Origin of the sequence: Blautia sp. MCC283 (assembly GCF_018785565.1) — a bacterium.
Taxonomy (GTDB): Bacteria; Bacillota; Clostridia; order Lachnospirales; family Lachnospiraceae; genus Blautia_A.
This window is the reverse complement of the sequence record NZ_WQQB01000045.1, coordinates 57,672-115,342: the sequence shown is the minus strand read 5'-3', so window position 1 is coordinate 115,342 and position 57,671 is coordinate 57,672. Positions and strand designations below refer to the sequence as shown.

Below are 57,671 nucleotides of genomic sequence, written 5' to 3'. Positions count from 1 at the left end.
GTGTAAAAGCGGCTGTTTCTATTAAACCATCCACACCGGTCAATGACATCAGTCATCTTCTCGAAGACGTGGATATGGTTCTGGTGATGACTGTTCAGCCTGGATTTGGCGGACAGAAGTACATGGATGAGTGCACAGAGAAGATCCAGGAGCTTCGTGAGCTTATTGATGAGGAAGATCTTGATGTTGATATTCAGGTAGACGGCGGCATCAATGATGATACACTGGAGACAGTTATGCGTGCCGGTGCCAACTTCATGGTTGCAGGATCCTGGGTATTTAAAGGCGATGTAGCCGCAAATGTGCGACATATCACAGACAGGATCCACGATATTAAAGAAAAGCTGGACTGAAAATGATCGATACAGTAATAATCAGCGGGGGCAATATCCAGAATGGTTTTGCCCTCGATTTTTTAAAAAAAAGAATAAAAGAAGGCGGAAGAGAAAGCCTTGCCCTTGTTGCGGCAGACAGTGGAATGGAATGGTTCATGAGGAACCGGGAATTTATTCCGGATCTTGCAGTAGGGGATTTTGACAGCCTTTCAGAAGAAGGAAAAAAATACATGGAAAGTCTGAATGGACTTAAGATCATCAGGCTGAAACCGGAAAAAGATGATTCAGATACACAGTCAGCAGTCAATCACATGATCAGTGAAGGAAGCAGAGAAATACTGATCTTGGGGGCAACCGGAACAAGGCTGGATCATGTGCTCGCCAATCTCGGACTGCTTTCTATGGGAAGAGAAAAAGGAGTTCATATCGCACTTGCAGATCAGTGGAATTACATTACCCTGGTCGACAGTGGAACAGTTTTGAAAAAAGAAGGACAGTTTGGAAAATATGTTTCTTTCTTTACAGTTGGAGGGGATGTATCCGGGCTGACTCTGAAAGGTTTCAAATATCCTCTGGATGGATATGATCTGACTGTTGCTGACAGCGGCCTTACCGTCAGCAATGAGATTGCTGCGGAAACAGCGGAAGTTACATATGACAGAGGATCACTGCTTATGATCATGTCCAGAGATTAACACAGACCGGGAATTCATCCACAAAAAAGGACTTGTCAGAAAAACCACCAAAGATCCGGAAAAGTTGACAGTAATTGGTTGCAGACAGAGTTTGTGGGTGGTAAGATGTAAAAAAACTGTCAGGGAAGAAGGAAGAGTATGAAAACTGGAAAGAACAGACAGACGGGAAATCAGAACCCCTTTAATCCACAGTCATCCGGACAGGGAAGTCCTTATGGAAATGCCGGAGGAACACCGTTTGGAGGCGGAATGGGAAATGCCGGGGGAGCACCGTTCGGCGGTGGCTCCGGAGGTTTTGGAGGCGGCTCATTCGGAGGTGGAATGGGAAATGCCGGAGGAACACCATTTGGCGGTGGCTCCGGGAAATACAATGGACAGTTTGGATACAATGGAATGTCACCGATGAATACCAGGAAACGTACACGCTTTTCGAAATTGTTTTTGATCGTCTCACTTATTGTTTCTGTGATCTTTTTCCTGCTTGGAGAGGTTATTTACAGAACGCTGATCACAGGAGTGAATTCTGTGGTATTTATGGGAGTTTACTTTGCTTTGTTCGGACTGCTTTTGTCCATTGGACTTTTTGTTGTGGCGAAGATTTCTGATCTGGAGATCACATCGAATAAGATCCTGCTTGTCGGTGGCTGTGTCCTTTTGCTGTTAATACTTGGAATCCTGTTTGAATTTATTTATGAGCTGGATTTCAGTTCTGTGAGGACAGTAGCGGATAATTATGTTTTTGCGATCGATAATTCCGGTTCCATGCAGGACAATGATCCCAATCAGGAACGAGTGGCCGCGATCAAACAGCTTTTAAGTAACCGTGATGAGGATGTGGAATTTGCGGTATATACATTTTCAGAGGATATCCGCTGCATTCGTGAAATGATGCCGGTTTCCGCAGGAATCGAAGACTTTACCACAGAACCAAATGGAGGAACCCCTATTGTAGGTGTGCTGGGGAAGATCATGGATGACATGGAATCCGGAGCATTGCCCTACGATGAGGGAACACAGGTGATCCTTCTGACAGATGGATATGCAACGGATAATGGTTTCTTTGACTTCCGGTTAAATAAGATCCTGAAGAAATATAACAGCAAAAAAGTAAGCGTCAGCACAGTTGGACTGGGAAGCGTTGATGAGAATATGCTGAATGATATTTCCGGAAAAACAGGCGGAATCAGTGTGAGAACAGATAATGTAGACGAGCTTGCAACGGCAATGGCATCTGCGGTGCGTGTAACAGATACCAGCAGAAACCTTCTTTCTGCCCGTGCGAGAACGAATTATAACTGGGCATATGCGCTGATGCGTATTGTTTTCCTGATCATTCTTGGTGCCGGTTTCCTGGGGATCAAGCTTTTGGCAGTGGACAATACAGCGAACCTGGGAATGATCCTGATTTCGTCACTGATCGGGATCGTGTTGGGAGCTCTGATCATGGAAGTAGGCCTGAGCCTGATCCTGAACGAATTTTTTGCACGTCTTCTGATGACGCTGCTGTTTGGAATGATGATCACGACTCTGGAAAAGACGATCGTAGAAACAGCAAGCGGAAATATAGGTGTCAGATTTATGTGATCATGTGACTGTCGGTCACTTTGTAAACAGTGATATTATGTGGGATCCACTGGTATATCAAAGATACAGATAAGGTGTACAAAAGAGCTTCGGTGTGGTATAATTCATCCGTATTGAGGCTCTTTTTACGTGTGAAATACTGTAAGATCAAGTTATTCATAGGAGGAATATAGAGAAATGAAACTGGGAATCGTGGGACTTCCGAATGTAGGAAAAAGTACACTTTTTAATTCACTGACCAAGGCCGGAGCAGAGTCAGCCAACTATCCGTTCTGTACTATTGACCCGAATGTGGGTGTTGTAACGGTACCGGATGAAAGACTGAATCTTCTGGGAGATTTTTACAAATCAAAGAAAGTAACACCTGCAGTGATCGAATTCGTTGACATCGCGGGACTTGTAAAAGGTGCATCCAAGGGAGAGGGACTCGGAAACCAGTTCCTTGCAAACATCCGTGAGGTAGATGCTATTGTTCATGTAGTACGCTGCTTTGAAGATTCCAATGTTGTCCATGTAGATGGAAATATTGATCCGCTCCGTGACATTGAAACGATCAATCTGGAGCTCGTTTTCTCAGATCTTGAGATCCTTGAGAGAAGAATTGCCAAGGTTACCAAGACAGCACGTATGGACAAAGAGGCTGCCAAAGAGCTTACATTCCTCGAAAAAGTAAAGGCTCATCTGGAGGACGGACAGCTTGCCATCACTCTTGAGACAGAGAATGAAGATGAGGATGCATGGCTTGCAACCTATAACCTTCTTACAGCGAAACCGGTGATCTATGCAGCCAACGTTGCAGAAGATGATATTGCGGATGATGGAGCAAATAATGCACATGTACAGGCTGTGCGTGAGTATGCATCCAAACAGAACAGCGAGGTATTTGTGATCTGCGCACAGATCGAGGAAGAGATTTCCGAGCTGGACGAGGATGAGAGAAAGATGTTCCTTGAGGATCTGGGACTTACTGAGTCAGGACTTGAGAAACTGGTACGTGCAAGCTATCATCTTCTCGGACTTATGAGTTTCCTGACAGCAGGAGAAGATGAGACAAGAGCATGGACGATCAAGATCGGAACCAAGGCACCTCAGGCAGCAGGTAAGATCCATACAGATTTCGAACGCGGATTTATCAAGGCAGAGGTTGTAAATTACCAGGATCTTCTGGACTGTGGTTCCTATGCAGGTGCCAGAGAGAAAGGCCTTGTCCGTATGGAAGGAAAAGATTACGTTGTACAGGATGGAGATGTGATCTTATTCCGATTTAATGTTTGATCATCAGCAGTCAGTAATTAACGGGCAGAGAAAAATCGGTATCAAGAATATATAACAGGTGATTTTATGGATATGTCAATTCGTTTTCCCGGCCTGAAACTGGTTTTGGACTATGTTCCGAAATCATTTGAGATTTTTGGATTTGAGATTACGATCTATGGTGTTCTGATCGCGGTCGGAATGCTCCTCGGAATCTTTTTTGTGGTGCTGGAAGCCAGAAGAAATCATGAGGATCCGGATGGATATCTGGATCTGACTATCATAACGCTGATCGCAGGCGTGATCGGTGCAAGGCTTTTGTATGCGGCTTTTTCGTGGAGTCTGTACAAAAATGATCCGGGGCAGATCCTGAATGTACGATCCGGTGGAATGCTTTTTTATGGTGGCCTTCTGGGCGGAGTCCTGAGCGGCGCGGTTTACTGCCGGCTCCGCAAAAAGTCATTCTGGAAAATGGCAGATCTTGCCTGTATGGGAATCCTTATCGGGCAGATAATAGGAAAGTGGGGAAGTTTCTTTAACAGAGAATCGTTCGGAGAATATGCAGATAATATTTTTTCCATGCAGATTCCGCTGACTGCGGTAAGAGCAGGAGAGGTAACTACCGCGATGCGCGAAAATCTTCAGACCGCAGACGGATTATCCTGGATCATAGCGCAGCCACTGTTTTTATATGAGAGTCTCTGGTGTCTGCTTGTATTTCTGATGCTTATGATGCATCTTCGAAAAAGGGTATTTCAGGGAGAGATTTTTTTGAGATATCTGGCGGGATATGGTCTGGGGAGAGCTGTGATCCAGTGGTTCCGCACAGATAAGGTATATTTTCCGGGAACAGAAATTGATGTTTCCTTAGTGATTTCAGGTGTGCTTTTTGTCTTATGTACAGTGATCGTTACGGTGAAGCTTGTAATGGCGAGGAAGCGTGCCCGGGTACGAAAGAGAAGAATCGAAAAAGATTACCAGGCAGAAAAAGAAGCCGCAGAACAAAGAGAACAGGCAATGGAGAATCTGGAAACAGAAACTGTACAGGGAGAAAAATATGAGTCAGGAGAAAATACGTCAGAAGGAGAAGAACCTCCGCAGAGCAGCACTTCTTCAGCAGCTGCAGGAGGAACGGAAGAAACTGGACAACCAGATCCAGTCCCGGAGCGACCTTCTGAAGAATCTGGAAGCCAGTCAGAGAGTTGACCGCATTCTGGAATTATACTATCAGAACTGAAACGATTTCAGAACATAAGAAAGCACTGTCCGGCAGGAAAAGTCAGAAGGACATATCCTGCAGGACAGTGCTTTTTTATATAATACAAAAGAACTTCCGGGCAGGTGTGTGCCATGGCAATATCAGTACATTTTACGAAAATCCAGAGGGGTGGTCCCGGTGATCTTACGGAACATGGCAATAAAATGACTGGCATCGGAGAAACCGGAAGCACCGGCAACATCCTGGATCTTCATATCCGGTTTGGACAGAAGGAGCTCTCTGGCGCGGCTGATACGGTACATTGTAACATACTCATAAACAGAGCAGCCAAGGAAGCGCTGAAACAGACGGGAGAGATACTGAGGAGAAACAAAAACACTCTGGCTCAGCTCGGCGGCTGTGATGTCATTCTGGTAACTGGTTTCGATTTCTTTTATTACAGGGAGCACATATCTCTGATAAAGCGGATTATCCTGGATTTTTGGAGAGGCAGCGCAGTCCATGAAATTCATAAGAAGATTGTAACAGTCCGAGGAAAGCGATTTCATATTCGGTGTCGGCTGGTGGTATTTTCGAAGGGAATAGGAGATCAGTTTACGGATATTTAAGCCCTGCTCTTTCGGGGTGAGGATCACTTCCTGATTGTCTGTCATAGAAGGGATACTGCCTGCGAGAGTCCCGGTAAATGTGGCAAACATGGTAATCCATGAGGTGGATTCCCGGTGATAGGAGTGGGGAACCGATGGTGCGATGAGAATCCCCTCGTTTGCACCCAGGGTATATTGTTTCCCGCGGACTTCGATACGTCCGGTACCTTTTTCCGTCTGGAGATAATGGTAGTAGGGATAGCCATCCGGGCGTGATATGTTATCCTGGTTCCAGTGATTCCCAAGAGATTCAAACATAAACGGAGCACTGACGGGAGTGTTTCTGAAATAAATAGACATATTTTTCACCTGTTTCTAAATGTTATATATTTTGGTGAAACATATTATACCATAATCTTTAAGTTTATACTATAATAATGTACAGACAGAAATGAAGTAACGAAAATACAACTGTAAAACACAGTATTTCAGGAAATTCAGTCAATATTTACCGGAATACAAAAGCCGGACAGGAGGAAAACATGAAAAAATTTGATTATTCTCTGGTGAAAGATCCACAGTATTTCTGTGACGGAAGAATGGAAGCGCATTCGGACCACATGTATTATCGCAGTGAGGAAGAACGGGAAGATGAGGAAACTTCCTATCGCCACAGCCTCAACGGACTCTGGAAATTCCACTATGCAAGAAATTATGCAAGTACAGTTGCAGGATTTGAGGAGGACGCATATTCCTGCAAGGACTGGGAAGATATTTATGTACCGGCGCATATCCAGATGGAAGGATATGATGTACCACAGTATGCCAATGTCCAGTATCCATGGGAAGGTCACGAGGAACTTCACCCGGGACAGATCCCGGAGCGTTTTAACCCGGTGGGAAGCTATGTGAAATATTTCCATGTGCCGGAAAACATGAAAGGAAAAAGAGTATTTATCTCTTTCCAGGGAGCAGAAAGCGGACTGGCTTTGTGGCTCAACGGAACTTTTGTGGGATACAGTGAAGATTCTTTTACCCCTTCAGAATTTGAGCTTACAGAGTATCTGAAAGAGGGCGAGAACAAACTGGCAGCCCAGGTATTCAAATGGACAGCCAGCAGCTGGTGCGAAGACCAGGACTTTTTCCGCTTTTCCGGAATTTACAGAGATGTTTATCTTTATACCGTGCCGGAGGTTCATGTCTATGATCTTAAGATCCGTGCGATTCCGGATGAGACCCTTAAAAAAGCAAGTCTTGAGATCGTGACAAAAACCTGGGGAAAAGGAAAACTGAAACTTATACTTTCCAGAAAAGGCGAGATCCTTTTGCAGGATGAAAAAGCTCTGGACGGTGAAGATACCTGTACATGGGAAATTTTAAACCCTCTGCTCTGGAGTGCGGAAGAACCGAATCTCTATGATCTTGACATGGAAGTGTATGATGAGAACGGAATGCTCCAGGAGATCATTCCTGAAAAAGTCGGTTTCCGCCGCTTTGAGATGAAAGACGGTATTATGACCCTCAACGGCAAACGTATTGTGTTTAAGGGAGTAAACCGTCATGAATTCAGCTCCGTCACGGGAAGACACGTATCCCGGGAGGAACTGATCCAGGATATTGTGACTATGAAGCAGAATAATATCAATGCCATCCGTACCTGCCATTATCCGGATGCTTCTCCGATCTACCGCCTCTGTGATGAGTACGGCCTTTATATGATCGCGGAAAACAATCTGGAATCTCATGGTTCCTGGGATGTGGCAGAACTTACAGGAGACTACACAGATATTGTTCCTCACAACAAACCGGAATGGCTTGATATGATGCTGGACCGTGTAAATTCCATGTACCAGCGTGACAAAAATCACCCGGCAATCCTGATCTGGTCCTGTGGAAATGAGTCCTTTGGTGGAAAAGATATCTTTGAGATGTCCGAATTTTATCGTAAGAATGATCCTACAAGACTTGTGCATTATGAAGGCCTTTTCCATGACAGAAGCTATAATGCAACCAGCGATATGGAAAGCCAGATGTATCCGTCTGTAGAAGCAATTAAGGAATTCCTAGCAAAAGATGACAGCAAGCCGTTTATCTGCTGCGAGTACACTCATGCAATGGGAAATTCCTGTGGCGCAATGCATAAATATACAGATCTTACTGACACAGAACCGAAATATCAGGGTGGTTTCATCTGGGATTACATTGACCAGTCCATTTATAAAAAAGACCGCTACGGAAAAGAATTCCAGGCATACGGCGGTGATTTCGGTGAGCGTCCGACGGATTATAATTTCAGTGGAAACGGTATTGCATATGGCGGTGACAGAACTCCGTCTCCGAAGATGCAGGAGGTCAAATTCAATTACCAGAATATCACTGCGGAGGTAACAGAAAATGCTGTAAAAGTTATCAACAAAAACCTGTTTGTAAATACCGATACGTTCCGCTGTGAAGTGACTCTTGCAAAGAATGGACATGTCCTTTGTACAGAGACACTGGAGACATCCGTAGAGCCGTTAAGCGAAAAAACATACGCCCTTCCTTTTGGAAAACAGCAGAGAGCGGGCGAATATACAGTGACCGTATCCTTCCTTCTCAGAGAAAAAACACTCTGGGCAGAGGCAGGACATGAGGTCGCATTTGGCCAGTATGTTTACAAGGTAGAAGGAGAAGAGAAAGCTCCGGTTTCCGGTGTGGAGATCGTGAGAAGCCTTCACAACATCGGCGTTCGCGGAGAGAATTTTGAGGTGATGTTCTCCGTTCTCAATGGTGGGCTGGTTTCGTATAAATATGCAGGAAGAGAAATGATCGAGGCAATTCCGAAGCCGAATTTCTGGAGAGCACCTACAGATAATGACTGTGGAAATCAGATGCCGATGCGTTACGCACAGTGGAAGATTGCCAGCATGTACGCAAGCCACAAAGAGTTCCGCAGGGGAATGTATGGTCCGTCCAACGCCCCGGAGACAACTGTCCATGATAACAGTGTGGAGGTTGCCTTTACTTACATCATGCCGACGACACCGGTCAGCGAGTGCCGCCTTGCCTACGAAGTATTCGGAGATGGAAGGGTAAAAACTACCCTGACCTATGATCCGGTAAAAGAACTGGGGGATATGCCGGAGTTTGGTGTACTCTTTAAATTCAATGCAGATTATGACCATGTCAAGTGGTATGGACTTGGACCTGCGGAAACTTATGCAGACCGCAAACATGGCGCAAAACTTGGCATCTATGAGAATATGGTGACAGACAATCTGGCACGTTATCTGGTACCGCAGGAATGTGGCAGCAAAGAAGGCGTACGCTGGGCAAAGATCACAGACAGAAAGGGCAGGGGAATGCTCTTTGAGATGGATGAGAAAAACGGCCCGATGATGTTCTCCGCACTTCCATATACCCCTCATGAAATGGAAAATGCCATGCATCCATATGAACTTCCGGAAATCCATTATACTGTTGTCCGTGCCGCAAAGGCACAGATGGGTGTGGGAGGAGATGACAGCTGGGGTTCCTATACCCACCCGGAATATCTTCTTGACACCGATAAAAAAATGGAATTTTCTTTTGTATTCAAAGGACTTTAAATGTCATAAAAAAACAGAACATAAAGGCTGAAAAAAAGCTTCCGGAAACCATCCGGAAGCTTTTTTATTTCATAATAATGCACAGAAAATATACATGCTGAAAAAAAACCTGTGGATATTTCATGAAAAGAAAAAAAACTTGGATATGCACTTGTTTTTTCATGGTAAATAGTTTAGAATGATTACATAAGTGGTAGAAAGTGGTGAATAGTGGTAGCGAATGGGGCTGAGTGGCAGAACACACCATTTGCACCCTGGAAACACGAAGGGGAGAATCGTGTTTCACGAGAGTAGGTGGGTTTCATGTTCATGGGCGAGTATAATCATACGATCGATGCGAAGGGGCGTCTGATCATCCCATCCAGGTTCAGGGAACTCTTAGGGGAAGAGTTCGTACTGACCAGAGGGCTCGATGGTTGCCTTTCCATTTATCCGATGGATGAATGGGCTGCCTTTGAAGAGAAACTCCGAGCATTACCACTTACAAATAAAGACGCAAGAACCTTTTCACGTTTCTTTGTAGCCGGAGCTACGACATGCCAACTGGATAAGCAGGGGAGAATTCTGGTGCCGCAGACGCTGCGCCAATTCGCTGGTCTGGAGAAGGATGTGGTGCTTACGGGTAATCTGAACCGGATTGAGGTATGGAGCAAGGAGAAGTGGAGCGAGAATTGCAATTATGATGACATGGACAGCATTGCGGAGAGCATGCAGAACATTGGAATCGTCATTTGAGCATAGCGCAGGTAGAAATCCCACAGGAGACGGATATGGAATTTAAGCATAAATCTGTATTACTCGATGAGACCATTGAAGGCTTAAGGGTAAAGCCGGATGGAATCTATGTGGATGGCACTTTAGGAGGAGCGGGACACGCCACAGAGGTGTGTAAGAAACTTTCTGCCAAGGGGAGATTTATTGGCATAGATCAAGACCAGGATGCGATAATTGCTGCGAGTGAACGGCTGTCAGCCTTTAATCAGGCGACAATCATTCGCAGCAATTATTGTTACATGGCAGATGAGTTAAGATCCCGTGGCATTGAGAAAGTGGACGGGATCCTGCTGGATTTAGGAGTGTCATCTTATCAGCTGGATAACGAAGAGAGAGGTTTTTCCTATCGGTATGATTCTCCTCTGGACATGCGAATGGACAGAAGGCAGAGCCGTACAGCCGGAGATATTGTCAACGGCTATGAAGAACGGGAACTTTATCGTATTATCCGCGATTACGGCGAAGATAAATTCGCCAAGAATATAGCGAAACATATCGTGGCTGCCAGAGCGCAGGCACCGATTCAGACAACCGGGGAACTGACAGAAATCATAAGGGGAGCCATCCCCATGAAAGTACAGGCTACAGGAGGACATCCGGCCAAGAGGACTTTTCAGGCGATACGCATTGAGCTGAACAGAGAGCTTGATGTGCTCCGTGATTCTCTGGACGGAATGATCGATCTTCTGGATGACGGAGGAAGGATCTGTATCATCACATTCCATTCTCTGGAAGACAGGATCGTAAAAACGATTTTCCGCAAAAATGAAAATCCATGTACCTGTCCGCCGGATTTTCCGGTTTGTGTATGCGGAAAGAAATCAAAAGGTAAAGTGATCACAAGGAAACCGATCCTTCCTAGTGAACAGGAGATGGAGGAGAATCCGAGATCAAAAAGTGCGAAGCTTCGTATTTTTGAACGAAAGCTGTAAATGAGTTTTTAAAGATGGAAGGTAGGCAAATGGCGAAGACAGGAAGAGGGACTACAGCCAGAAGAAATCGGAATACCGTCAGGAACAGCAGAGAAATGTATGTTCAGGGAAATGCGGTAAAAAGGTTACAGGAAGTTCCTCGCAGAACTGATCTGCCCGATGTACAGGAAAGGCGTCGGCTGGCCCGGGAGAGAAATCAGAAATCCGCAGTTCCGGTAACACCTGCGAAGCAGGCGGCGAACAGGAAGATACAGCGGAACAGAGAAAAAGCGATGGCTATGAATAAAGGCTTCGTTCTGTTTCTCACTGCGGTTTCCATTGCGGTATTATTTACCTGCATCAATTATCTGCAGGTAAAATCAGAAATCACGGCGAGTATGAAAAATGTTGCAAATCTGGAATCTGAGCTTGCCCAGCTGAAGGAAGATAACGATGCATATTACAGTCAGGTTACTTCTGATGTTGATATCAGCGCGATCAAGAAAAAGGCAATCGGCGAGCTTGGGATGAAATATCCTTCTGAGGATCAGATACAGACATATGTTACCGAGGGTAACAGCTATGTAAGACAGTATCAGGATGTGAATACGCACAAGTAACAGATGTACAGTTTTTTGAGCAGGTGATCGATTGAGTACAAGAAGGCGCAGGCCGGTAAAAAAAATTAATAAGAATATGAAAAAAAAGCTGGCAGTACTATTTTCTTTAGTGGTGTTGGCTTTAGTTGGTTTGGTGGCAAGAATTACCTATATTAATGCCACAAGCGGAAGCAAATACAGAAAACAGGTGCTGAGCCAGGCACAGCAGAAATATGAAAATCAGACACTCCCCGCCAAAAGGGGAGATATTTATGACCGGAATGGAAATATTCTGGCAACAAGTAATAAAGTTTATAATGTGATTCTTGACTGTCTGGAAGTTAACAAGGATGAAGATTCCGTGGAGCCGACCATCAAGGCTCTGGTGGAAGTGCTGGGTCTGGATGAGGACGAGATGCGTAAACTTCTCGACGATGACAGCACAAAGAGCAGTCAGTATCAGATCGTTAAGAAACAGATCTCCATGGATGATAAGAAAGCTTTCGAGAGCTATGAGAACCCGGGGGATGACAGCGAACTGACCGCCGCCCAGAAGAAAGAGCGTTCCAAGATCACAGGAGTATGGTTTGAGGAGGACTATTTAAGATCCTATCCGTTCAATGAAACAGCCTGTGACACCGTTGGTTTTACACTTTCCAGAGATGTGGCAGATATCGGGCTGGAAGGTTATTACAATGCAACGCTTACCGGTGTTGACGGAAGACAGTATGGATATATCAACAACAATTCCGATGTAGAGCAGACCATTATAGAACCAACCGACGGAAAGAGCATAGAAACTTCCCTTGATCTGGGACTTCAGCAGATTGTGGAGAAATATGTAAATACTTTCGAAGAAAAAATGGGAGCCAAAAATGTCGGCGTCATTATCGAGGACCCCAAGACCGGAGAAATCATGGCCATGGATGGCGGCGACCGTTACGATCTGAATAATCCGAGAGATTTTTCCAATGTTTATTCCGAGAGTGAGATTGCTGCCATGAGCGATGAGGAAACGGTAGATGCCCTGAATGGAATGTGGAGTAATTTCTGTGTGACAGACGCATACGAACCGGGATCAGTAGTAAAGCCCATTGTTATGAGTTCTGCCCTTGAGATGGGAGCGATTTCCGAGACAGATAATTTTGTCTGCGATGGCGGACAGTCTTTTGGTGCGGAAGGAGCTACGACATTTATTAAATGTGCGGTATGGCCCGATGCCCATGGAACAGAAACACTTGCTGATGTTATTGCCAATTCCTGCAACGATGGTATGATGCAGATCGCGGCGAAAATGGGAAAAGATAATTTCCTCAAAACGCAGAGTACTTTTAATTTCGGAACAAGAACCGGTATTGATCTTCCGAATGAGGGAAGCGGTGTAATCCATACCAGCGAGACCATGGGAGAGACAGAGCTTGCATGTTCCGCCTTTGGACAGGGATATACACTGACCATGATCCAGGAGATCAACGCCATGTGTTCAGTCATCAACGGCGGATATTATTATCAGCCACATCTGGTAACCAGGATCAAAGACAGCAGCGGTGGAATTGTGAAGACGATTTCTCCGATCCTGATGAAACAGACCATTTCCGAGAAGATATCTGCGGATATCCGGTCTTATATGGCAGCCAGTGTAGATCACGGTACCAGCCGTACTTCCAAGGTTCAGGGCTACAGTTCCGGTGGTAAAACCGGTACAGCCGAGAAGCTTCCGCGAGGCAATGGCAAATATCTGGTATCTTTTATCGGCTTCGCGCCGGTGGATGATCCGGCTCTTGTAATTTACGTAGTTGTAGATGAGCCGAATGTAGAGGATCAGGCAAGCAGTACCTATGCACAGTATATTGCTCAGGGAATTCTTTCCGAAGCGCTTCCATATCTGAATGTACAGCCGGATGAGGCTGAGGACGGTGAAGTTCCGACGACAGAACTGTGGGACATCTTTAAAGGAATCAGCGATTCCGCAACAGGATCTGCCGCAGACGGACAGAAAGAAGCAATCTCCGATGAGAACGTTCCAAGCCCGCCGGAAGATGATTCTGAGGACGAAGATACAGAAGATAACAATGATATGCAAAGTGATGGCCTTACAAATGAAGAGGCAGGCCTGGAATAAGATTTCGAATACCCTCTCAGGGAAACGTCATATATTACAATGACAATCTCTGAGGGGGATTTTTTTATGATCCGGACCATGGTTTACCACAGGAAAAAAATCTGGGTGGTTTTTATGATCTGTGCGGTGCTTCTCCTGGGACTTGTGGGGAGGCTTCTGTACCTTATGGGAGCGCAGTCTGAATATTATTCAAAAAAAGCAGATGATCTTCATGAACGGGAACGTGATATCAAAGCGGCCAGGGGGAAAATTCTGGATATCAATGGAACTATTCTGGCAGATAACCGGACAGTCTGTACAGTATCCGTGATACACAGCCAGATTAAAGATCCGGAAAAAGTGATTCAGGTACTTGCCAGAGAGTTATCCATGGATGAAGAAATCATCCGGAAAAAAGTAGAAAAAATTTCTTCTATTGAAAGAATTCGAACAAATGTGGAAAAAACAACCGGAGATGCGATTCGTGAATATGCCCTTGCAGGTGTAAAAGTGGACGAAGATTACAAAAGATATTATCCCTGTGGTTCCCTTGCTTCCAAAGTGCTGGGATTTACAGGGGGTGACAACCAGGGGATCATTGGCCTTGAGGTGAAATATGATGAGATCCTGAAAGGTGAGCCCGGGAAAATTCTCACAGTTACCGATGCACGTGGAGTGGAGATCGACGGGACAGGAGAACGGCGGAAGGAGCCAGTGGCGGGAAATACACTGCGGACCAGTCTGGATGTTAACATCCAGAAATATGTACAGCAGGCGGCTCTGAAAGTGATGGAGGAAAAACAGGCGGAGCGGGTCTCCATTCTTCTTATGAATCCTCGGAATGGGGAAATCTATGCCTGTGTCAATGTTCCGGAATTTGACCTGAATGATCCGTTTACTTTGAATACAGAAGAAACAGCAGCAGATGGAAAAAAGAAGCAGGATCTTCTGAACCAGATGTGGAGAAATCCCTGTCTGAATGATACTTATGAACCAGGATCTACTTTCAAGATCATTACCATGGCAGCGGGACTGGAAGAAGGGGTTGTGTCAACCGAAGATCGTTTTTTCTGCCCGGGGTATAAAGTGGTGGAGGACCGGAGGATTCACTGTGCAAAAAGAACCGGACATGGTGCACAGAACTTTGTAGAGGGTGCACAGAACTCCTGCAACCCGGTGTTTATTGAGGTGGGACTGCGGCTGGGAGTAGATAATTATTATAAATACTTTAAACAGTTCGGACTTTTGAAAAAAACAGGAATTGATCTTCCGGGAGAAGCTGGAACGATCATGCATAACCCGAAAAATATGGGAGAGGTGGAACTTGCCACCGTATCCTTTGGCCAGTCGTTTCAGATCACGCCGATCCAGCTGGCAACAACGGTCAGTGCGATCATCAATGGCGGAAACCGGATCACTCCTCATTTTGGGATCAGTGTGGAAAGCGCAGACGGAACAGAAGTGCAGACACTGGAATATCCGGTGGAAACGGGGATCGTGTCCAAAGAAACTTCACGGACAGTACGGACGATTCTGGAAACGGTAGTTTCAGAAGGTTCCGGGAAAAACGCCGGGATCGAAGGTTTCTCCATCGGGGGAAAAACAGCTACCTCTCAGACTCTGCCTAGAGGTTCCGGCAGATACATTTCTTCATTCCTGGGATTTGCACCGGCAGAAGACCCGAAAGTTCTGGCCCTGTGCATTATCCATAATCCTCAGGGCATGTATTATGGCGGAATCATTGCCGCACCGGTAGTAAGAAGTATTTTTGAAAATGTGTTGCCCTATCTTGGAATTGCGAAGACCGTCACGCAGACTCCATCCGGGGAAAACCGGGCAGATGGGGTTGATTAATGAAAGGAAAAGCCTTATACTGTTGAAGAAGTATAAAAAAACGAAAGAATTAGAGGTGTGAGGATGGAGTTTCATGTTGTGATCCCTGTGCTGATCTCATTTGCGATCAGCCTTGTATTAGGACCGATTGTTATCCCTTTTTTAAGAAGACTTAAAATGGGACAGACAGAGAGAGAGCTGGGCGTGCAGTCCCACCTGAAAAAGAACGGTACCCCGACCATGGGCGGAGTGATCTTTCTCATTGCGACAACTGTGACATCACTGTTTTATATCAGAGATTATCCGATGATCATCCCGGTACTTTTCCTGACCCTGGGATTTGGACTGATCGGATTTCTGGATGATTATCTGAAAGTAGTCCTGAAACGTTCAGATGGTCTTCTGCCATGGCAGAAAATGGCACTGCAGATTGTTGTGACAGCTGTATTTGCTTTTTATCTTGTAAATTATTCCAACGTATCCCTGACTATGAAGATCCCGTTCTGGAGCGGACATTATCTGAATCTGGGATGGTTTGCGGTTCCGGTACTGTTTTTTGCGGTTATCGGTACAGTAAACGGAGTAAACTTTACCGACGGACTTGACGGACTGGCTTCCAGTGTTACCCTGATTGTTGCAGTATTTTTTACTGTTGTTTCCCTTGGAATGAACAGTGGTGTGGAGCCGATTACCTGTGCGGTTGTAGGCAGCCTTATGGGCTTCCTTCTGTTTAATGTATATCCGGCCAAGGTATTTATGGGAGACACCGGTTCTCTGGCACTGGGCGGTTTTGTGGCTGGTGTGGCTTATGCCATGCAGATGCCGCTGTTTATTATCCTGGTGGGACTGATCTACCTTATTGAGGTACTGTCCGTTATGATCCAGGTATCCTATTTCAAGGCAACACACGGAAAAAGAATTTTCAAGATGGCGCCTATCCACCATCATTTTGAGCTTTGCGGGTGGTCCGAGACACGGGTCGTTGCAGTGTTCTCTGTTGTAACTGCCATTATGTGCCTGATCGCTCTCCTGGCATTATAAGGAGGAACAGAAAAATGGATTTAAAAGGAAAAAAAGTTCTCGTTTTCGGAGCCGGAAAAAGTGGCATTGGTGCCGCTGACCTGCTTGGAAGTGTAGGAGCACAGCCGATAATCTATGACGGAAATGAAAACCTTGATAAAGAAGCGGTTTTACATAAAACAAACGGAACATACACCCCGGAGATCTGGGCCGGTGCTTTTCCGGAAGGAGAGATGGAAAGTCTTGATCTCGTAGTGTTAAGCCCGGGAGTTCCAACAGATCTTCCACTGGTAAAGAGCTTCTACGAAAAAGGCCTTCCGGTATGGAGTGAGGTAGAACTTGCCTACCGTACAGGAAAAGGCGAGGTTCTTGCAATTACAGGAACCAACGGCAAGACAACAACAACAGCTCTCCTTGGAAAGATTATGGGAGATGCCCGTGAATCTGTATTTGTTGTAGGAAATATCGGAACTGCATATACATCAAAATCACTGGAGATGCGTGAGGATTCTGTAACCGTTGCGGAGATCAGCAGCTTCCAGCTGGAGACTATCGAGCAGTTCCGCCCGAAGGTCAGTGCGATCCTCAACATTACAGAAGATCATCTGAACCGTCATCATACCATGGAAGAATACATCCGTGTAAAAGAGCTGATTACCAAGAATCAGGGACCAGAAGATGTATGTGTCCTGAATTATGAGGATGAAGTCCTCCGTAAATTCGGTGAGAACATCGTTCCGAAGGTGGTATATTTTTCAAGCCTGCGTAAACTGGATCAGGGTATCTATCTGGACGGAGATCAGATCATTCTGAAAACAGAAAAAGAAGAGATCCCGATCGTAAAGACAGGAGAACTTAAGATCCTTGGCCGTCATAATCACGAGAATGTAATGGCTGCAGCAGCCATGGCATATTATGCGGGAGTTTCTGTGGAAAGCATCCACAAGAGCGTATGCGAGTTTGTGGCAGTTCCTCACAGAATCGAGTATGTAACAGAGAAGAACGGCGTTGCCTATTACAACGATTCCAAGGGAACCAACCCGGATGCAGCCATCAAGGGAATTCAGGCTATGAACCGTCCGACTCTTCTGATCGGCGGTGGCTATGACAAGGAATCCAGCTATGACGAGTGGATAGAATCCTTCGACGGAAAAGTCCGTTATCTTGTTCTCATTGGCCAGACAAAAGAAAAGATCAAAGCAGCGGCAGAACGTCTTGGATTTACAGACATCATCCTCTGTGAGGATCTGAAAGAAGCAGTTCAGATTTGTGCGGAAAAAGCAAATCCAGGAGATGCGGTTCTTCTTTCACCGGCCTGTGCAAGCTGGGGACAGTTTGATAACTACGAACAGCGTGGCGACATGTTCAAGGAATATGTGAAAGCACTGTAATAATCCGAAAAATACATACATAAGCTGAAATAAAGACCACTGTGGAGGCCACAGCATGAAGGCAGAACAGAAACAGACCGGAAAGACTGATACCGTTCTCTGGGTTCTGGTTCTGATCCTTGTTGTGTTTGGCCTGGTGGCGCTTTTTTCGGCAAGCGAATATAATGGCAGAGTGCGTTTTCACGACTCTGCCTATTATTTTAAGAAGCAGCTCTTTGCCACGGCACTGGGGCTGCTTGTTATGTATCTGGCATCAAGGGTGGATTACCGCATTCCTGTGAAGCTGGCACCGGGCGCATATATTCTTTCACTTTTTCTCTCTACGGCAGTGCTGCTTTTCGGACAGGAGATTAACGGGTCGAAGCGGTGGCTGAACCTTGGGCCGCTGTCATTTCAGCCATCGGAGTATTCCAAGGTTGCGGTAATCCTTTTTCTCGTATGGCAGATCAGCCGGACAAAAAGCAAGACAACGGGGTTCTGGTTTATGTGCAGGACGATGATGACCCTGCTCCCGGTAGTTGGCCTGGTAGGTTCCAATAATTTAAGTACGGCGGTGATCATTCTAGGAATCGGTGTGATGCTGATCTTTGTGGCCAATCCCAGATATCTGCAGTTTCTGGCTCTGGGAAGTGCAGGAGTTGGATTTATTGCGGTTTTTCTTGCTGCGGAAAGTTACCGCCTGGAGCGTCTGGCGATTTGGAGGGATCCGGAAAAATATGAAAAAGGATTTCAGACCATACAGGGTCTGTATGCCATAGGAAGCGGAGGGATTTTTGGCAAAGGTTTCGGGAACAGTCTGCAGAAGCTGGGATTTGTACCGGAAGCCCAGAATGATATGATTTTTTCCATTGTGTGTGAAGAGACGGGAATTCTGGGGGCTTTTCTGGTACTTTTTCTGTTTGGGCTTCTGATCTGGAGGCTTTGTATGCTGGCACTGAACTGCCGGGATCTTAAGGGGACACTTCTATGCGCCGGAATCATGGCACATATGTCGATCCAGGTAGTCCTGAATGTTGCGGTTGTAACAAATACGATTCCCAATACCGGGATCACGCTGCCCTTTGTAAGTTATGGCGGAACTTCCGTTGTTTTTCTTCTGGGGGAGATGGGGCTGGCTTTAAGTGTCAGCAGTCACAGACATGGAAGAATCACATAGAATAAAAAGTAAGAGGCCCTTTTAGGAGTGGAAGACTTGAATGAGATCGATGAGATCGTCGTGACCGGAGGCAGGCCGCTGCATGGGACTGTGCGGATCCAGGGGTCAAAAAATACGGCACTTCCGGTTATGGCGGCGGCCCTTTTAAGCTCCGGGACCAGTGTACTGCGGGAGTGTCCGAAGATCACAGATGTATTTTTGATGGAAAAAATCCTCCGGGAGCTGGGCGCGGAAACCTGGTGGGAGGATCATGACCTTTATCTGGACTGCAGTCATGCGGACGGTACCGTGATACCGGAATATTTTTCCGGAAAAATGCGTTCTTCTGTGATTCTGCTGGGGGCAATGCTTGGACGGAATGGGAAAGCACGGACCGGTTATCCGGGCGGATGTGTCATTGGCAAACGTCCGGTGGATCTTCATATACAGGTTTTACAGAAGCTTGGTGCCAGAATCGTGGAAAACGGGAATGAGATTCAGGCAACCTGTGGAAAACTGAAAGGAGCGGAAGTGATTTTTCCCAAAAGCAGCGTGGGAGCCACAGAACAGGGAATTCTGGCAGCCGTTCTTGCAGAGGGAAAAACCGTTTTTACGGGATGTGCCCGCGAACCGGAAATTACCTGGCTGTGTCAGTATCTGACAGGGATGGGGGCAAAGATTGAAATTCTGGAAAATGGAAGTATCTGTATCGAAGGTGTAAAGAAACTGCATCCCGGCAGCGGGACGATTCCCCCGGACCGTATTGTTGCCGGAACCTATCTTATGGCAGCGGCGGCCACCAGAGGAGAGATCATTCTGGAAAATCCGCCGATCGATGAAATGCATGCAATCCTGGAAGTATATCGGAAAATGGGTGGACAATGTCACCGGATAGGTGGTAAACTAATAGTCAACGGAAAAAATGCAGGTTTTCCTCTTGAACTTCTGGAGACAGACGTTTACCCGGGATTTCCTACAGATCTGCAGTCTCCTGCGATGGCAGTGCTGGTCACGATTCCGGGGGTAAGCAGAATCCGTGAGAAGATTTTTGAAGACAGATATAAATTGGCTTCATGGCTCTGTCATATGGGAGCGAAGATTGTGATCCGGGATGGAATGGCTGTGGTACACGGAGGTTATCCACTTCGGGGATGCATCGTGGAAGCAGAGGAACTCCGCGGAGGTGCGGCACTTGTGATCGCGGCGCTTGCAGCAGAAGGGGTTACCAGGATCAGAGGCTGCTCCTTTATTGAAAGAGGTTATGAACATATCTGTGAAGATTTGACTGCGCTTGGCGGTCTGCTGATAAAGGACAGAGGAACTTTATGAAAAAATCCAAAAAAAATTCGCTGGCAGCAGCCGGAATGATTCTGGTTCTGCTGCTGGCAGGTGTTATTTTCTTTTTTACTTATTATCAGGTTGATGAAGTACAGGTGATGGGAAGTAGCCATTATTCTGAGAAACAGATCAAGAAGATGGTCCTTCGGGGGCCGCTGGCATCCAATTCTGTTCTGGCACCCCTTCTTTACACCAAACAGAATACAAAAGATGTTCCTTTTGTGGATGGTTATACAGTGACCAGACTTAACCGTCACACCATTTGTGTCAGTGTGAAGGAGAAGGATATTGTCGGCTGTATTCCTTATCTGGACAGTTACATTTACTTTGACAGAAATGGAGTTTTTGTGGAAGGTTCCACAGAACGCAATGAGAAGATTCCGTTTTTTGACGGAATTAAAGTAAAAAAAGTAATTCTCAATGAGAAGCTTCCTATTAAGGATGAGACTGTGATGAACACAGCGGTGGCTCTGTCTACTATTTTTTCAAAAAATGACAAGGTTCCGGATCATATTGAATTCGGAGATGACGGGCAGATCAGCCTGGTTTACGGAGATATTACGGTCAAGCTTGGAAAGGACGAGTATCTGGAAGACAAAATGACCAGGGTACTTGCCATTCTTCCGCTGATTTCCGGAAAAAAAGGAATTCTCCACGCTGAAAATGTAAATGATAATTCCAAGACCATAACACTGGAGCAGGAACAGGATGAGAATCAGAATTCCGAAGAAACCTGGACAGGCGGTTATGATGAGGAAGGAAATTACACAGGCGAGGGCGAATACGACGAAAATGGCAATTATGTAGGGCCGAAGCCTCAGAGTGATCTGGAATATGCAAAGGAAAAATGGATCGGCGGATATGACGAAGAAGGTGACTACACAGGAAGCGGTGAGTATGACGCCAACGGTAATTATGTCGGAGAAGCACCTACGGAAGAGAGTATGGCTGCCAAGGGAAACTGGAAAGGTGGATACCGTGAGGATGGCGGTTATGATGGAACCAGCGAATATGACCGTGACGGTAATTATGTAGGAACACTTGAGGATTATCTGGCATCAGAAGAAGGTAACGGAGACGGGACAGATTCTGCGAATGCAGACTCTGGAAATGCGGATTCCGAAAGCGCAGATACCGGAAGTTCCGATTCTCAGAATACGAATTCAGAGGATTCCGAAAACGGAGATTACACTTCGGATGGAAGTACGGATAATATGGATGAGGATACTGATACAGAAACGGATTACAATAGTGATTATGGTGATGGATCTGATAATTATGACGAAAATCAGGACGGAGATTACAGTGATGCGTCCGATTACCAGTGAAGATAAAAAAATCCTTTCTTATATAAATACCAGTATTTGGGCATTTTGCCAGAGATTGTTTTGCAAATGTTTCTGTTAATAGAAACAGTGCCGAAATTTAGTGAAAAAAGTATAAAAAAACAAAATTAGTGGTTGATTAATTACCGAAAAAAATATATGATATAACTATGTGTATATGTAGCTTGGAATAGATTATTACACTGAATCGGATATCAGGTAGAAATAAAGGAGGAAGTACATTGTTAGAGATAATGACGAATGAGGCTGAGTCTTCTGCGAAGATTATTGTAATTGGAGTAGGCGGCGCAGGTAATAATGCAGTAAACAGAATGGTGGAAGAGGCCATTGGAGGAGTTGAGTTTGTAGGTGTCAATACCGATAAACAGGCTCTGACACTGTGTAAAGCTCCGACTGTACTTCAGATTGGTGAGAAAATTACGAAAGGTCTTGGCGCCGGTGCACAGCCGGAAGTTGGACAGAAGGCAGCTGAGGAGAGCATTGAAGAAGTTAAGAAGATCATTGAGGGAGCTGACATGGTTTTCGTTACCTGTGGTATGGGTGGCGGAACCGGAACCGGAGCTGCTCCTGTAATCGCCGGTGCGGCGAAAGAAATGGGTATCCTGACTGTCGGTGTTGTTACCAAGCCTTTCCGTTTTGAAGCTAAGACTCGTATGAATAATGCACTTGCGGGAATCGAGAATCTGAAGAAAGCAGTTGACACTTTAATTGTCATCCCGAATGACAAGTTACTTGAGATCGTTGACAGAAGAACAACCATGCCGGAAGCACTGCGTAAGGCTGATGAGGTTCTTCAGCAGGCAGTACAGGGTATCACAGACCTGATCAATCTGCCGGCACTGATCAACCTTGACTTTGCAGACGTACAGACTGTTATGACAGACAAGGGAATCGCTCACATCGGTATCGGTGAGGCAAGAGGTGATGACAAGGCTATGGAGGCTGTACAGCAGGCGGTATCTTCTCCGCTTCTTGAGACAACCATTAAGGGCGCTACGCATGTGATCATCAATATTTCCGGAGATATTTCTCTTATGGATGCCAACGATGCGGCAAGTTATGTTCAGGAACTTACAGGTGAGGATGCGAATATTATCTTTGGTGCCATGTATGATGATTCTGTTGCAGATTATGCAAGGATTACAGTTATTGCAACAGGTCTTACAGACAATAACCTTCAGAATACACCATTTGGAAACAGAGCTTCCAATTCTGTATTCGGAGCAGCCAAGAAGACAAGCCCGTCACCGGCAAGCAGCATGAATCTTAATATGCCGAGCTTCAGTCTGCCAACTATGAATTCCACACAGTTTGGTACTAAGGCACCGACAAGCACTGTTCAGAAAAAAGATATCCAGATTCCGGATTTTCTTAAGAACAGATAATAAATGAACATAATAAAATCCGGCAGAGGATCTATCTGGAATCCTGCCGGATTTTTTGGCTTTCAGTTCAGAATATCAGCATTTACAGCTGAAAGTATCACATTTTGTATCACAGCAGCGATGTGCATTATCACCGGATACATTGATGGAAGCTGCGGTACATTTGCAGTGCTCATTGTAGGTACAGTTGTGTGCTTTGCAGTCGATGTTAATGGTTTCACATCCACAACCGGAATCAGCAGCATTTGTTGCAGAATCTTCTTTCTGATCGCGGAAACTTTCACAGGCGGTATCATCTGCATAACGTGCATCTGCGCCTTCCACATTAATGGCACCTTTGGAACAGAGAGAATCTTTGTTATAGTAGCAGTTGTGTGCGGAACATTTAAGGATTGTCATAAAAGTGTCCTCCTGATAAATATGATTTTACCGGAAACCGTCAGCTGTCGGACTTTGAACCTCTGATCAATGGTCCATGTTACAGTCTGTCTTATCGGATTCCGATGTTGGATAGTATGCCCGGAAAAAGAAAAACTCATACGCACAAATAAATACATAATAATATAAAAAAACAGTTGACAAACAGAAGATACCATGGTATTCTCTTAAAGTACGTAGCGAAAAGAAAGCAGAGTTCACTCTCACCTCAGCGCTGAAGATAAGCGACTCAGGTCAATATTGCACAGTACTGCGAACGGAGAGACTATCAGTCCGCAGGTGTAATTTTGAAGTGTGGACATCTGTCTGCGCTTTTTTTGTGCAGGAAGAAATCCCGGCACAGTATTGAGAAAGAAAAAATTAATTCTATCATGTTCATGGAGGTGTACAACAATTAGCGGTTTAATGATTAACGAACAGATCAGAGACAGAGAGGTACGCTTAATTGGTCCGGACGGAGCTCAGCTTGGAATCGTGTCCGCCAGAGAAGCGATGGCGAAAGCACAGGAGGCAGGACTTGACCTTGTAAAGATTGCCCCACAGGCGAAGCCGCCAGTATGTAAGATCATTGATTACGGTAAATACCGTTACGAACTTGCAAGAAAAGAAAAAGAGGCCAGAAAAAAGCAGAAAACCATCGATGTCAAAGAAGTGCGTCTTTCCCCGAACATTGATACGAATGATTTAAAGACGAAGGTAAATGCAGCAAGAAAGTTCCTTAGCAAGGGCGACAGAGTTAAGGTTACACTTCGTTTCCGCGGAAGAGAGATGGCACATATGTCCAGCAGCAAACATGTGCTTGACGACTTCGCAGATCTTCTGTCCGATATAGCGACTGTAGAGAAGGCTCCGAAGGTAGAAGGCAGAAGCATGACCATGTTTCTGACTGAGAAACGGTAGATATCTCAGTCTTCACGGCAACAGCCGGGCAGAACGGGATGTTATATAAAATTTAGAAGTACCAAATCAAGGAGGAATTCATAATGCCAAAAATTAAAACTTGCAGAGCAGCAGCAAAGCGCTTTAAAAAAACAGGTACAGGAAAATTAGTAAGAAATAAAGCCTACAAGAGCCATATCCTTACAAAGAAATCTCAGAAGAGAAAGAGAAATCTGAGAAAATCTACTGTTGTTGATTCTACTAACGTAAAGAGCATGAAGAAAGCATTACCATATTTATAAGATAGAGAAGACGAACAGGAGGAGAATTAAGAAATGGCAAGAATTAAAGGCGGATTAAACGCAAAGAAAAGACATAACCGTACATTAAAACTGGCAAAAGGCTACAGAGGAGCCCGTTCCAAACAGTATAGAGTAGCAAAACAGTCTGTAATGAGAGCTCTTACAAGCTCCTATGCAGGAAGAAAACAGAAGAAACGTCAGTTCAGACAGCTCTGGATCGCACGTATCAATGCAGCTGCAAGAATGAACGGACTTTCCTACAGCAAAATGATGCACGGCCTTAAAGTTGCAAACATCGACATCAACAGAAAGATGCTTGCAGAGATGGCAGTTAACGATGCAGCAGGCTTCACAGCACTTGCTGAGATTGCTAAGAAAGCAATCGCATAAGTAAAGTATTAAGAGACGAAGAAGTCCAGGGAGTTTTCCCTGGATTTTTCTTTTGTACAGAAAATTTATACAATTTGCCGAAAAAACACACAAGCTGTGAAACGGACAAGTGTCCGTCTTGTGCAATCATACGAAAAACAGGGGATCGGCAAATTCACCCTTGAAATAAAAAATATGCAATGCTATAATTTTACCATTAAACATTAGTAACGCGACAAAGCGCAGGAGGAGAGATTATTATGAAGAATTGGAAGAAAGTAATCGGCGTTGCATCAGCAGCAGCTATGACAGCAGCTATGATGATGCCTACATCAGTTTTTGCAGCAGATGAGACATTTAAGATCGGTGTGATCGGACCGATGACAGGTGATTACGCACAGTACGGTACCAACGTATACAACGCAGCCAAGATCGCAGCTGATGAGATCAACGAGAACGGTGGATTCAACGGATATAAAGTTGAAATCCTTGACGCAGGTGATGACCAGGGAGATCCGGAGAAGGCTGTTAACGCATACAATGACCTGATCGATAAAGGAATGCAGATGCTCTGTGGAACTGTAACATCCGGTTCCTGTATTGCAGTAGGAGCTGAGGCAGCTGAGGATACATTCCTCTTCACACCATCCGCAACAGCACTTGACTGTATCACAGCAGGAACAAACGAGTTCCGTATGTGCTTCACAGACCCGGCACAGGGAACCAAATCTGCTCAGTACATTTCCGAGCACAAACTTGCAACGAAAGTAGCAGTACTTTATGATTCCGCTGCTGACTACAACTCCGGTGTACATGACGCATTCGTTGCAGCAGCTGCTGATGACGGACTTGAAGTAGTTGCAGATGAGGCTTACACAACAGACAGCAACACAGACTATTCTGTACAGCTTGCAAAGATCAAGAAGAGCGGCGCTGAGCTTCTTTTCCTTCCGAACTACTATTCCGACAATGCGCTGATCCTTCAGCAGGCATCTGAGGCAGGGCTTGACATTAAATTCTTTGGTGTAGATGGCATGGATGGTATCCTCAATGTAGAGAACTTCGATAAATCCCTTGCAGAGGGTGTTATGCTTCTGACACCATTCTCCGCAACAGCTACAGATGAGAAGAGCCAGAACTTCGTAAAAGCATACGGTGATGCTCACAACGGTGAGATCCCGAACCAGTTTGCGGCAGATACATATGATGTACTTTACGCAATGCAGCTTGCAGCTGACGATGCAAAGATCACACCAGATATGGAAAATGCAGACATCAGTGCAGCAATGAGCGCATCCATGGCAAACATCGAGCTTGACGGACTTACCGGAAAAGCAAAATGGACCGAGGATGGCGAGTGTGATAAAGAGCCGAAAGCATTCGAGATCAAAGACGGTGCTTATGTAGAGATGAAATAAGTAATTTCTGTTAACGTTAGGGGTCAGGGGACGGTTGCCTTTAGTGGAAATCGTCCCCTTTTTCCCTTATCAATAAACAATTAAAAGAGGTGCGTTATGAGTTTTATATCTTATTTAAAAGACGGCATCAGTCTTGGCAGTATCTATGCGATCATCGCGCTTGGATATACCATGGTTTACGGTATTGCCAAGATGCTGAACTTCGCACACGGAGATGTTATTATGGTAGGAGCTTATATCATTCTTACCTGTATCACAAGAGGCGGTATGTCACCGATTCTTGCAGTGATTCTTTCCGTTGTGATCTGTACACTGCTTGGTGTTGTCATTGAGAAGGTAGCTTACAGTCCGCTTAGAAAAGCTTCCTCAAACCTGGCCGTTCTGATCACGGCTATCGGTGTCAGTTATCTGCTTCAGAACCTGGCACTTCTGATCTTTGGCGCAGATGCCAAGAGTTTCGTAGCTGTTATCAAAGTTCCGTCCATCACACTGTTTGACGGTGAGCTCACCATCAAGGGAATCACCATCGTAACCATCCTTGCATGTATCATCATCATGGTGGGACTTTCCCTCTTTGTAAAAAAGACAAAACCTGGCCGTGCCATGCAGGCGGTTTCCGAGGACAGAGATGCGGCACAGCTGATGGGAGTTAACGTCAATGCGACAATTTCCCTCACATTTGCCATCGGTTCCGGACTTGCAGCGATCGCAGGCCTTCTGCTCTGTCAGACTTATCCGACACTGACTCCGTACACAGGAGCCATGCCTGGTATCAAAGCTTTCGTAGCTGCTGTATTCGGTGGAATCGGTTCGATTCCGGGAGCTATGGTCGGCGGCATCCTTCTGGGAATCATCGAGATTTTCGGAAAAGCTTATATTTCTTCCCAGGTTGCAGATGCGATCGTATTTGCAGTCCTGATCGTCGTGCTTCTTGTAAAACCTACCGGACTGTTCGGCAAGAACATCCAGGAGAAAGTGTAAGGTGGCCGATATGAAGAATATGAAAAACAAAACAACAAAAAATAACATGATCAACTATGGAATCGTCATTGTACTCTTTGTGATCGTACAGGCACTTTCCTCAACTGGAAATCTTTCCAGACTTCTTATGGGACTTCTTGTTCCCCTTTGTGTTTATACCATTGCATCAGTTTCCCTGAACCTGGTAGTCGGTTTTTCCGGTGAGTTGAGCCTTGGACATGCGGGCTTCATGTGCGTGGGAGCTTTTTCCAGTGCCCTGTTTTCACAGGTTGCTGCAGACTCCATTCCGCAGGTTCCTCGCTTTATCCTTGCAATCCTTGTAGGTGCGGCAGTTGCAGCACTGTTCGGTGTGATCATCGGTATTCCGGTACTTCGTCTCCGCGGTGACTACCTGGCTATTGTTACACTGGCTTTTGGTGAGATCATCAAGAACCTGATCAATGTACTTTACATTGGCGTGGATGACAAAGGACTTCACGTTGCAACCAGTGCGGCAGGTCTTCATATGGATCCGGGCGGAAAACAGATCCTCAAAGGTGCCCTTGGTATTTCAGGAACAGCAACTCTTTATAAAGATATCAAGAATTACTTTTTCCTGATCGGTGTGATCCTTCTTCTTCTGACTCTGTTTATCGTGCAGAACCTGGTTAACTCCAGAAGCGGACGTGCGATCATGTCAACCAGAGATAACCGTATCGCAGCAGAATCCGTGGGAATCAATATCACCAGATACAAACTGCTTGCATTTACGATTTCCGCAGCCCTTGCAGGAGTGGCAGGCGTGCTGTATGCACATAACCTTTCTCTTCTGAAGGTATCTGTATTTGATTACAACATGTCCATCCTGGTACTGGTATATGTGGTACTTGGCGGGATCGGAAACATCAGAGGATCCATCATCGCGACCATTATCCTCTATGCACTGCCTGAGCTTCTCCGTGGATTCGCAAACTACCGTATGCTGATCTACGCCATCGTGCTGATCATCATGATGCTCTTTAACTGGGCACCTGCAGCAAGAGACTGGAGAGCGCGCATGGTAGAGAAATTTAAAGGCAAAAAAGCGAAAAAGGAGGTGGCCTGATCATGGCAATGCTGGAAGTAAATAATCTGTCTATCCAGTTCGGCGGTCTTCGTGCTGTTGACGGCTTTAACATGACCATTGAGAAAGGACAGCTCTATGGACTGATCGGACCGAACGGTGCCGGTAAGACAACGGTGTTCAACCTTCTCACAGGCGTATACAAGCCAACAGAGGGAATCATTAAACTGGACGGCCAGGACATTACAGGAAAAAGCACCATCGAGATCAACAAGGCCGGAATCGCAAGAACTTTCCAGAATATCCGTCTTTTCAAGGATATGCCGGTTCTTGACAATGTAAAAGTAGGACTTCACAATCATCATCCATACTCCACACTGACCGGAATCTTAAGACTGCCGAAATATTATAAGGTAGAAAAAGAGATGAACGAACGTGCCATGGAGATCCTGAAGGTCTTTGACCTGGATAAGGAAGCAGACACTCTGGCAGGCAACCTGCCTTATGGTAAACAGCGTAAGCTGGAGATCGCCAGAGCCCTTGCCACAGATCCGAAGCTTCTTCTTCTGGATGAGCCGGCAGCCGGCATGAACCCAAATGAGACGCAGGAGCTGATGGATACCATCCGTTTTGTGCGGGAGCATTTTGATATGACAGTCCTTCTGATCGAGCATGACATGAAACTGGTCGGTGGTATCTGTGAGGAACTGACAGTTCTGAACTTCGGTCAGGTGCTGATCCAGGGTGAGACATCCGCAGTGCTGAAAGACCCGACAGTTATTACTGCATATCTGGGAGAATAAGGAGGAACGAGATAATGGCAATGTTGGAAGTAAAGGACCTCCAGGTCTACTATGGTGTGATCCAGGCCCTGAAGGGAATTTCTTTTCATGTAAATCAGGGAGAGGTTATTGCGCTGATCGGTGCCAACGGTGCCGGAAAGACAACCACACTTCAGACACTTACCGGAATTCTTTCTCCGAAGTCCGGAAGCATTGTGTTTGAGGGAAAAGACCTCACAAGAACACCGGCCCATAAGATCGTAGAGATGGGTATGGCACACGTTCCGGAAGGAAGACGAGTATTTGCGGATATGTCCGTTTATGAGAATCTTCTTCTTGGAGCTTATACAAGAAAGGACAAGGCGGAGATCGCAGAGAGCCTTACCAGTGTATACAAGAGATTCCCGCGTCTGGAAGAACGTAAAGGACAGCGTGCCGGAACACTTTCCGGTGGCGAGCAGCAGATGCTTGCCATGGGTCGTGCGCTGATGAGTAAGCCAAGGATCATTCTGATGGATGAGCCGTCCATGGGTCTGTCACCGATCTTTGTAAATGAGATCTTTGATATCATCCGTGAGGTAAGCGAGAGCGGCACAACCGTACTTCTTGTTGAGCAGAACGCAAAGAAAGCACTTTCCATTGCGGACCGTGCGTATGTTCTTGAGACAGGAAGCATCACCATGGATGGAAAGGCCGAGGATCTTCTGAACGATGAGGCTGTTCAGAAGGCATATCTTGGAGAGTAGGAGGAAAGACATGGATAATTTCGTAATTACCATTGCAAGACAGTATGGAAGCGGCGGACGTACCATCGGAGAGGAGCTTGCAAAGAAATTAGGGATTTCTTACTATGACAAGGATATCATCCGCATGGCATCTGAGGAGAGCGGCATTCATGAGGAGCTTTTCGGACGCGTAGATGAAAATGTCAGCGCAAAACAGAAGCTTTTTGCAAAGACCGGCATCTATAAAGGAGAGCTGATTCCGCCCCAGAGCAAAGACTTCACGTCTGATGAGAACCTGTTTAATTATCAGGCGAAGGTGATCCGCCATCTGGCAGAGACAGAATCCTGTGTGATCATCGGACGCTGTGCAAACATGATCCTCAAGGATTATCCAAATGTCCTTCGGGTGTTTGTTTACGGAGACTGGGATTTCCGTATCTGCGAGGCAAGCAAAAAGCTCAGCGGCAGCACAAAGGATATTGAGAAGTTCATGCATAAGGATGACAAGCGCAAGGAAGACCTGTCGAAACGCTTTATGGGCGTTGACTGGGCAGATATGACAAAGTACAATCTGTGCCTGGACAACGGTACCCTTGGCTATGAGAAATGCATTGAGGAGATCGAGAGCGCGCTTGAGATCCTGAAGAAATAAAAGAACAGACTGCGCGGATATCCCCGGGAAGAGAACAGTAAGAAGTCTTTTCCCGGGGATTTTTTCATATATTGTGGAAAAGTATGTTTGATCCGGCGGGAGATATGGATAAGAGAAAAAAATATTTCCGGGCAGTGACAGTGGCAGTACTGCTGGTCGTACTCAGTGGATATGGGAAAATTTCAGACCGTACGTTTCGGGTGCAGATGGCCAGAATGATCGCCGGTGAGGGAATGCTCCGGCTGGTGGAAGCGCAGTATGTGGGAAAAAGCAGTGGGCGGGAAAACAGGAGTTATGAGGAGGCAGAACAAAAAGCAGGAAATATTGGCAGTGTTCAGAAAAAATATGGACAAAAAGCAGCAGACCCGGTGGCGGAAACTTTGTCTGACAGGAAGGACAATGAGGACCGTCCCAGGGCAGCACTCACCTTTGACGATGGCCCCCATGCAACATATACACCCTTGCTTCTGGATGGCCTGCATAAGCGTGGAATTCATGTCACATTTTTTCTTATGGGAAAAAATATCGAGGGAAAAGAAGAAATCGTAAAACAGATGCAAAAAGACGGCCATCTCATCGGCAATCACACTTACGACCATGTACAGCTTGATAAGCTTCCCGGTGACCAGGCCTGCCAGCAGATCTTAAAGACAAATAATGAGATCTATGAGATCACAGGAGAATATCCTTTGTATCTTCGTCCGCCCTATGGAGCCTGGCCCAAAAATCTGGAACTCTGTGTGACCATGCTTCCGGTATTCTGGGATGTGGATACCCTGGACTGGAAATCAAAAAACGTTCAGTCTGTGGAAGAAATTGTAAAAAGAGAAGTGAAGGATGGCTCGATTATTCTGATGCATGACAGTTTTCCCACTTCTGTGGAGGCAGCTCTGGAGATCGCGGATATGCTTACGGAAGCGGGGTATGACCTGGTGACAGCGGATCAGCTGCTGGTGACGTAAACAGTAACGGAACATCCTCTTTGCCGCAGAGCAGAAACAATTGCTTTTTTGTGTGCAAACAGGTAAAATTATAAAAATAAGAATCTATCAGCTGCCGGAGCAGAACCGGCGGCAGTTTTTTACAGAAATTACAGGAGTGAAAACCATGGACTTATTTGAATATGCAAAATCAAAAACTCTGGACCAGGAGTCTCCCCTCGCATCCAGACTGCGTCCGCGAACACTGGATGAGGTGGTAGGGCAGCAGCATATCGTCGGAAAAGACAAATTGCTGTATCGTGCCATTAAGGCAGATAAGCTGACATCTGTTATCTTTTACGGCCCTCCGGGAACCGGAAAGACTACCCTTGCAAAAGTCATTGCCAATACTACAAGCGCCAGTTTTACCCAGATCAATGCAACCGTAGCGGGCAAGAAAGATATGGAAGCAGTTGTAAAACAGGCTCAGGATGATCTTGGCATGTATGGGAAAAAGACCATTCTGTTCATTGATGAGATCCATCGTTTCAACAAGGGACAGCAGGATTATCTTCTTCCTTTTGTGGAGGATGGAACGATCATTCTGATCGGAGCTACAACGGAGAATCCATATTTTGAGGTAAACGGAGCGCTTCTTTCAAGATCCATCATTTTTGAGCTGAAGGCACTGGAAATACCGGAAATAAAAGAACTGATCCTGCGTGCAGTTAATGATCCGGAACGTGGAATGGGAAGCTACGGTGCGGTGATCGAGAAGGATGCCCTGGAATTTCTGGCAGATATGGCAGGAGGAGACGCCAGAAGCGCCTTAAACGCCGTAGAACTGGGAATTCTCACCACACCCCGTGATTCGGACGGTAAGATCCATCTGACCCTTGAGGTGGCTTCTGAGTGCATTCAGAAGCGTGTTGTACGTTATGACAAGAATGGAGATAACCATTACGATATTATTTCTGCCTTTATTAAGAGTATGCGGGGCTCAGACCCGGATGCGGCAGTTTATTATCTGGCAAAAATGCTTTATGCAGGAGAAGATGTGAAATTTATTGCAAGAAGGATCATGATCCTGGCCTCTGAAGATATCGGAAATGCGGATCCTCAGGCACTCTGTGTGGCAACGGCAGCAGCGCAGGCAGTGGAACGTGTGGGAATGCCGGAATCCCAGATCATTCTTTCGCAGGCAGTAACATACATGGCCTGTGCGCCCAAGAGCAATTCCGCGGTGAATGCCATACAGGAAGCCATGCGCTGCGTGAAGGCGAAGAAGACAACTGTGCCGGTGCATCTGCAGGATGCCCATTATGGTGGCCACGAAAGTCTGGGTCATGGTATCGGATATAAATATGCCCATGATTATCCGAATCACTATGTAAAACAGCAGTATCTGCCATCAGAAATCGAAGGAGAACATTTTTACGAGCTCAGTGATATGGGATATGAAAAGAAACTGAAAGAGCATATGAAGAAGATCCACGAAGAAGCGGAATAAGAGAATCTATGTGAGAATGAAAATGGAGGAGCTTTTCAGAGAAGCTCCTCCATTATTTTGTCGTAGACGTTCTGATATTTATAAGGCCAGCTTTCACATACGGACTGGGCCGCAGCAAGATTGGGAACTTTGATGCTGAGATCAACAATACTGACACCGCCTTCGATAATCCGCAGGCGGACAGAGTAACTGCCCTCCTTGGTGGGGTAATAATCCGCAGGAGTGAGAAGATGTTCCTCAATTTTGCAGTGCAGGGAATTGAGATATTCCTCGACTTCTTTCTTAATGTCAGAAGAGAGTTCTCTGGAAAAATATTTCAGCGTATTTTTTCCTTCTTCAGTCAGTCGGTAATACGTGCGGTTGGACTGGGAAGACATTTCCACAAGATCTGCCTCCACCAGTTCGGAAACAGCCTGCTGAAGCTGAAAATAATTGGTATATTTCCGGTCCAGGATAAAATCTGTGATCTGTGAGTTAGTGAGATCCCCCTCGGAATTCTGAAGCATGTATAAAATGATAAGTTTGTAGGTTGTAAAAGGTGATGCCATAAGAATCCTCCTTTTTACTGGCTTTTTGAAAGAACCTCAAGGGCTTTTCCCTGAAAACTTTCTTTTTCTTTCATCCGGTGATGAAGAAGATTTAAAACTTCACGTTTGCGGCTGGCCCATAAAGGTGCGATCAGCAGATCTTTCGGGCCGTCCCCTGTTACACGGTGGATCACGATATCCGGTCTGAGATGTTCCAGACAGTCAATGACAAGGTTCAGATACTCGTCCCGTTCATAAGTGCGGAAAAGACCGGCTTCATGATCAGCGGCAAGATCTGTACCACGCAGTACATGAAGAAGTTGCAGCTTGATCCCCTGGATATCCATGGCGTTCAGATAAGCCATTGTTTCCAGGATATCCTTCCTGCTTTCGCCGGGAAGCCCCAGGATGGTGTGGACGATCACTTCGATGCCGCCTGCGCGGAGATTTTTTACTGCGGTATCAAAACAGGACAGTGGATAGCCGCGCCGTATATATCTGGCGGTATCTTCATGGATAGTCTGGAGTCCCAGCTCCACCCACACCGGTTTGATCTGGTTCAGGGAATAAAGAAGCTCCAGTACATCATCTCCCAGACAGTCCGGTCTGGTACCAATGGACAGTGCCACGATATCCGGATGGGAGATGGCTTCTGTGAAGATCTTACGCAGGTGTTCCACAGGAGCGTATGTGTTTGTATATGCCTGAAAATAGGCGATATATTTATGAATCGGGCGTTTGGAAGAGAGACTTTTGATCTGTGTGTTGATCTGCTCTGTAATGGAAAGAGCGGCGTTTGCTGCAAAATCTCCGCTTCCGCCCTGGCTGCAGAAGATGCAGCCTTTTTTGCCCAGGGTGCCGTCACGGTTGGGACAGGACATGCCGCCGTTTAATGCAACCCGGTAGACCTTTTCGCCGTACCGTTCCCGGAGCATATAGTCCAGAGAGTGATAAGGCTTGTCGTTCCAGCGCTTCATTATGCCTCTTTCGGTTCGTTTTTCTCTTCGCCGTTTTCTTCGTTTTCATCTTTCGGTATATAGTTATCGAAGATCTTTACAAAGATCTTTGATTTCCAGTAGGCCAGCGTGGAAAATCCCATCAGAATAAAAAGCATGATCAGGATGGATGTAAACTGTGCGTAGCTCACATAAGCAAAAAGCCATATCAGTAGGAGTGGAGACGCAGAGATCACAAGCATCAAAAGTGTCAGCGGAAGATGGCGGACGGACATCAGGAATGCATTTACAAAGGTATTCTTGACGGAATTAAAAAATTTGGAAAGGATCGGATAAATGTACAGAAGGATCATCGCATAGATCAGTGCAAATGCAATGAACAGACTGAAAAGTCCTTTGTACATAGCTCCGCTTCCGGCTCTGGCGATCCGAAGATCGATAAACAGAACAGCAGCGGTGAGGAGCATGATGATATTGATGATGGTTGCCTGTTTGAAATTCTGTTTAAAGGAACGGAAAAAGCTGCGGGCGATATAGGATTCTTCGTCTCTTGCCATCTTCAGAGTGACATAGTAGAGCGCTGTTATGGAGGCGCCTGCGGTGACAACCGGAATACAGCAGAGAATGCACAGAAAATTCAGAAGAAGCAGGTCTGCCACGCGTCCCATGAACACGAAGAACTTATTGTCCATGTTAAAAAAACGGTTCATTTGATAAGTCTCCTTTTCTTTTGGATATTATTTTAAGTATACCCAATCAGCGCAGAAAAAGCAAACCCCAAATGTTTTCCTGGGCAGTGGAAATGGGAAAATCATGTGTCCGCCATAGAAAGACAAAAAAGAGAAATAGTTTATTAAATTTCCCTAAAAGGCTTGCTTATCACGATTTAGAGTGTTAAAATATCAGTATTGTATTAGACGAAATTCATGTATTTTAAAGGAGCGTAACAATGAGCAAAAAAATCAGGACGGAGGCTGTGGATCATCTTTTTGAAGCGATCCTGTGCCTGAAGGACAAGGAAGAGTGTTATACATTTTTTGAGGATGTGTGCACCATCAATGAGCTGCTTTCTTTATCTCAGCGCTTCGAGGTAGCCAAGATGCTTACTGATAAGCGTACATACCTTGATATTTCCGAGAAAACAGGAGCTTCCACAGCTACGATCAGCCGTGTGAACCGTTCCCTGAACTATGGAAATGATGGTTATGAGATGGTATTTGCACGTATGAAGAAGGATAACGGGGAGCAGGGCGGCGAAGCAGAATAAGGCTTACGTCCATACCGTGATGATAACGGATAATACTGTAACGAAAAAGAGACAGGCGATCGTGCGTCTGTCTCTTTTTTTTCGGTGCGCCCGGCGACGCACGTTTATGACCGGATGTGAGCTCCGGATATTATTTGTCTTTTTTTGAGGAATCCGTATCTTTTGAGGAATTCATGTGGTCGATCATGTTTTCGATGATCATTTTTTTCATGTATACGTCGAAGCTAAGAAGACAGATAAAGGAAAACTGGTGAAGGAATTCCTTATCCTCCGGGTCGGCGTCCTCAAAAATTTCTCCGGCACTTTTGAAACGGCGCATAAGATCCTTTTCCAGGTAACGGATCTGTGACTGCTCCATACTGAAAACCTCCTGGTAGATGTAAGTCATGTCCTTTTCTGTAACGGACTTGAAGTATTTCTCGGTGATCGGTCCCAGAAGGGTCTGGATATCACTGATGGAGAGGATATTTTTAAAATAGTAGATAAAGATCAGCATCAGCAGATGCTCCCGGGAATACCGCTTTTTTTCCGGCGGGGGAAGGAGCTTGTTCTTTGCGTAATTGTTGATCATGGTCTTGGTCAGGATCTTGTCATCATCATGACGCTTGGTGGAAGCGAGATTATCTTCCATAAAGGTTGTGACCTGATCCATGTAAAGAGCAATATTGGGAATTTCATCGGGTTTTATATAATCAAGCTCAGCAATTTTTGCAAAAATGCTGTTCATCATTTCTTTTTCGTTTTCTGTCATCGCATTATCACCTCTGCTCCCTATTATATAGTTTTAAATACTACTTGTAAAGAAACTTTTTTTCAGAGAGGTGGGTTTACCGGAAAGTAAAGTCATGATAGTATATAAAGATACTGTTCATATGGAAAAAGAAATGGAGATCAAAATGAGTATACATGATGCTTTGGACACATTGAATCCTATGCAGCGGGAAGCTGCCGTACATACAGAGGGACCACTTCTGATCCTCGCAGGAGCCGGTTCCGGAAAAACAAGAGTGCTGACCCACAGGATCGCCTATTTAATGGAAGAAAAGGGTGTAAACCCATGGAATATCCTGGCGATCACCTTTACTAACAAGGCCGCCAGTGAGATGCGGGAACGTGTGAATAAAATTGCGGGAATGGGTGCGGAGAGCGTATGGGTCTCCACCTTCCATTCCGCCTGCGTGAGGATCCTGCGCAGACATATTGAGGTGCTGGGCTTTGGCAGTAATTTTACCATCTATGATGCCGACGACCAGAAAACAGTCATGAAGGAAATCTTCCGGAAGTTTGATATCAATACCAAGATCTACAAGGAACGCGCTGTTCTTGCTGAGATTTCCCATGCCAAGGATGAACTGATCACACCGGAAGAGATGGAGCTGAATGCGGGCGGCGATCCGGATGCACGGAAGATTGCCGGTATGTATAAGGAATATCAGTCTATCCTCCGGGGAAACAATGCGCTGGATTTTGATGACCTGATCGTGAAGACTGTGGAGCTTTTTCAGCATAATCCGGATATCCTGGACTATTATCAGGAACGTTTCAAATATATTATGGTGGATGAGTATCAGGATACCAATACTGCCCAGTTTAAATTTGTAAGTCTTCTTGCCGAGAAATACAAGAATCTCTGTGTGGTTGGTGATGATGATCAGTCCATCTATCGTTTTCGTGGAGCAAATATCGGGAATATCTTAGGCTTTGAGAAGGTTTTTCCTGAGGCTAAGGTGGTGCGCCTGGAACAGAATTACCGTTCTACCCAGAACATCCTCAATGCAGCCAATGAGGTGATCGTCAACAACACAGAGCGTAAGGAAAAACGCCTCTGGACAGAGAACGAAGAGGGCGATAAAGTACATTTCCGTCAGTTCAACAACGGATTTGAGGAAGCGGAGTATGTTGCAGGAGAGATCATCCAGGGGCGCCGCAACGGGAAATTCCAGTACAAGGACTGTGCAGTACTTTATCGGACCAATGCCCAGTCCCGTCTCTTTGAGGAGAAATTTCTCCTGGCAAATGTTCCTTATAAGATTGTCGGCGGCGTGAACTTTTATGCCCGCAAAGAGATTAAGGATCTGTTAAGCTATCTGAAGACCATTGACAATGCCAGTGATGATCTGGCTGTGCGCAGGATCTTAAATGTGCCAAAAAGAGGGATCGGACTCACCAGCATCGGCCGTGTCCAGGACTATGCGGATATGATGAACCTGAGCTTTTACGATGCGCTCCGCGTGGTGGAGGAAGTACCGTCCATTGGCAGGGCAGCAGGAAAGATCAATGATTTTGTATCCTTTATCCAGGGACTGAAAAGTAAGGCAGAGGCCTATACAGTCCGTGAAACCCTGGAAGAGGTCATTGAACTTACCGGTTATGTGAAGGAACTGGAGGCAGAGAAAACGGAGGAGGCTCAGGCGAGGATCGAAAATATCGACGAGCTGATCTCCAAGACAGAATCCTTCCAGGAAGCCATGGAGGAGGCCGGACAGCCGGCAACACTTTCTGCATTTCTGGAGGAGATCGCACTGGTGGCAGATATCGATTCTGTTGATCCGGATCAGGATTATGTGCTGCTGATGACTCTTCACAGTGCCAAGGGACTGGAGTTCCCAAATGTATTTATCGTGGGAATGGAGGACGGTGTTTTTCCGGGATATGCTTCCATCTGGTCCGGTGATCCGTCGGATATCGAGGAGGAGCGAAGGCTCTGTTATGTGGGGATCACCCGTGCCATGAAGGAACTGACTTTAACCTGTGCAAAACAGCGGATGATCCGTGGGGAGACTCAGTATAACCGTGTGTCACGTTTTGTAAGGGAGATTCCACGGGAGCTGGTAGATCTTGGACATACCATTCAGGAGAAAAAGCCCAGAGTAGATGATATCGTATCTCCGAAAAGCGCCTATGCCCAGATGAAAATGAATTTCCAGGCAAAGAGCACCCTGCAGAAAAAAGATTTCACAGTGAAGAAGGCGGACAGCCTGGACTATGGTGAGGGAGACACGGTCCGTCATGTGAAATTCGGAGTCGGTATCGTAAAAAATATCGCAGACGGCGGCAGAGACTACGAAGTGACGGTAGACTTTGACAAAGTCGGCGTGAAAAAAATGTTCGCCGGTTTTGCCAAGCTGAAAAAGATCTGAGAGGGATCTCTCCGGGCAGACTATTTCTGCAAAAAACTGTAAAAATCCGGCCTCAAGGTTGTAATTGGAAAACCGGTATGTTAGAATCAGTATCAGCGTAATTGAATTGCTGTGAAGTGAACAGTATCACCGGCACATATGCTGCCGGATACTGTGAGAGGGAATCGGGTAAAAAGCCTGAGCGGTTGCGGCCACTGTATACAGAAGAAGGGATTTCACATGCCATTGCAGAAACTCATGTGAGAAGGCGAAATCCCGATGTCAGAGAGATTCTGGAGAAAATTCTGATATATCATTCATGATCGGCTAAAAGATGAATGGTGTATCAGTTTTTATTTTGCGGAGTTTTTTCTGAGTCTGTAAGTCAGGAAACCTGCTTGACAGTATGTAAGTGGGAGCTTCCGTACAAAGTGTTCCGTGCAGATTTTATGAAGCCCCATCTTTTCGGTTACCCATAGGCAACAGGAGATAAAACAGGCGAAAAGAGAGGAAATGAAATGAAAAACAAGTATGTATCCACAAGAATCATGGCAATGGTAATGGCAGCGGCAATGACCGTATCAGCAACTCCGGCTGTTTATGCCGCAGAGAGAGCAGACTCCGAGACCATCAAGGAAGACAACCAGCCGGCAGCAGAAGACAGTACAGAGTCTGCAGACACCGAAGATTCTTCCGCAGAGGCAACCAAGACAGAATATCCTCTGACCATCACAACCTATGATTACGATGGAAACGAAATCGAAACCACTTATGAAAAAGCACCGGAAAAAGTCCTTGCTGTATATCAGGGAAGCATTGAGACTATGCTCGCACTTGGTCTGGAAGACCACCTGGTAGCTACCGCAGGTCTTGATAATGAAGTTCCGGAAGATCTCAAAGAAGCATTCTCAAAAACAAATTATCTTGACGAATTTACCCCATCCCTTGAAACTGTAACAATGCTGGAGCCGGACATGATCTTATCCTGGAGCTCTCTTTTCTCTGATAAGAATCTGGGAAATGTAACAGACTGGATCGACAAAGGCTGCAACACCTACTACAACACCAATACTCGTCCGGACGGCGACAGAACACTGGAAAATGAATTCACAGATATCTTAAATATCGGAAAGATCTTCGATGTACAGGACAAAGCACAGGCTATCGTTGATGATGCAAAAGCAGTGATCGACAAAACTCTTACTGCAACTGCAGATGTAAAAGACAAACCAAGCGTAATGGTATTGGAGCCTCTTGGAGATGACATCACAAACTATGGCGTAAAGAGCCTTGGCGGAGATATGGTAACACAGTTAGGCGCAACTCTTGCAAACCCGGATGCTTCCACCGTTGGAAAAGAGGATATCATCGCAGCCAACCCTGACGTGATCTTTGTGGTTTACATGCCATATGCAGGAGATGATCCGGAAACTGTTAAGAACAGCCAGCTTGCAGTGATCCAGGATGATGAGTCCCTGAAGAGCCTTGACGCAGTAAAGAACGGACGTGTTTACCCGATCATGCTCAGTGAGATGTATGCAAGTGCAACACGTACCCAGGACGGAATCGAAACTTTTGCAAAGGGATTATATCCGGACGTAAATCTTGACTGATCGGAGAAAATGCAGTGAAAGAAACAGCTTCACAGAGAAAAAAAGATAAGGTGCTCAGAACATCCATGTATGTGGCAGTTCTCATCGGACTTGCAGGATTCCTTATTTTTTCCATACTTGCAGCCATCACTTTTGGAAATGCGGATCTGTCACTGAAGGATGTATACAGCGTTATCGCTTATAAATTGTTTCATATAAAAAGTCTGTCCGCCTATGCGGAAGGCGCAGTTCATGATGTTGTGTGGCTGATCCGGCTGCCTAGAGTCCTTCTGGCTCTGGCAGTTGGAATGGCTCTTTCCGTGTGCGGCGTGGTGATGCAGGCTATCGTGCAGAACCCGCTGGCAGACCCGTATGTGCTGGGTATCTCATCTGGTGCATCTCTGGGTGCCACACTGGCCATCATGCTTGGAATCGGAAGCTTTCTTGGTGGAAACTCTGTGGGAATCACAGCTTTCATTGGCGCGATGATCACTTCTTTTGCGGTGATCGCCATTGCAAACATGGGTGGAAAGGCAACTTCCGCAAAACTGATCCTTGCGGGAATGGCGGTCAGCGCAGTCTGTTCTGCTTTTTCCAATTTTGTCATTTATATTACCAATGACAAAAATGCGGCAACAGAAGTTATGAAGTGGAGCATGGGAAGTCTTGCCGGAGCAAGCTGGACCAGAGTGGGTGTAATGCTTCCGGTCACGCTGGTGTGCGTGGCTGTTTTCTGGACGCAGTACCGGAACCTGAATCTGATGCTTCTGGGAGATGACGTATCCATTACCCTTGGAACAGATCTGCACAGACTGCGGACTTTTTATCTGATCGTTGCTTCTGTTATGATCGGATTTGCCGTGTACTGTGCCGGTGTAATCGGATTTGTGGGACTGGTGATCCCTCATGTGGTCCGGATCCTTTTTGGAACAGATCACAGAAAACTGCTCCCCTTAAGTGCGCTTCTTGGTGCATCGTTTCTGATCTGGTGCGATGCGGCATGTCGTGTGATCCTTAAAAATTCCGAGATGCCCATCGGTGTGCTGGTATCCATTATCGGTGCTCCCTGCTTTATTTATCTGCTTGTGCGGAAATCCTATGGATTCGGAGGTGCCCGGTAATGAAGATCACCACAGAAAATATTCAGGTTGGCTTTCACGCCAGACAGATCCTGAAGGGAATCTCCATGGAATCCCAGGATAAGGAACTGGTAGGAATCATCGGACCAAACGGAAGCGGAAAATCCACTTTGCTGAAATGCATTTACCGTATTCTGAAACCAGACGCAGGAGCCGTGTATCTGGACGGCGAGGAGCTTCATTCCATGAGTGTTCGAAGCTCTGCGAAAAAAATGGCCGTGGTGGCACAGCACAATTATTATAATTTTGATTTTACGGTCCGCGAGGTGGTTCTTATGGGGCGTGCGCCTCATAAAAAGACTCTGGAACGGGACAATGCAAAAGATTACCAGATCGTGGATGAAGCGCTGAAAACCGTACAGATGGAGGCGTTTGCAGACCGTACCTTTTCCACTCTTTCCGGAGGAGAGCAGCAGAGGGTGATCCTGGCAAGAGCACTTGCCCAGCAGACCTCTGCACTGATTCTGGATGAGCCTACCAATCATCTGGACATTACCCACCAGATCATGCTGATGGAGCTGGTGAAAAAACTTAATGTAACCGTGATCTCCGCTATTCACGATCTGAATATTGCAGCAGCATACTGTGATAAGATCTATGTACTGAAGGACGGAGTTCTGGAAGGTTACGGAACGCCGGAAGAAGTCCTGACCCCGGAGCTGATCCGCAGGATCTATAAAGTAGAAGCGGAGATCGTTTACGACAGCCGCGGAAAGATGCATATTTTGTTTTTATGATTCTGGCTGTGAGGCGGGATGCATAGAGGGAAAAAGATGAAAAAGATCGGGATTTTGACATGCCTTAATTCCAATGATGTGTGTACCAGGGCAGGATGTCTGTCTGCATTTCGGGAAAGAAGAGATTTTTTTTCCGGCTATCCGGAAGATACGATTCTGGCAGCTGTGATGACATGCAACGGATGCAAAGACACCAATGCAAAAGAACCTGCTGAAGATGAGGGGATTTTGGAAAAGGCAGATCGGCTGGTCAGTGAAAAGATCAGCGTCATCCATGTCGGGGTATGCCGTCTGAATGAGGAAAAAAAGGAATGTCCGCGGATAACACAGATCTGCGGTCTGATAGAAGAACGCGGGATCAAAGTGATCCGAGGAACCCATAAAGAATAAGAGAAAACCGCCGTATCTTTCCGGAAATGCCGGAAATACGGCGATTTTTTTACAGAATGTTTCTGCGAAAATTTGTGTAAGTTCTGGTAAAACCAGACATATGGTGGTATAATAAGAACATTAAAAAAAGGCTCGGGTGCAGCGACCTCAAAAAACGCTGCGCTGCAGATTTACTGACAGAAAGTACAGCCGAACAGAAAGAAAGGATGGTGCAGTGTTATGAATTTAAATACAACAAAACTTGAAGAACTGCTCGCAACACTGAAGAAAAAAGAAGAAGAGAAAGATAAGAACACAGTCCTTTGGGTACTGGCGATCATCGGTGCAGTTGCAGCTGTTGCAGGAATCGCATTTGCAGTATATCGTTTCTTCGCTCCGGATTACCTGGAAGATTTTGAAGAAGATTTTGATGATGACTTCGATGATTATTTCGAGGATGAGGAAGAGTAAGAACTTTCGCTGCAGAGGCTGTTTTGAGCAGAGCAGAATGGCTGTCTGTTATGTATGAATATGAGAAGCGGATAATTGAAGCCCCGGCGCGATACCGGGGCTTGATTTTTGAAGACGGACCGTGAAACGCTGGCGTTCATGAGCAGGCAGTAAAGAGGATCCTGAATGTTCGAATTATTGTCTGCTGGTTATAAAACAGAAAGAGGATTTATGAAAAAAGGTGAAATTTACGAAGGTATTATAGAAAAAGTGGAATTTCCAAACAAAGGTTTTGTTTGGGTTGATGACCAGAAAGTAATTGTAAAAAACGGAATCCCGGGACAGAAAGTCCGGTTTATGATCAATAAGAAACGTTCCGGCCGGGCGGAAGGACGTCTTCTGGAGGTCCTGGAGAAATCTCCCCTGGAAACAAGAGAACCTGCCTGTCAGGAGTTTCCGGCATGCGGCGGCTGCATGTACCAGACCATGAGCTATGAGGCACAGAAGGATATGAAGGAACATCAGGTGAGGGAACTTCTGGATGGGGCAGTAAGAGAGAGCCTGGCTAAGATCGGGAAGAACGGTGATGGGATAGAAGAAGCTGAGGCCGCAGATCGTTTATATCACTGGGATGGGATCTACGGCAGTCCTATTGAGTTTGGATACCGCAACAAGATGGAGTTTTCCTTTGGCGATGAGTATAAGGATGGTCCGCTGTCCCTTGGACTTCATAAGAAGGGCAGCACTTACGATATCCTGAATACAGATGACTGTAAGCTGGTGCATCCGGATATGACGAAAATCCTTGCCTGTGTGCGGGAGTTTTTCCTGGGCCTGAATGCCAGCTTTTATAAGAAGCTTCAGCATGTGGGATATCTCCGACATCTGCTTCTTCGAAGAGGTGTCACAAGCGGCGAGATCCTTGTCCATGTGGTGACCACCACCCAGGAAGAGTATGATCTGGAACCACTGAAAGAACAGCTCCTTGCACTTCCCCTGGAAGGTAAGATCGTGGGGATCATGCACATTTTAAATGATTCTCTGTCCGATGTGGTACAGAGTGATGAGACGAAGATCCTTTATGGAAAGGATTATTTCTACGAAGAACTTCTTGGGCTGAAGTTTAAGATCAGCACGTTTTCCTTCTTCCAGCCAAACTCCCTGGCGGCGGAGATCCTGTATTCCAAGGTGCGTGAATACGTAGGAGATACCAGAGATAAGGTAGTATTTGACCTTTACAGCGGCACCGGCACTATCGCCCAGCTTGCGGCATCTGTTGCCAGTGAGGTGATCGGCGTGGAGATCGTGGAAGATGCGGTAAAAGCCGCCAGAGAAAACGCTGCACTTAACGGCATTGATAACTGCCGTTTTATTGCCGGAGACGTGCTGAAGGTTCTGGACGAGGTGCCGGAGAAACCGGATATGATCATCCTTGATCCGCCCAGAGATGGCGTTCACCCCAAAGCCCTTCCAAAGATCCTGGCTTACGGCGTAGACCAGATCGTATACATTTCCTGCAAGGTTACAAGTCTTGTAAGAGACCTCCCGGCATTTTATGAGGCAGGATATGAGATGACCCACGCCTGTGCAGTGGATCAGTTCTGCCAGGGCGTTCATGTGGAGACTGTGTGCCTTTTGGGCAAATGAAAACCAGATACGACAGTAAAACTCAGCGAGGATATGGATGATGACTATCGTATTATAAATGATAAAGATGCAGAATGATGATTTCGTCATAGTGACTGTGTTGAATGCCTGTTTTTTAACTGAATCAAGTAAGTTCCCTGCTTCCATTGCGAAAAGCAATAAGCAGGTGGGTGGGGAATTGCTTGCATCAGGAGGAATGCAGGTTCCTTCTGATAAACTGCGGAGCAGTGATTCGGTTATGAACAAGTAGCAAAGCGGATTGCGAATATCCGCTTAACAAACAGAACACTTAACAAACGGTTAAACACGGCATCAACCAGTAATGACAGACATAGTGACCACGCAACCCACGTGGTGGGCTGCGTCGTGGTTTTAGCAAAAATGCAAGATAAATATTCTGAATTAACTAAATTGGAGGAGTCATCGATGATTTTTGGTAATACTAAACTTTTCACTGACTGGAAAAACGGCACAGTGCTGGCAGTGATAAAACGCTTCATGAAGCTTCACTACATGGGCGATAATAATGGTGAAATGAAAGGCTACCTTGATATTCTAAAAGGCCACCCTGATATTCTAAGTTGTTACAAAGGATGTCTTTTAGGTGGCGCTGTTGGCGATGCATTAGGCTATCCAGTCGAGTCCATGTCTGAAGATGCGATTTTTGGACGTTATGGAGAAGAGGGAATAAAAACTCTTAAAGAAGCCGGCTCACCTGCGCTCATTTCAGGCAATACTCAGATGACGCTTTTTGCTGGAAATGAATGTATATACAGAAGAAGCAATATAGATGTGGAAACCGTAATCTGGAATGGTTACCAGGAGTGGCTTGGTACGCAGGGAGATACACGATGGGTTGACAGAAATGGCAGTAAAATGTGGATATATGAAGATGAGCGTCTTCACCATCTTCGTGCTCCGGAAAAAACGTGCCTTAACTCAATAAGAAAAAGTGAAAAAGGTGGAACATTAGAAGATCCTATAAACAATAGTAAGGGTTGCGGAACAGTAACGAGAGCAGCTGTGATCGGATTATCAGCGAGATACGACGGTTACGATTTCCTCGTGGAGGTCAAAAAGATGGGAGAGAGAGAAGCAGCTTTAACGCATGGACATGCTCTTGCAGTCAAATCTTCAGGTTGGCTTGCAGCAACTGTGGCTAATATTATTGATATGGGGTTTTTATACAATCGTCTTGAAGAGAGTTTTGTTCCGTACCCCGAACTGATTTACATGGCGATTACACTTGCATATGACTTAAATGTTTCCGACTTAGATGCTATCCACATGCTTGGTGAGGGCTGGGTTGCAGAGGAAGCACTGGCAATAGCAGTGTTCTGCGCAGTCAGGTATCAGGATGATTTTGCAAAAGCAATAAGAGTGTCAGTCAACCACAAGGGTGACAGCAATTCGACAGGAGCAATCTGTGGAAATCTTCTTGGTGCATGGCTTGGAAAAGAGAAGGTGGCAGAAGCTTTTGATCTTAATGATCTTGAACTATGTGATGTGATTGAAACTATTGCAGAAGACCTTTATACAGCAGTTCAAAAAATGGTTCCGGAACCGGGCGAAAATAAAGTCTGGGACAGAAAATACCGTAGATGATGAGTAAGGAAACTCCGGTTTTTTGAAGATATATTCTCATGTACTGTGGGGGTAGATTTATTTCCGAGTTGTGTCGACATTCACGGCATTGTTTCAACCCATGTTGAGACGATTGTTCTTTTGTCCCAACATCGAGACAAGAGTACTTGTCTCGATGAACGCGGCAGTCGGCAAATCGAGATGCAAGCATCTCGGCTTGCCTCGTTGCTCGCGCAAAAACCAGATGACACGATAGAGAGCGACTTAGATGAGCTGGATGCAACCAGTGCTGAGTTGAAAGCTCGTGATTAGAGGGAATGTGTCAGATTGGTAAATGGTATTCGTAATATGGCAGAAGAGATTGTGTTAAAAGAATTGGTGTTCTAAAGCGTGGAAAGCTCCTTCGGGAGCTTTTTGCTGTTTATAAGATAAATTCTGTCGGAGATTTATTATAAAACATTGCTTTACAAGAAGAATAAAAAAGCATATAATCTTTTATAATATATTTAATAAAAGAGGGTAAGAAAACGGAAAATAAAGATAAAAAAAATATAACAAGAAAAAGAATAATTAATTATGTGCTGAACAATCATGTTACATCCAAGGCGGGAATCGCAAAAGATTTAAATTTGAGTATGCCGACTGTGTTAGCAAATGTGAATGACTTGTTAGAAAAAATGGTGTTGGAAGAAACTGGGGAATATGCTTCGACCGGTGGAAGAAAGGCAAAAAGTATAGGGATTAATAAGTCATACTGTCATGCAATGGGAATTTTGATTACAGCGAATCATATAGAAATGGTATTAGTAAATCTTGGAGATGAGATTATAAAAAAAGATCGCATCCGTTTAAAATTTACGGCAGAATTATCCTATTGTACAGAAGTGGCACAAAAGGTCAAAACTTTTCTTGAAGGCGAATTAGCGAAGGAAACGCTACTTGGGATTGGAGTGGCGATTCCGGGAATTATTGATCAGAAAGAACGGATCGTTTTAAAATCCCATGCTTTAGGTATAGAGAATTATAGTCTGCGCTTTTTAGAGCAGGCTTTGGAAATTCCAGTATATTTTGAAAACGATGCTAATGCTGCAATGCTTGCAGAAAAAAAGCAAAAGTATCCAAATGCGATATATCTGTCTTTGAACCACACCTTAGGAGGCGCATTCTGCATAGATGGAAAGCTGTTTCGAGGGCAGAACCAGAAAGCAGGTGAGTTTGGTCACATGATACTCGTTCCCGGTGGAAGAAAGTGTTATTGTGGTAAATCAGGATGTGCAGATGCATATTGTGCTGCAAGTGTACTGACACAAGATAACAGGCAGTCACTGGATGCATTTATGGAAAAAATTGAAAGTGGTGATGAAAAAATTTTGCAGACATGGAATGAGTATCTGGATCATCTTGCTGTTTTGATATCAAATCTGCGGATGGCATATGATATGGATATCATACTAGGAGGTGATGTGGGAGGTGTATTGTCAGATTATATGATACCACTGGGAGAAAAAGTGATGGCATATAATGGCTTTGAGCATGATGTTTCATACTTAAAAAATTGTTCGTATAAGAAAGAAGCGTCGGCTGTTGGAGCTGCGAAATACTTTTTTACAAAACATATGGCAGAATTGTAAATTTTTTGAACGCAGATAAGCAGTACACCGCATCTGGTGCGCAGGGCATCAAGCGTTGGGTAAGGGGATGTTCACTCTGTTGGAGTTAAAAGCTCCCACTGACAGGTTGCAAAGTGAATGCAGATGTCCGCTTTATATGTGTGAAAAACGAGAAGTTGTGTAAAATTAGAAAAAGATATTATAGTAAAAAACGGAAAGAAAACAGTAACTACGGTTTCCTTTCCGTTTTTTTCGTGTTGATTGTGAAAAATACACAAAAAATGTATTTTAAAATTATGAAATATATAAAATTATGAAAAACATATTGACAAATCGTGTTTACAGGATAATAATGTAATTACTTTAATAAAACAATTTATAAAAGACCAAATAAAACAATATAAATAAGGAGGAAACAATTATGATAAAAAAGGAGAAAACAATTATGTTACAGCAGGTAATGACAAATCCAGGAGAAATTATTTTCAGAGAGGTTCCGGTTCCGGAGGTAAAGGAAAATCAGGTGTTGGTAAAGATTATGAATATTGGTGTTTGTGGATCAGATATTCATGTTTATCATGGAAAACATCCGTTTACAAAATATCCGGTAACACAGGGACATGAGGTTTCCGGTGAGATTACAGAACTTGGAAAAAATGTCACAGAGTTTCATGTGGGACAGAAGGTGACGATAGAGCCTCAGGTATATTGTGGACATTGCTATCCATGTCGTCATGGAAAGTATAATCTCTGTGAGGAATTAAAAGTAATGGGATTTCAGACGACAGGAACGGCATCTGAGTATTTTGCAGTGGATGCATCTAAAGTAACACCTATTCCAGAAGATATGTCCTATGAAGAAGGAGCTATGATCGAACCTCTTGCTGTGGCAGTTCATGGTGTAAAACAGATGGGCGATGTGGCTGGCATGAATATTGCAGTCCTTGGAGCAGGACCGATCGGAAATCTCGTGGCACAGGCAGCAAAAGGAATGGGGGCAGCGAAAGTGATGATCACAGATATCAGTGATCTTAGACTGGCAAAGGCAAAAGAATGTGGAATTGATGTGTGTGTGAATACCAAAAATAAAGACTTCGGTGAGGCAATGATCGAAGCATTTGGACCGGATAAGGCGGATGTGATCTACGACTGTGCCGGAAACAATATTACAATGGGACAGGCAATTAAATATGCAAGAAAAGGAAGCACGATCGTACTGGTGGCTGTTTTTGCAGGAATGGCAGAAGTAGATCTTGCAGTGGCAAATGACCACGAACTTGACATTAAGAGCACGATGATGTACCGCCATGATGATTACATAGATGGAATCAGACTGGTAAATGAGGGCAAAGTTCATTTGAAACCGCTCATCTCAAAGACATTTGCTTTTAAAGATTATCTGAAGGCGTACCAGTATATTGATGATAACCGCGAGACAACGATGAAAGTAATTATCAACGTCAGTGAAAAGTAAGGAGTTCGTATGGAAAATAAATATGGAATTGTCGGAGTTGCTCATATCGGGCTTCCGACAAACGATTTGCAGAAAACAGTTGAGTTTTATAAGAGTCTTGGATTTGAAGTAATTATGCAGTCTTATAATGAAAAAGCAGGGGAAAAAGTGGCATTTTTACAGATAAAAAATTACTGTATAGAGACTTTTGAAAATGGGCAGGCGGCAATGTCAGACGGTGCATACCAACATGTTGCACTTGATGTGGAAGACATTGAAAGTATGTATCAGAAAATCTGCAATGAAAAATACACAATTATTACAGACGGAATCGAAGAACTGCCATTTTGGGAAAATGGTGTGAAGTTTTTTATGATCAAGGGCCCAAATGAGGAAAGAATAGAGTTCTGTCAGAAACTCTGATAAAAATAGGAGGGGCATATGGGAAGCGAAAACAAAAATGGAAAAGTACCGCTGATCAGTAAGATTGCATATGGTTTTGGTGATGTCGGATGTAATTTCAGCTGGATGTTCGTCAGTAATTTTCTGATGATATTTTATACAGACGTGTTCGGAATCAGTATGGCGGCTGTGTCAGCACTTATGCTTTTTTCAAGATTCTGGGATGCGATCAATGATCCAATCGTCGGGGGACTTACGGATAAAACAAAATCGAGATGGGGACGGTACCGTCCATGGCTGTTAGTAGCGGCACCAATTACAGCGATTCTTCTTGTTATGACATTCTGGGCAAGACCTGACTGGCCGCAGAATGGAAAGATCATTTATATGGTAATTACATATTGTCTGCTGGTTTTGGGGTATACCTGTGTGAATATTCCATATGGAACCTTGTGTGGTGCTATGACACAGGATATTGATGAACGTGCAAAAATAAATACATCCCGTTCGGTTGCAGCGATGATTGCAATTGGTGTGTTAAATATTATCACAGTTCCGCTGCTCAGCAAATTCGGCAGTCACAGTGCAAAGACAGGATATCTGACGGTTGCGGTCATATATGGATGTATTTTTACAGCCTGTCATTTCTTCTGCTTTGCGAAGACGAAAGAGGCAGTGATTACTCCGGAAAAAGAAAAAATTTCTGTAAAGATACAGTTGAAAGCAGTCATGCAGAACAGACCATATCTTCTTGCATTGGCAGGACAGATATTATTTGGATTTACATTATATGGTAGAAACGCAGATATTCTGTATTATTTTACATATGTGGAAGGGAATGCCTCCTACTACACAACTTATTCGATGTGCATTATTATTCCTTCTATCATCGGGGCAGCCTGTTTTCAACCATTATTCCGCAAGTTGAATAACAAAGGAAGAACAGCATCTCTCTTTGCTTTATTTACAGGAATTTCCATGTTGTCTATGTTTTTCTTCAATGCCAAAGAATCACCAGCTATTTTTTATGCATTATCTGGTCTCACACAGTTTTTCTTCTCTGGATTTAATACCGCAATCTATGCAATTATTCCAGACTGTGTGGAATATGGGGAGTGGAAAACCGGACTTAGAAATGACGGTTTTCAGTATGCATTTATTTCACTTGGAAATAAAATCGGAATGGCAGTTGGAACAGCACTTTTAGCAGGATTACTTGGAAAATATGGTTATATTGCAAATCAGACACAAAATGCAATTGTACTTTCAATTATGAAACATGCATTTACGACGATTCCGGGTGTACTGTGGATTGTGACTGCGGTTGTATTATTTTTCTACCGGTTAAATAAAAAACGTTATAACGAGATTGTAGAGGAACTAAAAAATGGAAGAAAAAGTTGATATCGTGGCATTGGGAGAATTGCTGATTGATTTTACGGAAGCAGGACATAGTCAGGATGGGAGGAAATTGTTCGAACAGAATCCCGGCGGTGCTCCGGCAAATCTTCTAACCGTTGCAAGCCACTTTGGGTATCGCACATCTTTTATTGGAAAAGTTGGAAACGATATGCATGGTAAATTTTTAAAGAAGACATTGCAAAAGGAAGGAATCAATACAGATGCTATTGTTGAAGACCCGGGTTATTTTACAACGTTGGCATTTGTGGAAATCGGTGAAAATGGAGAACGGGAATTTTCTTTTGCAAGAAAACCGGGTGCAGATACACAGTTAAAAAAAGAAGAACTGGATCAGACATTAATTTCAGGTTGTAGAGTTTTTCATTTTGGATCATTATCGTTGACAGATGAACCGGCAGAAAGTACAACGATCGAAGCGGTAAAAATGGCAAAAGCAGCGGGTGTACTTATTTCCTATGATCCAAATTATCGCTCGTCTCTTTGGAAGAGCAAAGAGTATGCAGTGAAAAAAATGAGATCTGTCATAGAATTGGTAGATGTCATGAAGGTATCGGATGAAGAGAGTATTCTGTTGACAGAGGCGAAAAGTTATGAGCAGGCTGCAGATCAACTCCTTGCCATGGGACCAAAGCTGGTTGCCATTACATTGGGAGAACAGGGCGTTCTTATGGCAACAAAAAGCAGAAAAGAAATCATCAAAGCATTTCAGACACATGCGGTCGACACGACTGGGGCAGGTGATTCATTCTGGGGAGGCGTATTATGCAGTATCCTTTCTATGAATAAGAATGTTGAAAAAATGGAATGGGAAGAAATCAAAAAGTGTGCTGTTTTGGGAAATGCAGTTGCTGGATTGTGTGTGCAAAAGAGAGGCGGAATCCCTGCGATTCCGACGAAAGAGGCAGCGCTTGAATTTATGCAGAAATAATGAATGTATATGAACAAACTCGGGGCTGTAAAAATCACGATTTATTAATCGTTAAAGCATCAGCCCCGTGTTTTTCTGTCGGAGTATTATTCCGCTTTTATCTCTCCATCATACTGATGGACTCAATTCCGACACTTCCGCCGCGGACAACTTCGATGTGTTTGAACTCTTCTTTGATCAGTTTGATAACTGCGTCGTTTTTGGTTGCGGTCTGGACAAATTCCAGGAGAAGGCTGTCTTTTCCGTAGTCGATGACACGGGCTTTGAAGGTCTCAGCGATCTGGAAAAGTTCCACTTTGTCTTCCGGGGAGCAGCCTTTTACCTTGATGTAAAGGATCTCCTTCATTCGAACAAATACATCTGTAAAATCAATGACCTTGATAACTTCGATCATACGGTTCAGCTGTTTTTTGATCTGCTCAAAAGTCTCATCATCGCTGACTGTGGCGATGGTCATTCTGGAAACTGTGGGGTCCTCGGTGGTTCCAACAGTAAGACTGTCCAGGTTATAGGACTTTCCGGAGAAAAGACCAGAAATCTTGGAAAGAACACCGACCTGGTTTTCAACGTAGAGAGAGATCCATCTTTTTTTCATTCCTTTATCCATCATTCATTCCTCCTAACAATCCATGATCAGATCAGCCAGAGTACCGCCCGGCTTAACCATCGGGTAAACCATTTCCTCCGGATCAATGATAAATTCGATGATCGTAGGAGTTTTTGTATTCTTCTTAGCCTCTTCGAAAGCAGCCGCGATCTGATCCTTTTCAGTTACGCGGATACCTTTTGCCCCATAGCTCTCTGCGAGACGGATGAAATCCGGTGTGTATTCCGGATATTCCTGTCCGTCTGTACGGCGGGAGAGTGCACCGGCTTTTAAGTTTGTCATGGCGTAGCGTTTTCCGTAGAAAAGCTTCTGCCACTGGCGGACCATTCCAAGATATTCATTATTAAAGATACAGCAGATGATCGGAAGTTCCTCCAGAACTGCGGTAGCCAGCTCCTGAATGTTCATCTGCATGCCGCCGTCACCGGAAACGGAGATGACCGGTGTGTCCGGATTGCCGATCTTGGCACCGATGGCACCCGGAAGGCCGTAACCCATGGTTCCAAGTCCGCCGGACATGATCAGCTGACGGTTCTCAGTGATGTCTGCATACTGGCTTACCAGCATCTGATGCTGTCCTACATCGGTAACAAGAATGGCTTTGTCAAACTGGCGGTTGATCTCGCCGATGATATCCAGCGGTCCCATAATACCACGGTCTTTCATGGTAAGAGGATGTTCTTCTTTCCATTCCTGGATCTGTTTCAGCCATTTTTCAGTGTTGCACTCCTGTACATATTCATCCATTTTTGTGATGGCCTCTTTTGCATCGGCAACGATGGGGATATCTACATGAATATTTCTGGAAATGGAAGCAGTATCAATATCAATGTGGACAATCTGTGCATGTGGGGCAAATTCATGGAGCTTGCCTGTGATACGGTCGTTAAAACGGGTTCCGATGGAAAACAGAAGATCGCATTCATTTACTGCCATATTTGCGGCATAAGCGCCGTGCATACCAAGATTTCCGATAAACAGAGGGTTCTTTGTGGAAATGGCGCCACGTCCCATAACGGTTGTGACAACCGGGATCTGAGTTTTCTCAACAACCTGGGTAAAAATCTCCTGCGCGCGGGAAATGATCACACCGCCGCCAGCAAGAAACAGAGGTTTTTTGGCCTTCTGCAGCATTTTGAGGGCACGCTTCAGCTGTCCGATATGCACGCTGGTGTTGGGCTTGTAGCCGCGGATATTGACAGTCTTCGGATACTCAGCACTTCCCAGCTCGGCCATTACATCCTTTGGAAGGTCGATGAGAACCGGGCCTGGGCGTCCGGTGCGTGCGATATAGAAAGCTTCCTTGATGATACGTCCAAGATCCTCACGGTTGCGGACGGTAACACCGTATTTTGTGATGCTTCTGGTGATCCCGACAATATCAACCTCCTGGAACGCATCGTTTCCGATGAGGTGACGGGCAACCTGTCCGGTAAAGCATACAAGCGGAACACTGTCATAGTTGGCAGTTGCAAGACCTGTAACAAGGTTGGTAGCTCCGGGACCGCTGGTAACGAGACATACGCCAACCTTTCCGGTAGTTCTGGCATAGGCATCTGCTTCGTGTACAAGGGCCTGTTCGTGACGTGGCAGGATGATGTCAATGCCGCTCTGTTTATATAATTCATCGCTGATATCGATGGTGCAGGCACCAGGATAGCCGAACAGAACATCAACGCCTTCTTCTTTTAAGGCTTTTACAAGCAATTTGTTTCCGGAAATCTGTTTCATGAATTGGTTCCCTCCTTTGATGATGTGAAAAGTTAAGCAGATAAGGGCTGCCGCGAGAAATTTTTCCAATAAAAAAGTCCCGGCATATCGGATAAAATATGCTCAGGACGGATGATTCCGCGGTACCACCTGTTTTCAGAGGTAAAACTCTGCTCTCTGCCAGTACAAAATTATACTGCTTCCCTGTAACGTGGGAATGACGTTGAAGCCTACTGCATGAAAATTCATGGTTCAGTCCACTGCTCGAGGGCTACTTCCATAGTACTGTCACGAAGATTCTCACCGGCCATCTTCTCTCTGTGCATCCGGAAACTATGTACTACTCCCTGTCATTGCATTTAGTAAATATGAATAAAAATTTTAGATTATTATAATATAAAATATCGGAACTGTCAATCAGAAATAGACAGTTCCGATAATGGTTCTATTCGGATTCATGATCGCTTACATGAAGCGTTTCCGGAAGATAAACATGCACTTTCTCAATGCGGTTCTTATCCAGTTTTTCCACGATCAGACGGATGCCTTCCTCTGTGATCACTTCATCACCGGCAACAGGCAGGCGGTCCAGGTGTTCGATGATAAATCCGCCAAGGGAATCGTAATCCTCAGAATCCAGTTCTGTATTCAGGTGATCGTTCACATCGTCCAGGTGCATGGAACCCTCGATGATATATTCACGGTCGGAAATTTTCTGGACAAGTTCGTCCTCTTTCTCGTCGTACTCGTCATGGATCTCGCCGACGATTTCCTCCAGGATATCCTCCAGTGTAATAAGTCCGGCCATATCACCGTACTCATCCAGGACAATAGCAATGTTGAAGGTGGAATCCTTCATTTCTACAAGAAGATCGGAAATGCTTTTTGTCTCATAAGTGAAATGCGGTTTCCGCAAGAAACGGTCAATGACAAATTCTTCATTTTTGTCATAGAGGAGAAGATCCTTCATATTGATAATTCCCACGATATTATTCTGGCTGTCTTTGTAAACCGGGAGACGGGTGAATTTGTCTTCACGGAAAATCTCGATCAGCTCATCATAGGTGGATTCCACGTCTGCAAAAGTAACATGGACTCTCGGCACCATGATATCCTTGGCTGTGGCATCTCCAAGATCAAACACATTGTAGATCATTTCTTTCTCATCGGATTCAATGACACCGTCCTCATGGCTCACATCCACGATGGTACGGAGCTCTTCCTCAGTCATGGCCTTGCTGGCAGCATCCGGGTCCACACGCATAAGGCGCATCACACCTCTGGAAAAGAGATTGATGATAAAAATCACCGGCGTCATAATAGTCATGAGAAATTTAAAAATCGGGATATAACGGAGAGTGATCTTTTCCGCGTTTATGGTTGCGTAGTTCTTTGGGGTGATCTCGCCGAAGATCAGGATCAGGACAGTAAGGATCAATGTCACGATGCTGACCATGTATCCGCCAAAACTGTATGCAAGTGTTGTTGCAAGGGAAGAAGCCGAAATGTTCACAATGTTGTTTCCGATGAGAATCGCACTGAGAAGTTTTGGCATCTGATCTTCCAGAATGTCAAGAGCCATGGATGCACGTTTGTTGCCCTCGTCTGCAAGAGAGCGGAGACGGATCCGGTTTACCGACATCAGCGCGGTTTCGTTAGATGAGAAAAAGGCTGACAATGCCAGCAGAATAAGTAATATGATTATCTGGTAAGTGTCGCTGGGGTCCACTTTCAATATTCACTCCTTTAAAAAAATAAGATTTATTTGGTTAAAAATATACAGATACTCCCACATTATATACGTTTTTCGGCCTTTTGGCAAGTGGTGTAAGGAGACAGAAATCCTCCAAAAAATGTACGAAAATACGACAGCTTCTTGACAAAATAGTGAGTCTAAACTAACATGTATTTATCAGTATTTTCTGGTGGCTGCGGAAATATGATGCCGGAAAAATAGGTTGAAATGGAAGGAGAACGATATGTTTCTGGAGATAAAAGGGATCAAAAAATCCTTCGGGGCAGGAGAAAGCCGTGTGGATGTCCTGAAGGGGATCGATCTGGAGATTGAAAAAGGAGAATTCTGTGTGCTTCTGGGACCATCCGGTTCCGGAAAATCCACACTGTTAAATATCATCGGCGGCATTGACGGAGCAGATGCAGGCAGTATCACCATTCAGGGGGAGCGCCTGGAAGATATGAAAGAAAAGAAACTTTCGCTTTACCGCAGAAAACATCTGGGATACATTTTCCAGATGTATAATCTGATTCCCAATCTGACGGTACGGGAAAATATTGAAGTGGGAGCCTACTTAAGTGACAGACCTCTGGATGTGGATGAATTGCTTCATACCCTGGGACTTTATGAGCATCAGAGAAAGCTTTCCAATCAGCTTTCCGGAGGTCAGCAGCAGCGAACAGCTATTGGACGGGCCATTGTAAAAAATCCGGATATCCTGCTCTGTGACGAGCCTACCGGTGCGCTGGATTATAATACCTCCAAGGAAATCCTGAAACTGATCGAAACCGTCAATCATAAATACGGAAACACCATAGTTATGGTTACCCACAACGACGCCATCAAGGATATGGCAGACCGTGTGGTGAAACTTCGTGACGGTATGATCCGCAGAAACTATCAGAATGAGCAGAAGATTCCGGCTGCAGACTTGGAATGGTAAGGAGGCAGGCATGAAGAGTCCTTTGCGTAAACGGATCCCCAGGGAACTGAAGGGGGAATTTGGAAAATATTTGGTGGTTTTTCTGCTGATGGTCCTGACAATCGGGTTTGTGTCCGGCTTCCTGGTGGCTGACGGAAGCATGCTGAAAGCCTATGACGAAAGTTTTGACAAATATAACATCGAAAACGGAAATTTCCGTACTGCGGAAAAAGTTTACAGATCTCAGTGGAAAGACATTGAGGCAGCCGGTGTCAAACTTTACGAGAACTATTATATAGAAGAAGCGTTGGATAACGGAAGTACCATGCGTTTCTTTAAGAACCGGGAGCAGGTGAACAAGGTCTGCCTCATGAAGGGGGAAA

Annotated in this window: 53 protein-coding genes, 1 pseudogene, 1 riboswitch and 1 other annotated feature (2 of these 56 cut by a window edge); of the genes and pseudogenes, 45 read left to right on the top strand and 9 right to left on the bottom strand. The window is 45.1% G+C overall.

From position 1 onward, the window contains the following. The 5 genes from rpe to lgt all read left to right on the top strand — a co-directional run. A protein-coding gene (rpe, locus tag GPK81_RS13170) for a ribulose-phosphate 3-epimerase (RefSeq protein WP_021977892.1) crosses the window boundary here: on the top strand, positions 1-353 show its 3' portion. The gene continues 322 nt to the left of window position 1, outside the view; only the last 353 of its 675 coding nucleotides appear in the window; its start codon lies beyond the left edge, outside the window; it ends in the stop codon at positions 351-353. A 2-nt stretch (positions 354-355) separates the two neighbouring features. Further along, positions 356-1,030, top strand: a complete 675-nt coding sequence (locus GPK81_RS13165; protein WP_215707188.1) for a thiamine diphosphokinase — start codon at positions 356-358, stop codon at positions 1,028-1,030. A gap of 138 nt (positions 1,031-1,168) precedes the next feature. Beyond that, a complete protein-coding gene (locus GPK81_RS13160; RefSeq protein WP_021977890.1) occupies positions 1,169-2,614 on the top strand; it encodes a VWA domain-containing protein in 1,446 nt (481 codons plus the stop codon). A 177-nt stretch (positions 2,615-2,791) separates the two neighbouring features. After that, on the top strand, positions 2,792-3,889 hold the full coding sequence (ychF, locus tag GPK81_RS13155; protein WP_021977889.1) for a redox-regulated ATPase YchF: 1,098 nt from the start codon (positions 2,792-2,794) through the stop codon (positions 3,887-3,889). A 66-nt stretch (positions 3,890-3,955) separates the two neighbouring features. Next, entirely contained in the window at positions 3,956-5,074 is a 1,119-nt protein-coding gene (gene lgt, locus GPK81_RS13150) for a prolipoprotein diacylglyceryl transferase (RefSeq protein ID WP_215707187.1), read from the top strand. A 153-nt stretch (positions 5,075-5,227) separates the two neighbouring features. Here lgt and GPK81_RS13145 read toward each other — a convergent pair whose 3' ends face one another. After that, positions 5,228-6,034 carry a helix-turn-helix domain-containing protein gene (locus GPK81_RS13145; RefSeq protein WP_021977887.1) on the bottom strand — a complete coding sequence of 269 codons (807 nt, stop codon included), beginning with the start codon at positions 6,032-6,034 and terminating at the stop codon, positions 5,228-5,230. Between the two features lie 182 nt (positions 6,035-6,216). Between GPK81_RS13145 and GPK81_RS13140 the strand changes: the two genes are divergently transcribed. The 12 genes from GPK81_RS13140 (at position 6,217) to ftsZ (ending at position 23,094) form a co-directional block, all read left to right on the top strand. Then, the gene (locus GPK81_RS13140; protein ID WP_215707186.1) at positions 6,217-9,261 is read left to right on the top strand and encodes a glycoside hydrolase family 2 TIM barrel-domain containing protein; all 3,045 of its coding nucleotides are present in this window, start codon (positions 6,217-6,219) and stop codon (positions 9,259-9,261) included. A gap of 303 nt (positions 9,262-9,564) precedes the next feature. Then, positions 9,565-9,996, top strand: coding sequence for a division/cell wall cluster transcriptional repressor MraZ (gene mraZ / locus GPK81_RS13135; protein WP_021977885.1), 432 nt, complete (start codon positions 9,565-9,567; stop codon positions 9,994-9,996). A gap of 35 nt (positions 9,997-10,031) precedes the next feature. Beyond that, positions 10,032-10,967 carry a 16S rRNA (cytosine(1402)-N(4))-methyltransferase RsmH gene (gene rsmH, locus GPK81_RS13130; RefSeq protein WP_215707185.1) on the top strand — a complete coding sequence of 312 codons (936 nt, stop codon included), beginning with the start codon at positions 10,032-10,034 and terminating at the stop codon, positions 10,965-10,967. Positions 10,968-10,996: 29 nt separating this feature from the next. Next, positions 10,997-11,566, top strand: a complete 570-nt coding sequence (locus GPK81_RS13125) for a hypothetical protein (protein WP_215707184.1) — start codon at positions 10,997-10,999, stop codon at positions 11,564-11,566. Positions 11,567-11,597: 31 nt separating this feature from the next. Continuing rightward, entirely contained in the window at positions 11,598-13,667 is a 2,070-nt protein-coding gene (locus GPK81_RS13120) for a peptidoglycan D,D-transpeptidase FtsI family protein (protein WP_252196655.1), read from the top strand. Between the two features lie 66 nt (positions 13,668-13,733). Further along, positions 13,734-15,500 carry a peptidoglycan D,D-transpeptidase FtsI family protein gene (locus tag GPK81_RS13115; protein ID WP_021977881.1) on the top strand — a complete coding sequence of 589 codons (1,767 nt, stop codon included), beginning with the start codon at positions 13,734-13,736 and terminating at the stop codon, positions 15,498-15,500. Positions 15,501-15,563: 63 nt separating this feature from the next. Beyond that, positions 15,564-16,520, top strand: a complete 957-nt coding sequence (gene mraY, locus GPK81_RS13110; RefSeq protein WP_021977880.1) for a phospho-N-acetylmuramoyl-pentapeptide-transferase — start codon at positions 15,564-15,566, stop codon at positions 16,518-16,520. Between the two features lie 14 nt (positions 16,521-16,534). Next, on the top strand, positions 16,535-17,890 hold the full coding sequence (murD, locus tag GPK81_RS13105; RefSeq protein ID WP_021977879.1) for a UDP-N-acetylmuramoyl-L-alanine--D-glutamate ligase: 1,356 nt from the start codon (positions 16,535-16,537) through the stop codon (positions 17,888-17,890). Positions 17,891-17,945: 55 nt separating this feature from the next. Continuing rightward, positions 17,946-19,046, top strand: coding sequence for an FtsW/RodA/SpoVE family cell cycle protein (locus tag GPK81_RS13100; RefSeq protein ID WP_215707183.1), 1,101 nt, complete (start codon positions 17,946-17,948; stop codon positions 19,044-19,046). A gap of 27 nt (positions 19,047-19,073) precedes the next feature. Continuing rightward, positions 19,074-20,354: a UDP-N-acetylglucosamine 1-carboxyvinyltransferase gene (murA, locus tag GPK81_RS13095; RefSeq protein ID WP_243003896.1), complete on the top strand. Its 1,281-nt coding sequence runs from the start codon at positions 19,074-19,076 to the stop codon at positions 20,352-20,354. After that, positions 20,351-21,691, top strand: coding sequence for a cell division protein FtsQ/DivIB (locus tag GPK81_RS13090; protein WP_021977876.1), 1,341 nt, complete (start codon positions 20,351-20,353; stop codon positions 21,689-21,691). Before murA ends, GPK81_RS13090 begins: the two co-directional genes overlap by 4 nt. Positions 21,692-21,942: 251 nt before the next feature. Beyond that, a complete protein-coding gene (ftsZ, locus tag GPK81_RS13085; protein WP_118070617.1) occupies positions 21,943-23,094 on the top strand; it encodes a cell division protein FtsZ in 1,152 nt (383 codons plus the stop codon). 75 nt (positions 23,095-23,169) lie between these two features. On the opposite strand, the gene GPK81_RS13080 is transcribed toward ftsZ, so the two are convergent. After that, positions 23,170-23,493, bottom strand: a complete 324-nt coding sequence (locus tag GPK81_RS13080) for a DUF1540 domain-containing protein (protein ID WP_021977874.1) — start codon at positions 23,491-23,493, stop codon at positions 23,170-23,172. A 444-nt stretch (positions 23,494-23,937) separates the two neighbouring features. Between GPK81_RS13080 and infC the strand changes: the two genes are divergently transcribed. From infC to GPK81_RS13025, 11 genes are all read left to right on the top strand, one after another. Beyond that, the gene (gene infC / locus GPK81_RS13075; RefSeq protein WP_021977873.1) at positions 23,938-24,432 is read left to right on the top strand and encodes a translation initiation factor IF-3; all 495 of its coding nucleotides are present in this window, start codon (positions 23,938-23,940) and stop codon (positions 24,430-24,432) included. An 83-nt stretch (positions 24,433-24,515) separates the two neighbouring features. Further along, positions 24,516-24,713 carry a 50S ribosomal protein L35 gene (rpmI, locus tag GPK81_RS13070; RefSeq protein WP_019162770.1) on the top strand — a complete coding sequence of 66 codons (198 nt, stop codon included), beginning with the start codon at positions 24,516-24,518 and terminating at the stop codon, positions 24,711-24,713. A gap of 33 nt (positions 24,714-24,746) precedes the next feature. Continuing rightward, on the top strand, positions 24,747-25,103 hold the full coding sequence (gene rplT, locus GPK81_RS13065) for a 50S ribosomal protein L20 (protein ID WP_015526090.1): 357 nt from the start codon (positions 24,747-24,749) through the stop codon (positions 25,101-25,103). Positions 25,104-25,342: 239 nt separating this feature from the next. After that, on the top strand, positions 25,343-26,500 hold the full coding sequence (locus GPK81_RS13060; RefSeq protein WP_015526089.1) for an ABC transporter substrate-binding protein: 1,158 nt from the start codon (positions 25,343-25,345) through the stop codon (positions 26,498-26,500). 96 nt (positions 26,501-26,596) lie between these two features. Then, complete coding sequence (locus GPK81_RS13055) at positions 26,597-27,481, top strand: branched-chain amino acid ABC transporter permease (RefSeq protein ID WP_015526088.1); 885 nt, start codon at positions 26,597-26,599, stop codon at positions 27,479-27,481. A gap of 10 nt (positions 27,482-27,491) precedes the next feature. Further along, positions 27,492-28,565 carry a branched-chain amino acid ABC transporter permease gene (locus GPK81_RS13050; RefSeq protein WP_021977872.1) on the top strand — a complete coding sequence of 358 codons (1,074 nt, stop codon included), beginning with the start codon at positions 27,492-27,494 and terminating at the stop codon, positions 28,563-28,565. Between the two features lie 2 nt (positions 28,566-28,567). Beyond that, positions 28,568-29,326 carry an ABC transporter ATP-binding protein gene (locus tag GPK81_RS13045; RefSeq protein ID WP_015526087.1) on the top strand — a complete coding sequence of 253 codons (759 nt, stop codon included), beginning with the start codon at positions 28,568-28,570 and terminating at the stop codon, positions 29,324-29,326. Positions 29,327-29,340: 14 nt separating this feature from the next. Continuing rightward, a complete protein-coding gene (locus GPK81_RS13040; protein ID WP_021977871.1) occupies positions 29,341-30,051 on the top strand; it encodes an ABC transporter ATP-binding protein in 711 nt (236 codons plus the stop codon). A gap of 10 nt (positions 30,052-30,061) precedes the next feature. Next, positions 30,062-30,682, top strand: coding sequence for a cytidylate kinase-like family protein (locus GPK81_RS13035; RefSeq protein ID WP_118070627.1), 621 nt, complete (start codon positions 30,062-30,064; stop codon positions 30,680-30,682). A gap of 104 nt (positions 30,683-30,786) precedes the next feature. Next, the gene (locus GPK81_RS13030; RefSeq protein ID WP_252196654.1) at positions 30,787-31,644 is read left to right on the top strand and encodes a polysaccharide deacetylase family protein; all 858 of its coding nucleotides are present in this window, start codon (positions 30,787-30,789) and stop codon (positions 31,642-31,644) included. Between the two features lie 145 nt (positions 31,645-31,789). Beyond that, positions 31,790-33,112 carry a replication-associated recombination protein A gene (locus GPK81_RS13025; protein ID WP_021977868.1) on the top strand — a complete coding sequence of 441 codons (1,323 nt, stop codon included), beginning with the start codon at positions 31,790-31,792 and terminating at the stop codon, positions 33,110-33,112. 35 nt (positions 33,113-33,147) lie between these two features. Here the strand turns inward: GPK81_RS13025 and GPK81_RS13020 are convergent, their stop codons facing one another. From GPK81_RS13020 to GPK81_RS13010, 3 genes are read right to left on the bottom strand one after another with little or no spacing between them, the layout of a single operon-like run. Next, positions 33,148-33,660, bottom strand: coding sequence for a DUF4364 family protein (locus GPK81_RS13020; RefSeq protein WP_021977867.1), 513 nt, complete (start codon positions 33,658-33,660; stop codon positions 33,148-33,150). A gap of 14 nt (positions 33,661-33,674) precedes the next feature. Next, positions 33,675-34,616, bottom strand: a complete 942-nt coding sequence (locus GPK81_RS13015) for a TIGR01212 family radical SAM protein (RefSeq protein ID WP_118063749.1) — start codon at positions 34,614-34,616, stop codon at positions 33,675-33,677. Further along, the gene (locus GPK81_RS13010; protein WP_173771803.1) at positions 34,616-35,305 is read right to left on the bottom strand and encodes a YesL family protein; all 690 of its coding nucleotides are present in this window, start codon (positions 35,303-35,305) and stop codon (positions 34,616-34,618) included. The genes GPK81_RS13015 and GPK81_RS13010 overlap by 1 nt, the downstream gene beginning before the upstream one ends. 239 nt (positions 35,306-35,544) lie before the next feature. On the opposite strand from GPK81_RS13010, the gene GPK81_RS13005 reads away from it, so the two are divergent. Then, positions 35,545-35,862, top strand: a complete 318-nt coding sequence (locus GPK81_RS13005) for a YerC/YecD family TrpR-related protein (RefSeq protein WP_015526079.1) — start codon at positions 35,545-35,547, stop codon at positions 35,860-35,862. Positions 35,863-35,992: 130 nt separating this feature from the next. Here the strand turns inward: GPK81_RS13005 and GPK81_RS13000 are convergent, their stop codons facing one another. Next, entirely contained in the window at positions 35,993-36,613 is a 621-nt protein-coding gene (locus tag GPK81_RS13000) for a DUF1836 domain-containing protein (RefSeq protein ID WP_021651658.1), read from the bottom strand. Positions 36,614-36,758: 145 nt separating this feature from the next. On the opposite strand from GPK81_RS13000, the gene pcrA reads away from it, so the two are divergent. The 14 genes and pseudogenes from pcrA (at position 36,759) to GPK81_RS12935 (ending at position 52,314) form a co-directional block, all read left to right on the top strand. Then, positions 36,759-39,002: a DNA helicase PcrA gene (gene pcrA / locus GPK81_RS12995; protein ID WP_215707260.1), complete on the top strand. Its 2,244-nt coding sequence runs from the start codon at positions 36,759-36,761 to the stop codon at positions 39,000-39,002. A gap of 101 nt (positions 39,003-39,103) precedes the next feature. Further along, a riboswitch (cobalamin riboswitch) is annotated at positions 39,104-39,393 on the top strand. A 106-nt stretch (positions 39,394-39,499) separates the two neighbouring features. Beyond that, on the top strand, positions 39,500-40,594 hold the full coding sequence (locus GPK81_RS12990; RefSeq protein WP_118070633.1) for an ABC transporter substrate-binding protein: 1,095 nt from the start codon (positions 39,500-39,502) through the stop codon (positions 40,592-40,594). A gap of 14 nt (positions 40,595-40,608) precedes the next feature. Continuing rightward, positions 40,609-41,694 carry a FecCD family ABC transporter permease gene (locus GPK81_RS12985; RefSeq protein ID WP_330627639.1) on the top strand — a complete coding sequence of 362 codons (1,086 nt, stop codon included), beginning with the start codon at positions 40,609-40,611 and terminating at the stop codon, positions 41,692-41,694. Next, complete coding sequence (locus tag GPK81_RS12980) at positions 41,694-42,449, top strand: ABC transporter ATP-binding protein (RefSeq protein ID WP_021651662.1); 756 nt, start codon at positions 41,694-41,696, stop codon at positions 42,447-42,449. Before GPK81_RS12985 ends, GPK81_RS12980 begins: the two co-directional genes overlap by 1 nt. Before the next feature lie 36 nt (positions 42,450-42,485). After that, complete coding sequence (locus tag GPK81_RS12975; RefSeq protein WP_118070635.1) at positions 42,486-42,839, top strand: CGGC domain-containing protein; 354 nt, start codon at positions 42,486-42,488, stop codon at positions 42,837-42,839. 219 nt (positions 42,840-43,058) lie between these two features. Continuing rightward, entirely contained in the window at positions 43,059-43,289 is a 231-nt protein-coding gene (locus tag GPK81_RS12970) for a hypothetical protein (RefSeq protein ID WP_015526073.1), read from the top strand. A gap of 210 nt (positions 43,290-43,499) precedes the next feature. Beyond that, positions 43,500-44,915 (top strand): 23S rRNA (uracil(1939)-C(5))-methyltransferase RlmD, encoded by a 1,416-nt coding sequence (rlmD, locus tag GPK81_RS12965; protein ID WP_215707258.1) that lies wholly within the window; start codon positions 43,500-43,502, stop codon positions 44,913-44,915. 366 nt (positions 44,916-45,281) lie between these two features. After that, positions 45,282-46,520: an ADP-ribosylglycohydrolase family protein gene (locus GPK81_RS12960; protein ID WP_215707182.1), complete on the top strand. Its 1,239-nt coding sequence runs from the start codon at positions 45,282-45,284 to the stop codon at positions 46,518-46,520. Between the two features lie 51 nt (positions 46,521-46,571). Further along, positions 46,572-46,802: pseudogene (locus tag GPK81_RS18715) on the top strand (hypothetical protein); the annotation flags it as partial. Positions 46,803-47,077: 275 nt separating this feature from the next. Next, the gene (locus tag GPK81_RS12955; protein WP_330627637.1) at positions 47,078-48,130 is read left to right on the top strand and encodes an ROK family protein; all 1,053 of its coding nucleotides are present in this window, start codon (positions 47,078-47,080) and stop codon (positions 48,128-48,130) included. A 424-nt stretch (positions 48,131-48,554) separates the two neighbouring features. Further along, entirely contained in the window at positions 48,555-49,583 is a 1,029-nt protein-coding gene (locus GPK81_RS12950) for a zinc-dependent alcohol dehydrogenase (RefSeq protein ID WP_015561410.1), read from the top strand. A gap of 9 nt (positions 49,584-49,592) precedes the next feature. Continuing rightward, entirely contained in the window at positions 49,593-49,985 is a 393-nt protein-coding gene (locus GPK81_RS12945; RefSeq protein WP_021652508.1) for a VOC family protein, read from the top strand. An 18-nt stretch (positions 49,986-50,003) separates the two neighbouring features. Beyond that, on the top strand, positions 50,004-51,368 hold the full coding sequence (locus GPK81_RS12940) for an MFS transporter (RefSeq protein ID WP_059086762.1): 1,365 nt from the start codon (positions 50,004-50,006) through the stop codon (positions 51,366-51,368). Beyond that, entirely contained in the window at positions 51,352-52,314 is a 963-nt protein-coding gene (locus tag GPK81_RS12935; protein ID WP_215707181.1) for a carbohydrate kinase family protein, read from the top strand. The genes GPK81_RS12940 and GPK81_RS12935 overlap by 17 nt, the downstream gene beginning before the upstream one ends. Before the next feature lie 97 nt (positions 52,315-52,411). On the opposite strand, the gene ilvN is transcribed toward GPK81_RS12935, so the two are convergent. From ilvN to GPK81_RS12920, 3 genes are all read right to left on the bottom strand, one after another. Beyond that, positions 52,412-52,921, bottom strand: coding sequence for an acetolactate synthase small subunit (gene ilvN / locus GPK81_RS12930; protein ID WP_015526065.1), 510 nt, complete (start codon positions 52,919-52,921; stop codon positions 52,412-52,414). Between the two features lie 12 nt (positions 52,922-52,933). Next, positions 52,934-54,652, bottom strand: coding sequence for a biosynthetic-type acetolactate synthase large subunit (gene ilvB / locus GPK81_RS12925; RefSeq protein WP_174088219.1), 1,719 nt, complete (start codon positions 54,650-54,652; stop codon positions 52,934-52,936). Between the two features lie 100 nt (positions 54,653-54,752). Continuing rightward, positions 54,753-54,994: a binding site (T-box leader), on the bottom strand. An 82-nt stretch (positions 54,995-55,076) separates the two neighbouring features. Beyond that, complete coding sequence (locus GPK81_RS12920) at positions 55,077-56,360, bottom strand: HlyC/CorC family transporter (RefSeq protein ID WP_119248332.1); 1,284 nt, start codon at positions 56,358-56,360, stop codon at positions 55,077-55,079. A gap of 250 nt (positions 56,361-56,610) precedes the next feature. Between GPK81_RS12920 and GPK81_RS12915 the strand changes: the two genes are divergently transcribed. Together GPK81_RS12915 and GPK81_RS12910 are read left to right on the top strand one after the other, a co-directional pair. Next, complete coding sequence (locus GPK81_RS12915) at positions 56,611-57,309, top strand: ABC transporter ATP-binding protein (protein WP_215707180.1); 699 nt, start codon at positions 56,611-56,613, stop codon at positions 57,307-57,309. Positions 57,310-57,319: 10 nt separating this feature from the next. Beyond that, on the top strand, positions 57,320-57,671 hold the 5' end (the start) of the coding sequence (locus GPK81_RS12910) for an ABC transporter permease (RefSeq protein WP_174088217.1). The gene runs 1,964 nt beyond the window's last position; only the first 352 of its 2,316 coding nucleotides appear in the window; its start codon is at positions 57,320-57,322; the stop codon falls past the right edge of the window.

Excerpts from the sequence above, each read along its gene's own strand:
- GPK81_RS13165 (WP_215707188.1), top strand. The coding sequence starts at position 356 with ATGATCGATACAGTAATAATCAGCGGGGGCAATATCCAGAATGGTTTT.
- GPK81_RS13160 (WP_021977890.1), top strand. The coding sequence starts at position 1,169 with ATGAAAACTGGAAAGAACAGACAGACGGGAAATCAGAACCCCTTTAAT.
- ychF (WP_021977889.1), top strand. The coding sequence starts at position 2,792 with ATGAAACTGGGAATCGTGGGACTTCCGAATGTAGGAAAAAGTACACTT.
- lgt (WP_215707187.1), top strand. The coding sequence starts at position 3,956 with ATGGATATGTCAATTCGTTTTCCCGGCCTGAAACTGGTTTTGGACTAT.
- GPK81_RS13145 (WP_021977887.1), bottom strand. The coding sequence starts at position 6,034 with ATGTCTATTTATTTCAGAAACACTCCCGTCAGTGCTCCGTTTATGTTT.
- GPK81_RS13140 (WP_215707186.1), top strand. The coding sequence starts at position 6,217 with ATGAAAAAATTTGATTATTCTCTGGTGAAAGATCCACAGTATTTCTGT.
- mraZ (WP_021977885.1), top strand. The coding sequence starts at position 9,565 with ATGTTCATGGGCGAGTATAATCATACGATCGATGCGAAGGGGCGTCTG.
- rsmH (WP_215707185.1), top strand. The coding sequence starts at position 10,032 with ATGGAATTTAAGCATAAATCTGTATTACTCGATGAGACCATTGAAGGC.
- GPK81_RS13125 (WP_215707184.1), top strand. The coding sequence starts at position 10,997 with ATGGCGAAGACAGGAAGAGGGACTACAGCCAGAAGAAATCGGAATACC.
- GPK81_RS13115 (WP_021977881.1), top strand. The coding sequence starts at position 13,734 with ATGATCCGGACCATGGTTTACCACAGGAAAAAAATCTGGGTGGTTTTT.
- mraY (WP_021977880.1), top strand. The coding sequence starts at position 15,564 with ATGGAGTTTCATGTTGTGATCCCTGTGCTGATCTCATTTGCGATCAGC.
- murD (WP_021977879.1), top strand. The coding sequence starts at position 16,535 with ATGGATTTAAAAGGAAAAAAAGTTCTCGTTTTCGGAGCCGGAAAAAGT.
- GPK81_RS13100 (WP_215707183.1), top strand. The coding sequence starts at position 17,946 with ATGAAGGCAGAACAGAAACAGACCGGAAAGACTGATACCGTTCTCTGG.
- GPK81_RS13090 (WP_021977876.1), top strand. The coding sequence starts at position 20,351 with ATGAAAAAATCCAAAAAAAATTCGCTGGCAGCAGCCGGAATGATTCTG.
- ftsZ (WP_118070617.1), top strand. The coding sequence starts at position 21,943 with ATGACGAATGAGGCTGAGTCTTCTGCGAAGATTATTGTAATTGGAGTA.
- GPK81_RS13080 (WP_021977874.1), bottom strand. The coding sequence starts at position 23,493 with ATGACAATCCTTAAATGTTCCGCACACAACTGCTACTATAACAAAGAT.
- infC (WP_021977873.1), top strand. The coding sequence starts at position 23,938 with ATGATTAACGAACAGATCAGAGACAGAGAGGTACGCTTAATTGGTCCG.
- rpmI (WP_019162770.1), top strand. The coding sequence starts at position 24,516 with ATGCCAAAAATTAAAACTTGCAGAGCAGCAGCAAAGCGCTTTAAAAAA.
- rplT (WP_015526090.1), top strand. The coding sequence starts at position 24,747 with ATGGCAAGAATTAAAGGCGGATTAAACGCAAAGAAAAGACATAACCGT.
- GPK81_RS13060 (WP_015526089.1), top strand. The coding sequence starts at position 25,343 with ATGAAGAATTGGAAGAAAGTAATCGGCGTTGCATCAGCAGCAGCTATG.
- GPK81_RS13055 (WP_015526088.1), top strand. The coding sequence starts at position 26,597 with ATGAGTTTTATATCTTATTTAAAAGACGGCATCAGTCTTGGCAGTATC.
- GPK81_RS13050 (WP_021977872.1), top strand. The coding sequence starts at position 27,492 with ATGAAGAATATGAAAAACAAAACAACAAAAAATAACATGATCAACTAT.
- GPK81_RS13045 (WP_015526087.1), top strand. The coding sequence starts at position 28,568 with ATGGCAATGCTGGAAGTAAATAATCTGTCTATCCAGTTCGGCGGTCTT.
- GPK81_RS13040 (WP_021977871.1), top strand. The coding sequence starts at position 29,341 with ATGGCAATGTTGGAAGTAAAGGACCTCCAGGTCTACTATGGTGTGATC.
- GPK81_RS13035 (WP_118070627.1), top strand. The coding sequence starts at position 30,062 with ATGGATAATTTCGTAATTACCATTGCAAGACAGTATGGAAGCGGCGGA.
- GPK81_RS13030 (WP_252196654.1), top strand. The coding sequence starts at position 30,787 with ATGGATAAGAGAAAAAAATATTTCCGGGCAGTGACAGTGGCAGTACTG.
- GPK81_RS13025 (WP_021977868.1), top strand. The coding sequence starts at position 31,790 with ATGGACTTATTTGAATATGCAAAATCAAAAACTCTGGACCAGGAGTCT.
- GPK81_RS13020 (WP_021977867.1), bottom strand. The coding sequence starts at position 33,660 with ATGGCATCACCTTTTACAACCTACAAACTTATCATTTTATACATGCTT.
- GPK81_RS13015 (WP_118063749.1), bottom strand. The coding sequence starts at position 34,616 with ATGAAGCGCTGGAACGACAAGCCTTATCACTCTCTGGACTATATGCTC.
- GPK81_RS13010 (WP_173771803.1), bottom strand. The coding sequence starts at position 35,305 with ATGAACCGTTTTTTTAACATGGACAATAAGTTCTTCGTGTTCATGGGA.
- GPK81_RS13005 (WP_015526079.1), top strand. The coding sequence starts at position 35,545 with ATGAGCAAAAAAATCAGGACGGAGGCTGTGGATCATCTTTTTGAAGCG.
- GPK81_RS13000 (WP_021651658.1), bottom strand. The coding sequence starts at position 36,613 with ATGACAGAAAACGAAAAAGAAATGATGAACAGCATTTTTGCAAAAATT.
- pcrA (WP_215707260.1), top strand. The coding sequence starts at position 36,759 with ATGAGTATACATGATGCTTTGGACACATTGAATCCTATGCAGCGGGAA.
- GPK81_RS12990 (WP_118070633.1), top strand. The coding sequence starts at position 39,500 with ATGAAAAACAAGTATGTATCCACAAGAATCATGGCAATGGTAATGGCA.
- GPK81_RS12980 (WP_021651662.1), top strand. The coding sequence starts at position 41,694 with ATGAAGATCACCACAGAAAATATTCAGGTTGGCTTTCACGCCAGACAG.
- GPK81_RS12975 (WP_118070635.1), top strand. The coding sequence starts at position 42,486 with ATGAAAAAGATCGGGATTTTGACATGCCTTAATTCCAATGATGTGTGT.
- GPK81_RS12970 (WP_015526073.1), top strand. The coding sequence starts at position 43,059 with ATGAATTTAAATACAACAAAACTTGAAGAACTGCTCGCAACACTGAAG.
- rlmD (WP_215707258.1), top strand. The coding sequence starts at position 43,500 with ATGAAAAAAGGTGAAATTTACGAAGGTATTATAGAAAAAGTGGAATTT.
- GPK81_RS12950 (WP_015561410.1), top strand. The coding sequence starts at position 48,555 with ATGTTACAGCAGGTAATGACAAATCCAGGAGAAATTATTTTCAGAGAG.
- GPK81_RS12945 (WP_021652508.1), top strand. The coding sequence starts at position 49,593 with ATGGAAAATAAATATGGAATTGTCGGAGTTGCTCATATCGGGCTTCCG.
- GPK81_RS12940 (WP_059086762.1), top strand. The coding sequence starts at position 50,004 with ATGGGAAGCGAAAACAAAAATGGAAAAGTACCGCTGATCAGTAAGATT.
- GPK81_RS12935 (WP_215707181.1), top strand. The coding sequence starts at position 51,352 with ATGGAAGAAAAAGTTGATATCGTGGCATTGGGAGAATTGCTGATTGAT.
- ilvN (WP_015526065.1), bottom strand. The coding sequence starts at position 52,921 with ATGGATAAAGGAATGAAAAAAAGATGGATCTCTCTCTACGTTGAAAAC.
- ilvB (WP_174088219.1), bottom strand. The coding sequence starts at position 54,652 with ATGAAACAGATTTCCGGAAACAAATTGCTTGTAAAAGCCTTAAAAGAA.
- GPK81_RS12915 (WP_215707180.1), top strand. The coding sequence starts at position 56,611 with ATGTTTCTGGAGATAAAAGGGATCAAAAAATCCTTCGGGGCAGGAGAA.